The organism is Stenotrophomonas maltophilia complex sp. Om-AH-Sm3 (assembly GCF_059337855.1).
On the sequence record NZ_JBYBLQ010000005.1, the window covers coordinates 227,542 to 277,599 of the forward strand.

Genomic DNA, 50,058 nt, shown 5'->3' on the forward strand with positions numbered 1-50,058 from the left:
AACGCCACAAGATGCGCGCAGATGGAAAGGCCCAGGCCGGTGCCGCGCATCGCATCGGTGCCCGGGTTGGCCTGGAAGAACGGCTCGAACAGGTGTGCCTGGTGCTCGCTGGCAATGCCGATGCCGGTATCGGCGACCTGCCACTGCAGCCAGCAGCGCTGCTCTTGCCAGCGTGCCGAGACGCGCACCACCACGCGTCCGCTGTCGGTGAACTTCAGCGCGTTGCTGATCAGGTTGTTGAGTATCTGGCGGATCCGTGCCGCATCACCGCACACCACGGGCGGCACGTCGGCATCGATGCAGGCGTAGAACTGCAGCCCCTTGCTGGCGGCCGCGGCAGCATACGAGTCGAGCGCATCCTCGGTCAGATGCACTGGATCGAACGGGCTGGGTTCCAGGCTCAGTTGCCCGGCCTCGGCCTTGCTGACATCGAGGATGTCGCTGATCAGTTGCATCAGCGTCGAGGACGAACGCTGGATCGTCCCCAGGTAGTCCCGCTGACGCGCATCCAGTGGCGTGAGCCCGAGCAGTTCGAGGGTACCGAGCACGCCGTATAGCGGCGTGCGGATCTCATGGCTCATGGTGGCCAGGAACTGGCTCTTGGCCCGGTTGGCCTGGTCGGCGGCACGGCGCGCCTGCTGCAGTACCTGCTCGGCTTCGTGCTGGCTGCTGAGATCGATGAACAGGCACAGCACCGCCGGCTCGCCGCGGTAGCGCGCCGGCGTCGCCGTCACCAGCAGGTGGCGGCCTTCGGGCGTGGTGTAGGCCAGCCCATCGCCGAGCGTGGTGCCCCCAGCGGCGAGCACGCTGCGCCGCCAGGGGCCGTGCCAGCCTCCAGTATGATGGTCTTCACCCAGCCAGCGGCGGGCGAGGGTGTTGTCCAGCAGCACATTGCCATCGGTACGGCGCAGCAGGCACAGCCCGATCGGCGCGTTGTCCAGGATCGTGCGGCTGAAGGCTTCGCTTTCCAGCAGCCGCGCGTGGTTGCTGCGCAGCGGCTCGATGACCGAACGCCGATACGCGCGCAGCACCAGCGTGCCACCCAGTGCCAGCAGCAGGGCCACCACCGTCGCACCGAGCAGCGGCCCCTGCGGGTGCTGGAATACCTGCCGCCAGCTGACGTGGTAGACCGCCAGCCAGCCGCGCTCGCTGCGCATGCGGAACTGCAGGCCTCCCAGGCCTGCCTGCCAGGAGGTGCCAGCGTTGCTGGCATCTGCAGCATCGCCCAGCAGGCGCTGGCCATCGGCATCGAACAGCGACAGCCGTTGGAACACCGGAACACCCAGCACCTGCCGGTAGTCATCGACGCGTGCCGGATCGAGCAGGCACGCCAGCGCGGCCTGCGAATCCTTGCCGTCCTCCCCCCACAGGCGCGCATCCTGCGGGGCGTGGGCGATGGCGAGCAGCCAGGTCTGCCGGTCGCGCCACGGCACGCTTACCCAGGCGATGCCGCCGCGCTGCAGCGTGGGCCGCGTACCCAGTGCGCGGTGGATGTCGGTGATCGCCGGGCGCAGGTGATGCGGGCTGTTCTGGCTCGCATCGGTACCGACGATCTGTACCGGTGCCAGCAGCCCGCGTGTGCCCTGGCCATCGACCAGCAGGCATTGCGGTGGTGGGTAGCGCGAAGCGGACCAGAACGTACCGTAGAAGCGCAGGAACCGGTCGCCCAGCTCGGTCGGTGGCGAACGACCGGTCCCCTCGTTCCCGATCACCGCGAAGTTGGTGTACAACGGACCGCGTTGCAGTTCCACGCTGGCATCGGCAACCGGCTGCCCTCGTACGCCGACATCATGCAGCCGCCACTGGCGCAGGAAGCGCTCCTGCTCGCGCAACGTGCCGTCCAGGCGGCGGAAGTGGTACTCGATCTTGCTGCGCTCTTCGTTCAACAGCTGCGAGCCGGCCGACAGCAACAGTCCGGCCTGCAGGGTCGCCAGCACCACCACGCCGATCAACAGGGCATGGACGCGGAGCGAGCGGCGAGCGAGTCGGCGTACAGGAGCGGCCTCGGCCGGCATGGCAGGTCTCAGGGCAGGGGGCGGACATCGGCACCGGTGGCGGCGCAACGTCCGCCGCTACTGCACAGACAGGATCGTCAATGCCGCTTGATGATTTTGTGAAGCCGTCGTGGAGTCCGCGTCAGCGCAGGGCAGCCTGCGGTCTTGCGTCCAGTTGCGGTGCTTCTTCGTCCAGCAAGCGGGTGAACGCGTCGGACGGCAGCGCCTGCGAGATCAGGAACCCCTGCACCTGGCTGCACCCCAGCTGCCGCAGGGCGGCCAGGTCGGCATCACTTTCCACGCCTTCGGCCACGATGGTCAGGCCCAGCTGGTTGGCCAGTGCGATCACCGTCGACAGGGTCAGGTGCAGGGCCGGGTCACGGGCGCAGCCACTGACCAGCGCGCGGTCGATCTTGACCTCGGTGAAGGGGGTATTGACCAGGTTGTGGACCGAGCTCAGGCCCTGCCCGAAATCATCCTGGGCCAAGCCGAAGCCCTTCATGCGCAGCCGGCAGGCACCGGCATAGAAGTCGCTGACGTGCCGCGTGGTGCTGTTCTCCATCAGTTCGAAGCACAACTCGCCGGGCGTCCCGCCGTGGGCCAGGGTCAGCGCCAGCAGCTCATCGGGCAGGTCCGACTGCTCCAGCAGATGAGGCGGCAGGTTGATCGACACCGGTACCCGGAAGCCCTGCTTGCGCCAACGCGCCTGTGCGCTGATGCTGGCCTTGAGCATCATCCGCAGCAGGTCGCCCTCCAGCCCGTAGCGGCAGATCGCCGGCAGGAAGCTGCCGGCAGCCAGCGTGCCCAGCTGCGGGTGGCGCCAGCGCACCAGTGCTTCGGCCGCCACCACCCGTCCGGACTGAAGTGACTTCTTGGGTTGGAACCAGGCCGTCAGGCTGCCATCGGCCATCGCCTGGCGCAGCTGCGACGCATCCGGTTCGGGGACTGCCGCCGACGCGCGAGAAGGAGCCTTGCCGGTGGCCGGGCGCGCCTGCGCCAGCGCCTCGAACAGCGCGTCCACGTCGGCGGCCGCCACCGGCTTGGACAGCAGGCCGATCACATCCAGCCCCAGCGATTCGGCCATCAGCCGTGCCGAGGTCATCATCCGCCGCGGGGCCGCGCTGACCACGGCCAGGCGCGGCGGGCGTGGTTGCGCCGCCAGTGCCTGGATGAACTGGATGCCGTCCTGCCCGGGCATCAGCAGGTCACTGACCACCAGGTCGTAGGGCTGGCAGGCACACAGTGCGATGGCGGCATCCACGTCTTCGCAGGCATCGACCTGGACACCGGCGCGGCTGCCGAACAGATTGGCCAGGAAACCACGCTGGAAGGGCTGGTCTTCCAGGATCAGGACGCGCTGGGTCATGCGGGGTCTCCTTGGCGCAGGGTGGTGAGCGCCTTGCGCAGGCGGGCGATGTCGACGGGTTTGCTGAGGTAGCCCTGCATGCCACTGGCCAGGCAGCGCTCGCGCTCTTCGGCGGTGGCATTGGCGGTGGCGCCGATCACCGGTACCGGGTTGCCGTCATCGCGCAGCTGGCGGGCCAGCGCGTGGCCGTCCATGCGCGGCATGTTGATGTCGGTCACCACCAGATCGAAGCACTGCTCACGGCACCGCTGCAACGCTTCCATGCCATCCTGTGCCAGCTCCACGTCGCAGCCGAGGGTGCGCAGCTGCTCGGCCAGGATCACCCGGTTGATCGGGTTGTCCTCGACGGCCAGCACACGCAGGCCCAGAGGCATCGGTGGTGCCGTACGCGTGGCCACCGGCTGCGCTGCACGCTGCTGCTGCACGCTGGCCAGCGCCTTGCCGATCGCGGTCATGCTGTGCAGGGTCACCACCAGGCTGCCATCACCGGCAGTGATCGGCTGGTCACCGCCCTCGATCGATGCCACCACGCGCGGGCCCGACCAGGCCAGCGGCATCCCGGCTTCGCCATCCATCAGGATCGCACCGTCATGGTCCAGCAACGTCGGGTCGCCAAGCAGGGGCTGCGCGTTGGCGCCCCAGCGACACAGCCAGCCACAGGCACTGTCGACCAGCTCGCGGTCGCGGCCGCGCACCAGGATCGGTGGTTCCGGCAGCAGTGTGGGGCCATCCTCGGCAGCGGCCAGCACCGGCAACGGTAGGCGGACGCTGAAGCTGCTGCCCAGCCCGGGTTCGCTCACCACCTGCAGCTCGCCGCTCATCAGGCGTACCAGGCGGTCGCTGATGGACAGGCCCAGGCCGGTGCCCTGCGCGCTGGCTGCGCCGCGGACCTGGCGGAACGGTTCGAACAACCGCGCCTGTTCCTCCGCAGCGATGCCCACGCCGGTATCGGTCACCTGCCAGGCCAGCACGCTCGATTCACCTTCGCGCTGCACCTGGCGCACGCGCAATACCACCCGGCCATGCTCGGTGAACTTGATCGCGTTGCTGAGCAGGTTGCCCAGCACCTGGCGGATGCGGTCGGCATCACCGAGCACCCGTGTCGGCAGGCGCGGATCGGTACAGACCAGGATCTGCAGGCCCTTGCAGGTGGCCGACGCGGCGAAGCTGCGCAGCACGCTCTCGGTCAGCTCGCGCGGCGAGAACGCCGTCGGCTCCAGGCTGAGCTGTCCTGACTCGATCTTGGAAACATCCAGCACATCGCTGATCAACTGCAGCAGGACCGACGAGGAACTCTCGATGGTGCGCAGGTACTGCGACTGTCGGGCGTCCAGCGAGGTGTGCCCCAGCAGCTCCAGCGTGCCCAGCACGCCATACAGCGGGGTGCGGATCTCATGGCTCATGGTGGCCAGGAACGCGCTCTTGGCCTGGTTGGCCGCATCGGCGGCCTGGCGTGCCGACGACAGTGCGGCCTGTGCCTGGCGGTGCCGGGAAATATCATGGAAGACGCATAGCAGCACGTCATCGCCCTGGTAGCGGCAGGCCGCGTGCAGCACTTGCAGCTGGCGCCCATCGCGGGCGGTGAATTCAAGTCCACGCCCGCGTTCGCCGGCATGTCCGCGCCATGGTGCCTGCCAGTCGCTGTGTTCGCCTTCTTCGCCGAGCCAGTCGCGCAGCAGCTGGTTGGAGAGCAGCAGCGCGCGGTCGCTGCGGCGCAGGACGCAGATGCCGACCGGCGCCATGTCGATCACCGTCGAACTGAAGTCCAGGTTCTCCAGCAGGCGGCGGTGCTGCTGCAGGGCCGGCTGGATCAGCTGGAGGTCAACGCGATGCCGTAGCAGGCGCAGCGCAACACCGGCCAGCAGCAGCAACAGCACGCAGACCAGCAGGGGCACGGCCAGGTCGCCCAGCAGCAGCGGCGGCGGCAGGTGGTAGACCAACCGCCAGCCGTCATTGCCGACACTTTTCACCAGCGCTACGCCGCGCGGCAGGCCGCCGCTCCACAACGTGCCGAAGCTGTCGTCCTGGCGCTCCCGCAGGGTCTTCCAGCCCGCACCATCCAGCCGCGGTGCCTGGCTGGACAATGCAGGCTGCCCCGCACGGTCGAGCAGCGCGTAACCGCCAATGCCCTGGCCATCGATCATGCTCGCCGCCGCCGCGCCATCGAGCAGCAGCACCAGCCACTGCGCCGGTTGGGGGCCCGCCTGTACCGGCTGCGCCAGCGCAACGCCACTGTCACCCGGCCGCAGCCAGTACACCGGGTCTGCACCCTCGAGGCTGCCGCTGCGTGCCTGCAGCGCACGCAGCGATGGCAGGTGCACCAGGTCGACGTCGACCTCGCCGCCGGCCAGCCAGTGCGCGCCGCGTGCATCGATCAGCAGCAGGTGCGTCTGCAGTGCCTGCAGCGTGTGCTCGGCGCGCGCTGACAGCAGCAGCCGCTGGCCCGGCTGGCCACCGGGACCATCCAGCGGCAGCTGGCGCACGCCTTCGCTGTCTGCGGCCGGTGCATCCGGGTTGCCGGCCAGTACCGAATCACCCAGGTAGCGCAGCAGGGCTTCGCGCTGGTCGAAATAGATCTGTGCCTTGTAGGCCGCTGCATTCATCTCGCGGCGATGGGTCGAGATGTCTTCGGTGAATGCCGTGAGCAGGTAGAACCCGGCCGCGGCGGCCAGGCAGATGAAGACGCAGACGGTCAGGCAGCGCAGCAACACCGACGCGGTGGTCGATGGCACGGCCTGCTGCAGCGAAGGGCGGGGAAAGCGGAACATGCAACGATGCTAGGGAGCGGCGCTGATGGCGCGGAATCAGCTGTTTCCTAAAATCCCCCGCTGGCCGGTCAGGCCGGAGCCTGCGCGTGGGTACCGTTCAGGCGGCGGAAAAGAGAACCCCCGCCGAAGCGGGGGTCTCCTGTATCGGCGCTGCCAGGCACTTACAGTGCGCTGCCACCGAACTTGTGGGTGTACTGCAGGTTGATCGTGCGGCCGACGCTGTCGAACCAGGACACGTCGTAGTACGGGTAAGCGGTGTAGGTACGGTCCCTCGGCGGCATCTTGTTGAACACATTGACCACCGACAGCGACAGGCGCGAGTGGTCGTCGAGGCGGTACTGCAGCGAGGCGTTGTAGCGATAGGTCGCCTTCACGTACGGGCTGTCGCCGCTGTCCCAGTCGAACACCTGGTCGTAGCTGTCCGAGGTCGGCAGCTTGCCCAGGCGCGAGCCGTACACCGTTGCCGACCACGCATCCTTCTCCCAGGTCACGCTCAGGCTGGTCTTGGTGCGCGGAATGTCGAAGCCACTGTTGACCGCGAACTGGTCTTCGGTGCGGTCGCCGGGGTAGCGCTGGAAATCATGCTTCTTCACCCAGGTGTGCGTGCCGTTGAAGATGAAATCGCCGATGCCCGTCTGCAGGCGATAGCGCAGGCCGACGTCGATGCCGGAGGTGGATTCGCGGGCGACGTTGATCGGCTCCACGTGCACGCCATACAGGCGTCCGTCGTTGCTGCGGGTGATGCGGGCGAGCGCGTCCACGCAGGTCGGCGAATTGATGTCGGCGCTGCCCAGGCGGCAGTTTGCTTCGTTGGCCAGGAGCGTGCGCACGTCCATGTCCTGCACCTGGCTGCGCATGTCGATGTCGAACCAGTCCACCGACAGGTCCAGGCCGATCGCCGGCGACCAGACGATGCCGGCGCTCCACGAGGTGCTGGTTTCCGGGTCGAGCTGGCGGTTGCCGGTGCGACTGCGGATCAGGTTGCGCTCGTAATCGGAACAGTCGCTGGCTTCCTCGAGGCGGCAGGTGTACAGATCCTCGGCGCTGGTCTCGTCGTTGCCCGGTCCGGCAAACACATAGTGCAGGTCCGGTGCACGGAATGCGGTGCCGTAGGAGCCGCGCACCAGCAGGGTATCGATCGGGCGCCATTCCAGGCCGCCGCTCCAGGTCGCCTTGCCGATGCTGTGTCCGGAATAGCGGTACTGGTCGTAGCGGCCCGCCATGCTCAGGTTGACCGTGTCGTGCAGCGGCATGCGCAGCTCCGCAGCCGTCGCCCAGCGGTTGCGCGAACCCTTGCCGTCCGAATCCTTCCAGCTGTAGTAGTAGTACCCGGTCGCCAGCGGATCGGGGTTCAGCGAATAGGCCTGCTGGCCCACTTCCACGGTCGCGGCAAACCCGGCGTCGCCCCCCGGCAGAGCGAACAGGGCCGAGTTGGTCAGGGTGAAGGCGGCGGTCTCCGTGCGCGACTTCGGAGTGTAGGTGGTACGCGCGGCGATCGAGTCGTACTCGGCGCGGGTCAGTGGACGGTACAGCCGTGACGGATCGGCGTTGTAGACCGGGAAACCGTCGTCATCCACGCCCAGCTGCGGGCCGAGGAACAGGTCGTTGGCCTTGGCGGCAATGATCTGTGCCCAGCTGATGCGCGACTGGTACTGCGAATGGCTCAACGCCGCTTCGTAATCCCAGTTGCCAATCAGGTTGCCCTTGAAGCCGGTGGTCACGCTGAAGGTCTTCTGCGTGCTGCGCACCATGGCGTTGCGCAGGCCGCCCATTTCCTCGGGCGAGAACTGGCGCTGCCAGAACTCGATCTCGCCAGTGGCTTCGTTGTTGAAGTAGCCCGACTCATCACCGTTGGCATCCATGCGGCCCCACTGGGTGACGTCGCGCATCAGCGACATCGTGTGGTAGCCGAGCTGCACGTCGGCGAACCACTGCTGGCCATTGTCGAAGTCGTAGCTCAGCGACGCGTAGCCGTTGGCGCCGCGGCGCTTGCTGAGGATGGTGCCGTAGCCGATCGAGCTGTCGCTGCCGCAGTAGTAGCCGTACTTCGGGCGGTAGGCACGATAGGTGCTGCCCTGGTTCTGGCCGGACAGCGCTTCGCAGGTGGCGGCGCCCGGGTCCAGGTAGTCATCGTTGTAGTCGGTGCGCAGATAGGCACGGCGCGCGATGCGCGAACCCTCGGTGGGGCCATCCCGGGTCGAGTCCTGGATGTCACGGTCATAGGCCCACAGCGGGGTCTGCGACTGCAGCTCGACGCTGTACACGGCGTTGAAGTTGCCACGGCCGAAACCGCTGGCCAGGCTCATGTCGAACGACTCGCCGCCGCCTTCGCTGGTGGTGCCCATGCGCATGTCGATCGTGGTGCCGTCGGCCTTCTTCTTCAGGATGAAGTTGACCACGCCGGCGATCGCGTCCGAGCCGTAGATGGCCGAGGCGCTGCCGGTCAGTACTTCGATGCGCTCGATCATGCCCAGCGGGATGTTGGAGACATCGGTGAAGTTGCTGCGGCCCTTGAACGGCATCGGGAAATCGGCAATACGCCGACCATTGACCAGCACCAGCGTGTGGTTCGGGCCCAGGCCGCGCAGGTCCACCTGCTGGGCGCCCGGCGAGAAGTCGGCGCCACTGGAAGACTGCTGGCTCTGCGTCTCACCGCCGTTCTGGGTCATTGCACGCAGCACGTCCGGCACGCTGGTGAAGCCACTGGAGCGGATCTGCTCGGCATTGATCACCGTGATCGGAGCGGGGCCTTCCACCTGGGCGCGCGGAATGCGCGAGCCGGTGACCTGCACCGCGTCCAGTTGTTGCACCGAAGAGGAAGCCGGTGCCTGGGCCGCCGCGGAAGCAGCCACGCCCATCAACGCCAGCTGGATCGACCACGCCATCGCCTGTCTACGCATGAGGAATTCTCGGAAATGAAGCCGGCCCGCAGAGGAGGGGCCCTGTCCCCCATTCAGACTTCCGGAATGGGCGCGCGCATTTAACGCCTTTTTCATGTCCTTGACTACTGGGCCCCTATCTGGCAAAGAGTGAAAACGCTTGCAAGTCGATTTTGTTCAGGGAGATCAAGATGCGACGCCTCGACCGGACCCTGCCTGGCCCCTTCGCCTGGCTGGCGCTGCTGGTGCTGGCCTGGCCATTGGCCACGCCCGCGCAGGACCTGCAGGGCCCCGGCTTCGCCTATTACGAAATCGGCGATCTGGAATCCCCGCGTCCCGGTCCGCGCGCGCCCGCCATGATGCTGATGGGCGGTGGCGAGTGGGTGCCGGAGGCCTTCCAGTGGTGGCTGAAGCAGGCCGGCAATGGCCGTGTGCTGATTCTGCGCCCCTCCGGTGGCGACGAACTGCAGGACCGCCTGTACCGCGAGATCGGCGGCACTACCGCAGTGCAGACCCTGGTCTTCGACAGCCGCCGCGGTGCCGATGATCCGGCGGTGCTGCGCGTGGTCGCCGCGGCCGATGCCATCTTCATTGCCGGCGGCGACCAGTCCCGCTATATCCGCTTCTGGAAGGGCACCGCACTCAACCGTGCACTCAACGCCCATGTGCGCGCCGGCAAGCCGATTGCCGGTACCAGCGCTGGCCTGGCCATCCTCGGCGGCTATGCCTATGGCGCCATGGATGGCGGCAGCATCACCTCGGCCGGTGCGCTGGCCGACCCGATGGGCAGTGCCGTGACCCTGGACAGCGGCTTCCTGCAGATGCCCTACCTGCAGCGCGTGGTCACCGACACCCATTTCGACAAGCGTGACCGGCTCGGTCGCCTGATCGTGTTCGTGGCACGTGCCGCCCAGGACAGCGGCGACCCTGACATCGTCGGCATCGGCGTCGATGAGGACACCGCCCTGTGCGTTGAGCCCGATGGCCGGGCCCAGGTCTACAGCGCAGATGGCGAAGGCAAGGTCTGGGTGGTCAGCCCCGGCCGCGACGCCGACCGCCTGGTGGAGGGCGAGCCGCTGCGCTTCCATGCGGTGCCGGTGACGGTGGTCGCCAGCGGCAGCCGCATGCGGCTGGATGATTTCCAGGCCGAGGCCGATTACCAGGCCGTGGCCGACGTCAGCGACGGCGAGATTGAGTTCACGCTTCGGTAGTACCGGCCGCTGGCCAGCAACCCACCTTCCTGATGCGACCGGTGCCGGCCAGCGGCCGGCACTACCGGTGCAATCCTTTCACTACACCTGCTGGAGATGTACCCGATGAAACTGCGCCTGGTGCTGTCCGCGCTGCTGTCCCTGCCGTTGCTTGCCCAGGCCGCCCCGGCCGCCTCGCCGTTGCTGGTCATCCACGGCGGCGCCGGTGTCGAGCGCAAGGACCTGTCGCCGGCTGAAGAGAAGGCTGCGCGCGGCGCGTTGCGCGCGGCGCTGCTGAAGGGCCATGCCGAACTGGCGGCCGGTCGCCCGGCGCTTGCAGCCGTCACTGCGGCAATCACCGTGCTGGAGGACGATCCGACCTTCAACGCCGGCAAGGGCGCGGTGTTCACCCATGACGGCCACAACGAACTGGATGCCGCAGTGATGGATGGCGCCACCCTGGCTGCAGGTGCGGTGGCCGGCGTGCAGCGGGTGCGCAACCCGATCCTGCTGGCCCAGGCCGTGATGCAGAAGTCCAGGCACGTGATGATGGTCGGGCAGGGTGCCGAGGCATTCGCGGTGGAGCAGGGCATCGGCCTTGTCGATCCATCCTACTTCCGTACCGACAAGCGCTGGCAGCAACTGCAGCGCGCATTGAAGGAAGAGGCCAGTGGCCAGGCGCACGCCGACCTGGAGACCGCAAGGCACTTCGGCACGGTGGGCGCGGTTGCCCTGGATGCGCAGGGGCAGCTTGCCGCCGGCACCTCCACCGGTGGCATGACCAACAAGCGCTATGGCCGTGTGGGTGATTCGCCGATCATCGGCGCCGGTACCTGGGCCGACGCGGGCTGCGCGGTATCGGGCACCGGCTGGGGCGAGTACTACATCCGGACTGCGGCCGCGCACGAGATCTGTGCGCGCATGCGCTACCAGCGGCAGACGCCGGAGCAGGCCGGCAGGGGCGTGATCAACGAGATGATTCCGAAGATGGGCGGCGACGGCGGCGCGATCGTGCTTGCCGCAGACGGAAAAATGGCCATGCCGTTCAACACCCGGGGCATGTATCGGGGCTGGATCGGCGCCGATGGCGTCCCCCATGTCGCAATTTTCGCCAGCGAGACCCTGCCGGTTCCTGAGCAATAACCTTGCGTATCAATGGGTTTGCGACAACGTGTGAAAAAGATGGAAAAAAGCGTTGACAGCCCCCCGCCTGATCAGCAGAATAAGCGGCTCACCACCACACACCGCAACGCTTCGGCGGCAACGGGTTGGGGTGGTAAGGAGGGATACCCAAGCGGCCAACGGGGGCAGACTGTAAATCTGCTGGCTTACGCCTTCGGTGGTTCGAATCCACCTCCCTCCACCAGTTTCACGTTGTGACATTCCCGGCGCGGGAGTAGTTCAATGGTAGAACCTCAGCCTTCCAAGCTGATGGTGCGGGTTCGATTCCCGTCTCCCGCTCCATTGAATGAACTTTGAATATTATCGAGTTCATGTCATAATGCAAAACTCGGCTCACGTAGCTCAGTCGGTAGAGCACTTCCTTGGTAAGGAAGAGGTCGAAGGTTCGATTCCTTTCGTGAGCACCATCTCAAGCATCACCTCTCAGACGAATTCGAGATAAGCAGCCATGGCCAAGGGTAAGTTCGAGCGCACCAAGCCGCACGTCAACGTCGGCACCATCGGTCACGTCGACCACGGCAAGACCACGCTGACCGCCGCACTGACCAAGATCGGTGCCGAGCGCTTCGGTGGCGAGTTCAAGGACTACTCCTCGATCGACGCCGCGCCGGAAGAAAAGGCGCGTGGCATCACGATCTCGACCGCGCACGTCGAATACGAATCCCCGACCCGTCACTACGCCCACGTTGACTGCCCGGGCCACGCTGACTACGTCAAGAACATGATCACCGGTGCCGCCCAGATGGACGGCGCGATCCTGGTGTGCTCGGCCGCTGACGGCCCGATGCCGCAGACCCGTGAGCACATCCTGCTGTCGCGCCAGGTCGGCGTGCCGTACATCGTTGTGTTCCTGAACAAGGCCGATATGGTGGACGACGCCGAGCTGCTCGAGCTGGTCGAGATGGAAGTGCGCGAGCTGCTGAGCAAGTACGAGTTCCCGGGCGACGACACCCCGATCATCGCCGGTTCGGCCCGTCTGGCGCTGGAAGGCGACCAGAGCGACATCGGCGTGCCGGCCATCCTGAAGCTGGTCGACGCGCTGGACAGCTGGATTCCGGAGCCGGAGCGTGCGATCGACAAGCCGTTCCTGATGCCGGTGGAAGACGTGTTCTCGATCTCGGGCCGCGGCACCGTGGTGACCGGTCGTATCGAGCGCGGCGTGATCAAGGTTGGCGACGAAATCGAAATCGTCGGCATCCGTCCGGTGCAGAAGACCACCGTGACCGGCGTTGAAATGTTCCGCAAGCTGCTGGACCAGGGTCAGGCAGGCGACAACGCTGGCCTGCTGCTGCGCGGCACCAAGCGTGACGACGTCGAGCGTGGCCAGGTGCTGGCCAAGCCGGGCACGATCAAGCCGCACACCAAGTTCGAAGGCGAAGTGTACGTCCTGTCGAAGGACGAGGGCGGTCGCCACACCCCGTTCTTCAACGGCTACCGTCCGCAGTTCTACTTCCGCACCACCGACATCACCGGCGCCGCCAAGCTGCCGGAAGGCGTCGAAATGGTGATGCCGGGTGACAACGTCAAGATGGAAGTCACCCTGATCAACCCGGTGGCCATGGACGAAGGTCTGCGCTTCGCCATCCGCGAAGGCGGTCGTACCGTCGGCGCCGGCGTGGTCTCGAAGATCATCGAGTAAGCCTGCAGTACCGGTGGTTGCATAGCGCCGCCGGTTACGCGAATGGCGGGCCGGGAACCTCGGTCCGCCTTCGCCGTCTAAGGGAAGGCAAGTTTTCAACGTACGCCAGTAGCTCAATTGGCAGAGCAGCGGTCTCCAAAACCGCAGGTTGGGGGTTCGAGTCCCTCCTGGCGTGCCATCTGCCCACCTTATCCAGCGGCCTGGGCCGCTAAAGCAGACACAGCCGGATGAATAGCAAGATCGAACACTCCAAGGACAACTCCGCCAACGGTGGAGATATCGTCAAGTATGTCGCCGCATCGCTGCTGGTGCTGGCCGGTCTGTTCGTCTGGTTCTGGTTCTCCGCGGACTCCGGTCGCGCCGCCCAGCTGGGTGCGTGGGCGGGTCAGTTGCGTGCATTGGCGGTCGTGGTCGGTCTGGTTGGCGGTATCGGCGTGTTCATGCTGACCGGCAAGGGGCGCGACACCCGCGAATTCCTCTCCGAGTCGCGCTTCGAACTGCGCAAGGTGGTCTGGCCGACGCGCCAGGAAGCCGTCCGCATGACCTGGGTCGTGATCGTCGTGGTGCTCATCCTCAGCCTGCTGCTGGGTGGCTTCGACTTCCTGATCCAGAAACTGACTCAGTGGTTCCTGAGCCGCTAAGGAGAATTGCATGAAGCGTTGGTACGTCGTTCACGCCTATTCGGGCTTCGAGAAGTCGGTGGCGCAGGCTCTGCGCGATCGCATCGTCCGTGATGGCATGGAAGAGCGCTTCGGCGACGTCCTGGTCCCGACCGAGGAAGTGGTCGAGATGCGCGCCGGCCAGAAGCGCCGTTCCGAGCGCAAGTTCTTCCCGGGTTACGTGCTGGTCCAGATCGAGACCCACGAGGAAGCCGGCATTCCGCGCATCGACAACGAAAGCTGGCATCTGGTCAAGGAAACCCCGCGGGTCATGGGCTTCATCGGCGGCACCGCCGATCGCCCGCTGCCGATCGCCGATTCCGAGGCCGAGGCCATCCTGAACCGCGTTCAGGAGGGTGTCGAGAAGCCGCGTCCGAAGGTGCTGTTCGAGCCGGGCCAGATGGTCCGCGTCACCGACGGTCCGTTCAACGATTTCAATGGCGTCGTCGAAGAAGTCAACTACGAGAAGAGCCGTCTGCGCGTCTCGGTGCTGATCTTCGGTCGTGCCACTCCGGTCGAGCTCGAGTTCGGCCAGGTCGAAAAGGCCGTCTGACCTGTGCTGTCGAGTCGAGCCATGCTCGGCTCCGGGGTCTGGATGGTGCGGTAGTCGGGCATGGCTCGACTCTCCAAAGGGAACCGGGCCTGGCCCGGTTCCGTTCGTTTACCTGCCGCTTCAGGCATGTGAAGAAAAAACCTGTTATAGTGCGCGGCTCCCCGCTGGGGAAGCCAGCAGGACGAGGCCGCCGCAAGGTGGCCTTCAGCATGATTTCAAAACGCGATGCCGGGACGCGTGATTCCCGGTCCGATGGGGAGCCTGTTGTCGAAAGGCGCTAGCACCCGGAGAGCACTCACATGGCAAAGAAAGTTGTCGGTTACATCAAGCTGCAGGTGAAGGCCGGTCAGGCCAACCCCTCGCCGCCGGTCGGTCCTGCGCTGGGTCAGCGTGGCCTGAACATCATGGAATTCTGCAAGGCGTTCAACGCTGCCACGCAGAAGCTCGAGCCGGGTCTGCCGGTTCCGGTGATCATCACGGCCTACTCGGACCGTACGTTCACCTTCATCACCAAGAGCACCCCGGCTACCACCCTGCTGAAGAAGGCCGCTGGCATCTCGTCGGGCTCCAAGCGCCCGAACACCGAGAAGGTCGGCAAGGTCACCCGTAAGCAGCTGGAAGAGATCGCCAAGGCGAAGGAACCGGATCTGACTGCCGCCGACCTGGACGCCGCCGTGCGTACCATCGCTGGCTCTGCCCGTTCCATGGGCCTCGTGGTGGAGGGTTAATAAGATGGCACAGACCAAGCGTGAGAAGGCCATCAAGGCCGCCGTCGTTCCGGGCAAGGCATACGCCTTCGAGGACGCGATCAACATCCTGAAGACCGCCACCAAGGCCAAGTTCGTCGAGTCGATCGACGTCGCCGTGCGCCTGGGCGTCGATGCGAAGAAGTCCGACCAGCAGGTCCGTGGCTCCACCGTGCTGCCGGCCGGTACCGGCAAGTCGGTCCGCGTCGCCGTGTTCGCTCCGGCCGGTGCCAAGGCTGACGAAGCCCTGGCTGCTGGCGCCGACGCCGTCGGTATGGATGACCTGGCCGAGAAGATGCAGGCCGGCGATCTGAACTACGACGTCGTCATCGCGACCCCGGACGCCATGCGCGTCGTCGGTAAGCTGGGCACCGTGCTGGGCCCGCGCGGCCTGATGCCGAACCCGAAGGTCGGCACCGTTTCCCCGAACCCGGGTGAAGCCGTGAAGAACGCCAAGTCGGGTCAGGTCCGTTACCGCACCGACAAGGCCGGCATCATCCACTGCACCATCGGCAAGGCCGACTTCGCCGAAGACGCGCTGAAGTCGAACCTGACCGCGCTGCTGCTGGACCTGATCAAGGCCAAGCCGGCCACCTCGAAGGGCACCTACCTGCAGAAGGTTTCGGTCAGCTCTACGATGGGCCCGGGCGTCACCGTCGACCAGTCGTCGCTGACCCTGAAGTAATTGTTTCAAGCGGTCACGGTGCCCCGGGTGCCGTGACCGTGACATTTGAAGGCATCGCTGGCAGTGCATCGCCCGCGGTAGCCGTCAAAGACCGCAGGCGCGGTCGTGGCAATACCGGCGACGGGCATGGAGGCTCGATCTGGCAAGGAGTCGCCGCCGGAGCAGTCAGGAGCGCTTAATCGATTCCCCGGAATCACCCTGCGTAGATGGTGCCCTTCTGGAGTTTTTCTGGTTCACGCACGTCTGGGTTTCCCAGGTTGGCCCACTCCAGGTCTAGAACGGCCCACCCCCGGAACATCATCCCGATGTTCCCGGCGTCCAGGATGGATGCCGCACAGGACCGCACACGGCAGGAGCCGTAAGCGGAGTTCAATAGGAGGAGTGCAATGGCTCTCAATCTGTCCCAGAAGCAAGAAGTAGTCGCCGAGCTGGCAGACGTCGCCGCCAAGGCCCACTCCTTGATCGCAGCCGAATACGCTGGCACCACGGTCGCCCAGATGACCGCGATGCGCAAGCAGGCTCGTGAAACCGGTGTTTTCTTGAAGGTTGTCAAGAACACCCTGGCTTCGCGCGCCGTTGAAGGCACCGAGTTCGCAGTCGCCCAGGACCAGATGGTTGGTCCGCTGCTGTACGCGTTCTCGCTCGAGGAGCCCGGCGCTGCCGGTCGCCTGATCAAGGAAGCCGCCAAGGGCAACGACAAGCTGAAGGCTAAGGTCGTCGCCATCGGTGGTGAAGTGTTCCCGGCGAGCCACGTCGACGTGCTGGCATCGCTGCCGACCCGCGACCAGGCCCTGGCCATGCTGGCCCGCGTCCTGACCGAGCCGGTCACGATGTTTGCCCGCGCCATCAAGGCCGTTGGCGAGAAGCAGGGGGGTGGCGATGTCGCCGCTGACGCTGCCGAGCCGGCCGCCGAGACCGCCTGAGTTTCGACTTACCGTGGTTCCTGACGGGACCTCAATCCAGAAAATCATCCAAAGGTATTAATCATGTCCCTTACCAACGAACAGATCGTCGACGCCATCGCCGAGAAGTCCCTGATGGAAGTGATGGAGCTGGTCAAGGCCATCGAAGAGAAGTTCGGCGTCTCCGCCGCTGCTCCGGTTGCCGTGGCTGCTGCCGCTGGCCCGGCTGCTGCTGTTGAAGAGCAGACCGAATTCGTCGTCACCCTGAAGACTGCCGGCGAGAAGAAGGTCGAAGTCATCAAGGCCGTCCGCGCCATCACCGGCCTGGGCCTGAAGGAAGCGAAGGACCTGGCCGAAGCCGGCGGCGTCCTGAAGGACAACGCTTCGAAGGAAGAAGCCGAGAAGATGAAGAAGGACCTGGAAGCTGCTGGCGCGACTGTCGAAGTCAAGTAAGCAGTTACCTTGCATCGTCACCGATTCGCGGCGATGCAGCCAAGGCTGGGGGCGTAAGCCCCCGGCCTTTGGTCGTTGTAGCGGTGGTGTAGGGTCGGCTGTTAGTCGACTGCTGTGAAGGAAGTCGACCAACAGTCGGCTCTACTGTTTCAAAAGCAGGAAAAAGCCCAACACGGGCTGCAGTCAAACCCCGGCAGGCCAGCGCCGAGCGCGGCAGCGGGGGAGTGGTAGCAGACGAGTTGGCAGTTGGAAGTAGCGGGAGAAGGCGTGCTGGTGCCGGCAATACCAGCGACTTCCAACTGACAATTTCAAGTTCCCTTCGGATCGTGGGCGCACGATCCGCACAACAAGGTGGAAGACCTCATGACGTCCTATTCGTTCACCGAAAAAAAGCGTATCCGCAAGGATTTCGGCAAGCAGCGCTCGATTCTCGAAGTGCCGTTCCTGCTCGCCATCCAGGTGGATTCCTATCGTGAATTCCTGCAGGAAAACGTCGATCCGGCCAAGCGCACGGACCACGGCCTGCACGCTGCGCTGAAGTCGGTCTTCCCGATCGCCAGCTACAGCGGCAACGCTGCCCTGGAATACGTCGGCTACAAGCTGGGCGAACCGGTCTTCGACGAGCGTGAGTGCCGCCAGCGCGGCATGAGCTACGGCGCCCCGCTGCGCGTGACCGTGCGCCTGGTGATCTACGACCGTGAGTCGTCGACCAAGGCCATCAAGTACGTGAAGGAGCAGGAGGTCTATCTGGGCGAAATCCCGCTGATGACCGAGAACGGCACCTTCATCGTCAACGGCACCGAGCGCGTCATCGTCTCCCAGCTGCACCGCTCGCCGGGCGTGTTCTTCGACCACGACCGTGGCAAGACCCACAGCTCGGGCAAGCTGCTGTACAGCGCCCGCATCATTCCTTACCGCGGCTCCTGGCTGGACTTCGAGTTCGACCCGAAGGACGCGCTGTTCACCCGTATCGACCGCCGCCGCAAGCTGCCGGTGTCGATCCTGCTGCGCGCGCTCGGCTACAGCAACGAAGAGATGCTGGCCGAGTTCTTCGAGATCAACACCTTCCACATCAACCCGGATGAAGGCGTCCAGCTGGAGCTGGTGCCGGAGCGCCTGCGTGGCGAGACCCTGGGCTTCGACCTCGCCGACGGCGACAAGGTCATCGTGGAAGCCGGCAAGCGCATCACCGCGCGTCACATCAAGCAGCTGGAAGCCTCGGGCATTGCCGCCCTGGCCGTGCCGGACGACTACATCGTCGGCCGCATCCTGTCGCACGACGTGGTCGATGCCTCGACCGGCGAACTGCTGGCCCAGGCCAACGACGAGATCACGGACGAGCAGCTGCAGGCCTTCCGCAAGGCCGGTGTGGATGCCGTGGGCACCCTGTGGGTGAACGACCTTGATCGTGGCCCGTACCTGTCCAACACCCTGCGTATCGACCCGACCAAGACCCAGCTGGAAGCCCTGGTCGAGATCTACCGCATGATGCGTCCGGGCGAGCCGCCGACCAAGGATGCCGCGCAGAACCTGTTCCACAACCTGTTCTTCACCTTCGAGCGCTACGACCTGTCCGCGGTCGGCCGCATGAAGTTCAACCGTCGCGTGGGCCGCAAGGAAACCACCGGCGAAGCCGTGCTGTACGACAGCAAGTACTTCGGCGAGCGCAACGACGAAGAGTCCAAGCGCCTGGTCGCTGCCCACGGCGAAAGCTCCGACATCCTGGACGTGATCAAGGTCCTGACCGAGATCCGCAACGGTCGCGGCGTGGTCGACGACATCGATCACCTGGGCAACCGTCGCGTGCGTTCGGTCGGCGAAATGGCCGAGAACGTGTTCCGCGTCGGCCTGGTCCGCGTCGAGCGTGCGGTCAAGGAGCGCCTGTCGATGGCCGAATCGGAAGGCCTGACCCCGCAGGAACTGATCAACGCCAAGCCGGTCGCCGCTGCCATCAAGGAGTTCTTCGGCTCCTCGCAGCTGTCGCAGTTCATGGACCAGAACAACCCGCTGTCGGAAGTGACGCACAAGCGCCGCGTCTCGGCCCTGGGCCCGGGCGGCCTGACCCGTGAGCGCGCCGGCTTCGAAGTGCGCGACGTGCACCCGACCCATTACGGCCGCGTCTGCACCATCGAAACCCCGGAAGGCCCGAACATCGGCCTGATCAACTCGCTGGCCGTGTACGCCCGCACCAACAAGTACGGTTTCCTCGAGACCCCGTACCGCAAGGTCGTGGACGGCAAGGTCTATGACGAAGTCGAGTTCCTGTCGGCCATTGAAGAGAACGAGTACGTCATTGCGCAGGCCAACGCGCTGACCGACGCCAAGGGCACCCTGACCGAGCAGTTCGTTCCGTGCCGCTTCCAGGGCGAATCGCTGCTGAAGCCGCCGGCGGAAGTCCACTTCATGGACGTTTCGCCGATGCAGACCGTCTCGATCGCGGCCGCGCTGGTTCCGTTCCTGGAGCACGATGACGCGAACCGCGCACTGATGGGCGCCAACATGCAGCGTCAGGCCGTGCCGACCCTGCGTTCGCAGAAGCCGCTGGTCGGTACCGGCATCGAGCGCGCCGTGGCGCGTGACTCGGGTGTGACCGTGAACGCCCGTCGTGGTGGTGAGATCGTGCAGATCGACGCCGCCCGCATCGTGGTCAAGGTCAACGAGGAAGAGATCGTTGGCGCCACCGACGCCGGCGTGGACATCTACAACCTGGTCAAGTACACCCGGTCGAACCAGAACACCTGCATCAACCAGCGTCCGCTGGTCCAGGTGGGTGACGTCATCGCCCGCGGCGACGTGCTGGCCGACGGTCCGTCCACCGACATCGGCGAGCTGGCCCTGGGCCAGAACATGCTGATCGCGTTCATGCCGTGGAACGGCTACAACTTCGAAGACTCCATCCTGCTCTCCGAGCGCGTGGTGGAAGAGGATCGCTACACCACGATCCACATCGAAGAGCTGACCTGCGTCGCGCGTGACACCAAGCTGGGGCCGGAGGAAATCTCCGCCGACATCCCGAACGTCTCCGAGCAGGCGCTGAACCGCCTGGACGAGAGCGGCGTGGTGTACATCGGTGCAGAAGTGCGCGCTGGCGACATCCTGGTCGGCAAGGTCACCCCGAAGGGCGAAAGCCAGCTGACCCCGGAAGAGAAGCTGCTGCGCGCGATCTTCGGCGAGAAGGCTTCGGACGTTAAGGACAGCTCGCTGCGCGTTCCGCCGGGCATGGACGGCACCGTCATCGACGTGCAGGTCTTCACCCGCGACGGCATCGAGAAGGACAAGCGCGCGCGCCAGATCGAAGAGTCCGAAATCAAGCGCGTCAAGAAGGACTTCGATGACCAGTTCCGCATCCTGGAAGCGGCCATCTACATGCGTCTGCGTTCGCAGATCGTGGGCAAGGTGGTCAATGGTGGTGCTGGCCTGAAGAAGGGTGACGTGATCACCGACGCCTTCCTCGACGGCCTGAAGAAGTCTGACTGGTTCGCCCTGCGCATGAAGGACGAGGACGCCTCGGAAGCCATCGAGCGCGCCCAGAAGCAGATCCAGGCGCACGAGAAGGAATTCGAGCGTCGCTTCGCCGACAAGCGCGGCAAGATCACCGCGGGCGACGATCTCGCCCCGGGCGTGCTGAAGATGGTCAAGGTGTTCCTGGCGGTGAAGCGCCGCATCCAGCCGGGCGACAAGATGGCAGGCCGCCACGGCAACAAGGGTGTGGTGTCCAACGTGGTGCCGGTCGAGGACATGCCGTACATGGCCTCGGGCGAGACCGTGGACATCGTGCTGAACCCGCTGGGCGTGCCGTCGCGTATGAACATCGGCCAGATCCTGGAAGTGCACCTGGGCTGGGCCGCCAAGGGTCTGGGTCGCAAGATCCAGGCGATGCTGGAAGCCCAGGCGGCGGTCGCCGACCTGCGCAAGTTCCTGGACGACATCTACAACCACGACGACACCAACGTGGCCAACCGTGTCGACCTGTCGCAGTTCAGCGACGAGGAGCTGCTGCGCCTGGCCCGCAACCTGACCGACGGCGTGCCGATGGCCACCCCGGTGTTCGACGGCGCCACCGAAGCGGAAATCAAGCGCATGCTGGAACTGGCCGACCTGCCGAGCAGTGGCCAGACCCAGCTGTACGACGGCCGCACCGGTGAAGCATTCGACCGCCATACCACCGTCGGTTACATGCACTACCTGAAGCTGAACCACCTGGTCGACGACAAGATGCACGCCCGTTCGACCGGTCCGTACTCGCTCGTCACCCAGCAGCCGCTGGGCGGCAAGGCGCAGTTCGGCGGCCAGCGCTTCGGTGAAATGGAAGTCTGGGCGCTGGAAGCCTACGGCGCGGCCTACACCCTGCAGGAAATGCTGACGGTGAAGTCCGATGACGTGCAGGGCCGCAACCAGATGTACAAGAACATCGTCGACGGCGAGCACGAGATGGTCGCGGGCATGCCGGAATCCTTCAACGTGCTCGTGAAGGAAATCCGCTCGCTGGCCATCAACATGGAACTGGAAGACAACTGATCCATGCCGGCGCGGCGGTCCGCCGCCGCGCCGCTGGCAGTGAACTGAAAGCCCATCGACACAGCATTCCTCCTTCTGGAGAACACCATGAAAGACCTGCTCAACCTCTTCAACCAGCAGCGCCAGACGCTGGACTTCGACGCGATCAAGATCGCGCTGGCCTCGCCGGACCTGATCCGTTCGTGGTCCTTCGGCGAAGTGAAGAAGCCGGAAACCATCAACTACCGTACCTTCAAGCCGGAACGCGACGGCCTGTTCTGCGCCGCCATCTTCGGCCCGGTGAAGGACTACGAGTGCCTGTGCGGCAAGTACAAGCGCATGAAGCACCGCGGCGTGGTCTGCGAAAAGTGCGGCACCGAAGTGACCCTGGCCAAGGTGCGTCGTGAGCGCATGGGCCACATCGACCTGGCTTCGCCGGTCGCGCACATCTGGTTCCTCAAGTCGCTGCCGTCGCGCATTGGCCTGATGCTGGACATGACCCTGCGCGACATCGAGCGCGTGCTGTACTTCGAAGCGTACGTGGTGACCGAGCCGGGCCTGACCGCTCTGGAGCGCCGCCAGCTGCTGACCGAGGAACAGTACCTGCAGGCCCGCCAAGAGCACGGCGACGACTTCGACGCCGCCATGGGCGCCGAGGCCGTCTACGAACTGCTGCGCACGATCGACCTGCAGTCGGAGATGACCCGCCTGCGCGAGGAAATCGCCGCTACCGGTTCGGAAACCAAGCTCAAGCGCCTCACCAAGCGCATCAAGCTGATCGAAGCCTTCCTGGAATCGGGCAACCGTCCGGAATGGATGGTCATGACCGTGCTGCCGGTGCTGCCGCCGGACCTGCGTCCGCTGGTTCCGCTGGATGGCGGCCGCTTCGCGACCTCCGACCTGAACGACCTGTACCGCCGCGTCATCAACCGCAACAACCGCCTGCGCCGCCTGCTCGAACTGAGCGCGCCGGACATCATCGTGCGCAATGAAAAGCGCATGCTGCAGGAATCGGTCGATGCACTGCTGGACAACGGCCGCCGCGGTCGTGCCATCACCGGCACCAACAAGCGCCCGCTGAAGTCGCTGGCCGACATGATCAAGGGCAAGCAGGGCCGCTTCCGCCAGAACCTGCTCGGCAAGCGCGTCGACTACTCGGGCCGTTCGGTCATCGTGGTCGGCCCGTACCTGCGCCTGCACCAGTGCGGCCTGCCGAAGAAGATGGCGCTTGAGCTGTTCAAGCCGTTCGTCTTCGCCAAGCTGCAGCGTCGTGGCCTGGCCACCACCATCAAGGCTGCCAAGAAGCTGGTCGAGCGCGAAGAAGCCGAAGTCTGGGACATCCTGGAAGAGGTTATCCGCGAGCATCCGGTGATGCTGAACCGTGCGCCGACCCTGCACCGTCTGGGCATCCAGGCGTTCGAGCCGGTACTGATCGAGGGCAAGGCCATCCAGCTGCACCCGCTGGTCTGCACCGCGTTCAACGCCGACTTCGACGGTGACCAGATGGCCGTCCACGTGCCGCTCTCGCTGGAAGCCCAGCTGGAAGCGCGTGCGCTGATGATGTCGACCAACAACATCCTGTCGCCGGCCAACGGTGAGCCGATCATCGTGCCGTCGCAGGACGTCGTGCTGGGTCTGTACTACATGACCCGCTCGCTGGAGAACAAGAAGGGCGAGGGCATGGCCTTCGCCAACATCGCCGAAGTCAAGCGCGCCTACGACAACCGCGTGGTGGAACTGCACGCCAAGGTCAAGGTCCGCATCACCGAGGTGGTGACCGACGAAGACGGCAACAAGCAGAACAAGACCTCGATCGTGGACACCACGATCGGTCGCGCCCTGCTGGCTGAAATCCTGCCGGAAGGCCTGCCGTTCGCGCTGGCCAATGTCGAGCTGACCAAGAAGAACATCAGCCGCCTGATCAACTCCAGCTACCGCCAGCTCGGCCTGAAGGACACGGTCGTGTTCGCCGACAAGCTGATGTACACCGGCTTCGCCTATGCGACCCGCGCCGGCGTCTCGATCGGCATCGACGACATGCTGATCCCGGACGAGAAGAAGGGCATCCTCACCGAGGCCGAAGCCGAAGTGCTGGAAATCCAGGAGCAGTACCAGTCGGGCCTGGTCACCGCCGGCGAGCGCTACAACAAGGTGGTCGACATCTGGTCGCGCACCAACGAGCGCATCGCCAAGGCGATGATGGACACCATCGGTACCGAGAAGGTCGTCAATGCCAAGGGCGAGACCATCGACCAGAAGTCGATGAACTCGCTGTACATCATGGCCGACTCCGGTGCGCGTGGTTCGCAGGCGCAGATCCGTCAGCTGGCCGGCATGCGTGGCCTGATGGCCCGCCCGGACGGCTCGATCATCGAGACGCCCATCAAGGCGAACTTCCGCGAAGGCCTGAACGTGCAGGAGTACTTCAACTCCACCCACGGTGCCCGTAAGGGTCTGGCCGATACCGCGCTGAAGACCGCGAACTCGGGTTACCTGACCCGTCGCCTGGTCGACGTGGCGCAGGACGTGGTGATCACCGAAGTGGATTGCGGTACCACCGAAGGCCTGATCATGACCCCGATCGTGGAAGGCGGCGACGTGGTCGAGCCGCTGAAGGATCGCGTGCTGGGCCGCGTGGTTGCCGAGGACGTGTTCCTGCCGGGCAACGACGAAGATCCGATCGTCACCCGCAACACCCTGCTGGACGAAGCCTGGGTTGCCAAGCTGGAAGATGCCGGCGTGCAGACCATCAAGGTCCGCTCGACCATCTCCTGTGAATCGGCCTTCGGTGTCTGCTCGCGCTGCTACGGCCGCGACCTGGCGCGTGGCCACCTGGTCAACATCGGTGAAGCGGTCGGCGTCATCGCCGCCCAGTCCATCGGTGAGCCGGGTACCCAGCTGACCATGCGTACGTTCCACATCGGTGGTGCGGCGTCGCGAGCTGCTGCGGTCGACAACATCACCGTCAAGACCACCGGCTCGGTCAAGTTCAGCAACCTCAAGTCCGTGGAGCACGCCAACGGCTCGCTGGTGGCGGTGTCGCGCTCGGGCGAAATCTCGGTGCTCGATGCGCACGGCCGTGAGCGTGAGCGTTACAAGCTGCCGTACGGTGCGACCATCACGTCCAAGGACGGTGATGCGATCAAGGCTGGCCAGACCGTGGCCAACTGGGATCCGCATAACCACCCGATCGTGTCGGAAGTGGCCGGCTTCATCCGCTTCATCGACTTCGTCGACGGCGTCACCGTCATCGAGAAGACCGACGAGCTGACCGGCCTGGCCTCGCGCGAAATCACCGATCCGAAGCGTCGTGGTACCCAGGCCAAGGACCTGCGCCCGATCGTGCGCATCGTCGACGCCAAGGGCAACGACCTGTCGATCCCGGGCACCGACCTGCCGGCGCAGTACCTGCTGCCGCCGCGTTCGATCGTCAACCTGCAGGACGGCGCCCCGGTGGGCGTGGGCGACGTTGTCGCCAAGATCCCGCAGGAAGCGTCGAAGACCCGCGACATCACCGGTGGTCTGCCGCGCGTGGCCGACCTGTTCGAAGCGCGCAAGCCGAAGGATCCGGCGGTGCTGGCCGAGCGTTCGGGCATCATCAGCTTCGGCAAGGACACCAAGGGCAAGCAGCGCCTGATCATCAAGGACACCGATGGTTCGGAGCACGAAGAGCTGATCCCGAAGTACCGCCAGGTCATCGTGTTCGAAGGCGAGCATGTCACCAAGGGTGAAACCATTGTGGACGGCGAGCCGAGCCCGCAGGACATCCTGCGTCTGCTGGGTGTCGAGCCGCTGGCTGCCTACCTGGTCAAGGAAATCCAGGACGTGTACCGCCTGCAGGGCGTGAAGATCAACGACAAGCACATCGAGGTGATCACCCGCCAGATGCTGCGCAAGGTCGAGATCACCGACCAGGGCAGCAGCAAGTTCCTGAACGGCGAACAGGTGGAGCGCCAGCGCGTTATCGAGGAGAATGCGCGCCTGTCGACCCGCAACGAACTGCCGGCGCGCTTCGATCCGGTCCTGCTGGGTATCACCAAGGCCTCGCTGGCGACCGAATCGTTCATCTCGGCGGCCTCCTTCCAGGAGACCACCCGAGTGCTGACCGAGGCTGCCGTCCGCGGTACCAAGGACAACCTGCGTGGCCTGAAGGAAAACGTCATCGTCGGCCGCCTGATTCCGGCCGGTACCGGCCTGTCCTACCACAGCAGCCGCCGTCGCGGCGCTTCCGGTCTCACCGACTCGGAAATGCAGACCCTGGCCGGCACCCCGGCTGCGGTCGAGTCCCCGGTGGTTGAAGCCGAAGCTGAACAGGCCTCGGGCGAAGAATGAGGTATCCGGTCCGGCCGCAAGGCCGGACCACCCCATCGGTCCATCGATGGGATTGGGAAAGGGCAGGGGAGGTCGTCCGTGATCGACCCAGCCAATCTGAACGGGGTACATGGAGGCCCCCCAGTAACGTCCCGGGATCAGGGACGGGCTTGACAGGAGGCGTTTGACTGCTTTCCTTGCAGGTTGCTACAATCGTCTGTCTCAGCAGGCCAAAATTTCGGCCTGCTTTAACATTTCCGCATCTCTGGCCGGATTTTCCGGCCACCAATCAGAAGAACCTACTGATGGCGACGATCAACCAGCTGGTCCGCAAGCCGCGGCAAGCGACCACCTACAAGAGTGCCTCGCCGGCGCTCGACAAGTGCCCGCAGCGCCGTGGCGTCTGCACCCGTGTCTACACCACCACTCCGAAGAAGCCGAACTCGGCTCTGCGCAAGGTTGCCAAGGTCCGCCTGACCAACCAGGAAGAAGTGATTTCCTACATCGGTGGTGAAGGCCACAATCTGCAGGAGCACTCCGTGGTCCTGATCCGCGGCGGTCGCGTCAAGGACCTGCCGGGTGTGCGTTACCACACCGTTCGTGGCTCGCTCGACGCCGCCGGCGTTGCCAAGCGTCGCCAGGCCCGTTCCAAGTACGGCGCCAAGCGTCCGAAGGCATAAGGAGAGAGCACTATGTCGCGTAAGGGTAATACTCCGCAGCGTTCCGTCCTGCCCGATCCGAAGCACGGAAGCGAAACCATCGCCCGTTTCATCAACATGGTCATGCAGAGCGGCAAGAAGTCCGTCGCCGAAAAGATCGTGTACGGCGCCATGGACGTGATCACCGAGAAGAACAGCAGCGCCAACGCCATTGAACTGGTGCAGAAGGCTCTGGACAACGTCGCTCCGGCGGTCGAAGTCAAGTCGCGCCGCGTCGGTGGTGCCACCTACCAGGTGCCGGTCGAAGTGCGTTCGTCGCGCAAGATGGCCCTGGCCATGCGCTGGCTGATCGACTCCGCGCGCAAGCGTGGTGAGAACACCATGCCGAAGAAGCTGGCTGCTGAACTGATCGACGCCTCGGAAAACCGCGGCGGCGCCATCAAGAAGCGCGAAGAAACCCACCGCATGGCCGAAGCCAACAAGGCATTCGCCCACTACCGCTGGTGAGTTTGACGGCCTTGTAAAACAGGCAGGGCAGCACCACTTCGGTGCGTGCTGCCTCGCGGTCCCAGAAGGACTGCGCCAATCCGAAGGCCGCCGAAAGGCGGCGTTCGGCCATCCGAAATCCAAGAAATCTGAGAGGCTCCCGTGGCCCGTTCCACTCCCATCGAGCGTTACCGTAACTTCGGCATCATGGCTCACATCGATGCCGGCAAGACCACCACGTCCGAGCGCATCCTGTTCTACACCGGCAAGAGCCACAAGATCGGTGAAGTGCACGACGGCGCCGCCACCATGGACTGGATGGAGCAGGAGCAGGAGCGTGGCATCACGATCCAGTCCGCTGCCACCACCGCGTTCTGGAAGGGCATGGACAAGTCCCTGCCGGAGCACCGCTTCAACATCATCGACACCCCCGGGCACGTCGACTTCACCATCGAAGTGGAGCGTTCGCTGCGCGTGCTCGACGGTGCCGTCTTCGTCCTGTGCGCCGTCGGTGGCGTGCAGCCGCAGTCGGAAACCGTGTGGCGCCAGGCCAACAAGTACCACGTGCCGCGCATCGCGTTCGTCAACAAGATGGACCGCACCGGTGCCAACTTCCAGAAGGTCGTCGGCCAGCTGAAGGCCAAGCTGGGTGCGGTTGCCGTGCCGATGCAGCTGCCGATCGGCGCTGAAGACAACTTCAAGGGCGTCGTCGACCTGCTGAAGATGAAGGCCATCCACTGGGATGAAGCTTCGCAGGGCATGAAGTTCGAATACAGCGACATCCCGGCCGAACTGCAGGGCCCGGCTGAAGAGGCTCGCCAGTTCATGGTCGAGACCGCTGCCGAAGCCAGCGAAGAGCTGATGGAAAAGTACCTGGGCGGCGAAGAGCTGGCCGAGGCTGAAATCATCAGCGCCCTGCGTACCCGCACCCTGGCCACCGAGATCGTGCCGATGTACTGCGGCTCGGCCTTCAAGAACAAGGGCGTGCAGGCCATGCTGGACGGCGTGATCCAGCTGCTGCCGTCGCCGGTCGACGTGCCGGACGTGAAGGGCGTGGACGTTGACGACGACACCGTCGAAATGACCCGCAAGTCGGACGACAAGGCTCCGTTCTCGTCGCTGGCCTTCAAGATCATCACCGACCCGTTCGTCGGCGCGCTGACCTTCTTCCGTGTCTACTCGGGCACCCTGAACGGTGGCGACACCGTGCTGAACTCGGTGAAGGGCAAGAAGGAGCGCATCGGCCGCATCCTGCAGATGCACTCGAACAACCGCGAGGAAATCAAGGAAGTTCTGGCCGGTGACATCGCCGCTGCCGTGGGCCTGAAGGACACCACCACCGGTGACACCCTGTGCGCCGTGGACGCCCCGATCATCCTGGAGCGCATGACGTTCCCGGAGCCGGTGATCTCGATGGCCGTCGAGCCGAAGACCAAGTCGGACCAGGAAAAGATGGGCCTGGCCCTGGGCCGTCTGGCACAGGAAGATCCGTCGTTCCGCGTCAAGACCGACGAAGAATCCGGCCAGACCATCATCTCGGGCATGGGCGAGCTGCACCTGGACATCATCGTTGACCGCCTGAAGCGCGAGTTCAACGTTGAAGCCAACGTCGGCGCGCCGCAGGTGGCCTACCGCGAAACCATCACCCTGGCCGACGTCAAGTCGGACTACAAGCACGCCAAGCAGTCCGGTGGTAAGGGTCAGTACGGTCACGTCGTGATCGAACTGTCGCCGATCACTGCTGCCGACCGTGCCGATCCGAAGATCGCTCCGATGATCAAGGACGACTTCCTGTTCATCAACGACATCACCGGCGGCGTGATCCCGAAGGAATTCATCCCGTCGGTCGAGAAGGGCCTGCGCGAAACCATCACCAGCGGCCCGCTGGCTGGCTTCCCGGTCGTGGACGTCAAGGTGAAGCTGGTGTTCGGTTCGTACCACGACGTCGACTCCTCGGAAATGGCGTTCAAGCTGGCTTCGTCGATGGCCTTCAAGCAGGGCTTCGCCAAGGCCAAGCCGGTGCTGCTGGAGCCGATCATGAAGGTCGAGATCGTGACCCCGGAGGATTACCAGGGTGACGTGATGGGCGACGTCAGCCGTCGTCGCGGCGTGCTGCAGGGTTCCGACACCACCGGTGACGGTTCGGCCAGCATCATCAACGCGATGATCCCGCTGGGTGAAATGTTCGGCTACGCCACTGCACTGCGTTCGCAGACCCAGGGCCGCGCCACCTTCACCATGGAATTCGATCACTACGAGCCGGCTCCGACCAACATCGCCGAAGCCGTCATGAAGAAGGGCTGAGCCTCGCTCAGCCTCTCTTGAAACCACTTACGAACAATCAAGGTATAGAACAATGGCAAAGGGTAAGTTCGAACGCACCAAGCCGCACGTCAACGTCGGCACCATCGGTCACGTCGACCACGGCAAGACCACGCTGACCGCCGCACTGACCAAGATCGGTGCCGAGCGCTTCGGTGGCGAGTTCAAGGACTACTCCTCGATCGACGCCGCGCCGGAAGAAAAGGCGCGTGGCATCACGATCTCGACCGCGCACGTCGAATACGAATCCCCGACCCGTCACTACGCCCACGTTGACTGCCCGGGCCACGCTGACTACGTCAAGAACATGATCACCGGTGCCGCCCAGATGGACGGCGCGATCCTGGTGTGCTCGGCCGCTGACGGCCCGATGCCGCAGACCCGTGAGCACATCCTGCTGTCGCGCCAGGTCGGCGTGCCGTACATCGTCGTGTTCCTGAACAAGGCCGACATGGTGGACGACGCCGAGCTGCTCGAGCTGGTCGAGATGGAAGTGCGCGAGCTGCTGAGCAAGTACGAGTTCCCGGGCGACGACACCCCGATCATCGCCGGTTCGGCCCGTCTGGCGCTGGAAGGCGACCAGAGCGACATCGGCGTGCCGGCCATCCTGAAGCTGGTCGACGCGCTGGACAGCTGGATTCCGGAGCCGGAGCGTGCGATCGACAAGCCGTTCCTGATGCCGGTGGAAGACGTGTTCTCGATCTCGGGCCGCGGCACCGTGGTGACCGGTCGTATCGAGCGCGGCGTGATCAAGGTTGGCGACGAAATCGAAATCGTCGGCATCCGTCCGGTGCAGAAGACCACCGTGACCGGCGTTGAAATGTTCCGCAAGCTGCTGGACCAGGGTCAGGCAGGCGACAACGCTGGCCTGCTGCTGCGCGGCACCAAGCGTGACGACGTCGAGCGTGGCCAGGTGCTGGCCAAGCCGGGCACGATCAAGCCGCACACCAAGTTCGAAGGCGAAGTGTACGTCCTGTCGAAGGACGAGGGCGGTCGCCACACCCCGTTCTTCAACGGCTACCGTCCGCAGTTCTACTTCCGCACCACCGACATCACCGGCGCCGCCAAGCTGCCGGAAGGCGTCGAAATGGTGATGCCGGGTGACAACGTCAAGATGGAAGTCACCCTGATCAACCCGGTGGCCATGGACGAAGGTCTGCGCTTCGCCATCCGCGAAGGCGGCCGTACCGTCGGCGCCGGCGTGGTCTCGAAGATCATCGAGTAATCTGGTAGTATCAGCGCCCCGATGTTGCCTGGGTAGGGCATCGGGGCGTATCAAATGGGAAAGCAGGCACAGGATGTGCCTTGTGTTCCCCGGACCAGGAAGGGTCAATGCCATTCAGGCGGCGTCAACAGGCGACTGTTGACAGCTGCCTTGCGTGCCATTATGCTTCTACGTCTGGGCAGGCCGGGTAACTGGTCTGCCTACGTTTTTGAGGTCCATGGATTGACCTTGGCGGCCTGCAGGACTGCGGGCCGTCCGTATTCAGGAATTTCATGGGGCAAAGCAACCCAGAGGCTTTGTCTGTCGCTCTTTTAACGAAGGAACCTACCGCCATGGCGGACCAAAAGATCCGGATCCGGCTGAAAGCGTTCGATCATCGTCTGATCGACCGTTCGGCCAGCGAGATCGTTGAAACGGCAAAGCGGACCGGCGCGCAAGTGCGTGGCCCGATCCCGCTGCCGACCAAGATCGAGCGTTACACCGTTCTCGTTTCCCCGCACGTCGACAAGGACGCGCGTGACCAGTACGAGACCCGCACGCACAAGCGCGTGCTCGATATCGTTGACCCGAATGACAAGACCGTGGACGCGCTGATGAAGCTCGAACTGGCTGCCGGCGTCGACGTTCAGATCAAGCTGACCTGAGGACTACGACCATGACGAAGAAGTATTCGTTGGGCTTCGTGGGCCGCAAGGCCGGCATGAGCCGCGTGTTCACTGAAGATGGCCGCTCCATCCCGGTGACCCTGATCGAAGCAACCCCGAACCGCATCGCGCAGATCAAGACCGTCGAAACCGACGGCTACAGCGCCGTGCAGGTGACCGTCGGCGCGCGTCGCGCTGCCCTGGTCAACAAGCCGGAAGCCGGCCACTTCGCCAAGGCGAAGGTGGAAGCGGGTCGTGGCCTGTGGGAATTCCGCGTTGAAGACGCGCAGCTCGGCGATTTCGCCGTTGGCGGCGAAGTCAAGGCGGACATCTTCGAAGTCGGCCAGATCGTCGACGTCCAGGGTGTCACCAAGGGTAAGGGCTTCCAGGGCACCATCAAGCGCCACAACTTCCGTATGGGCGATGCAACCCACGGTAACTCGCTGTCGCATCGCGCGCCGGGTTCGCTGGGTCAGCGCCAGACCCCGGGTCGCGTTTTCCCGGGCAAGAAGATGTCGGGCCACATGGGCGCGGTGCAGCAGAGCACCCAGAACCTGGAAGTGGTCAAGGTCGACGTCGAGCGCGGTCTGATCGCGGTTCGCGGCGCCGTTCCGGGCGCGGCGGGTGGCGATGTGATCGTCCGTCCGGCGAGCAAGGCATAAGGAGAGATGACGATGGAACTCGTTATCACGGGTAGCAACAACAAGGTCTCGGTCTCCGAAGCCGTGTTCGGTCGCGATTTCAGCGAAGATCTGGTCCACCAGGTCGTCGTTGCTTACCGCAACGCCGGTCGCGCCGGCACCAAGGCACAGAAGACTCGCTCCGAAGTGGCTGGTACCACCAAGAAGTCGAAGAAGCAGAAGGGCGGCGGCGCGCGTCATGGCGCACTGACGGCTCCGATCTTCGTCGGCGGCGGTGTCACCTTCGCGGCCAAGCCGCGCAGCTTCGAGCAGAAGGTCAATCGCAAGCAGTACCGTGCCGCCATGTGCGCGATCCTGTCCGAGCTGAACCGTCAGGGCCGTCTGACCATCGTGGAGGCCTTCGACGTCGAAGCCACCAGCACGAAGGGTCTGATCGCCAAGCTGGCCGGCCTGGAAGTGGGCAAGCGCCCGCTGATCGTCACCGAGGAAGCGTCCGAGCACCTGTACCTGTCCGCCCGCAATCTGCCGTACGTGCAGGTGCGTGACGTGCAGGGTCTGGACCCGGTCTCGCTGGTGGGTGCCGACACGGTCGTCATCACCGCTGACGCGGTCAAGAAGGTCGAGGAGTGGCTGGCATGAACAGCAACGAAAAAATCTTCAGCGTGCTGCGTGCCCCGCGTGTCTCGGAAAAGACCGCGCGCCTGCAGGAACTCTCCAATCAGTATGTCTTCGAAGTTTCGAACGAAGCCACCAAGGCCGATGTAAAGGCCGCGGTTGAGCAGCTGTTCGACGTCAAGGTCGAAGCCGTCAACGTGGTCAACGTCAAGGGCAAGAACAAGTCCTTCCGTAACCGTGCTGGCCGCCGCGGCGATTGGCGCAAGGCGTACGTTCGCCTGGCCGACGGCCAGTCGATCGATGTAACGGCCAAGGCCTGAGGTACATCCCATGCCATTGATGAAATTCAAGCCCACCTCCCCCGGCCGCCGTTCGGCCGTGCGCGTGGTCACCCCCGACCTGCACAAGGGTGCTCCGCACGCCGCGCTGGTCGAGTCGCAGAGCCGCTCGGGTGGTCGTAACCACCACGGTCGCATCACCGTGCGTCACGTCGGTGGTGGTGCCAAGCAGCACTACCGCATCATCGACTTCAAGCGCAACAAGCTGGGCATCCCGGCGCGCGTGGAACGCATCGAGTACGATCCGAACCGCACCGCCCACATCGCTCTGCTGTGCTACGTCGACGGTGAGCGTCGCTACATCATCGCCCCGAAGGGCCTGAAGGCTGGTGATCAGGTGATCGCTGGTTCGGACGCCCCGATCAAGGCCGGCAACACCCTGCCGCTGCGCAACATCCCGGTCGGTACCACCATCCACTGCATCGAACTGAAGCCGGGCAAGGGCGCTCAGATCGCTCGCGCCGCTGGTGCGGCCGTGCAGCTGGTGGCTCGTGAAGGCATCTACGCCACCCTGCGCCTGCGCTCGGGTGAAATGCGCAAGGTTCCGGTCGAGTGCTGCGCCACCATCGGCGAAGTCGGCAACGACGAGCACAGCCTGGAAAAGCTGGGCAAGGCCGGTGCCAAGCGTTGGCGCGGCGTCCGCCCGACCGTTCGTGGTGCTGCCATGAACCCGGTTGACCACCCGCACGGTGGTGGTGAGGCCAAGGCCGGCCAGGGTAACCCGCATCCGGTCACCCCGTGGGGTGTCCCGACCAAGGGTTACAAGACGCGCCATAACAAGCGCACTCAGCAGTTCATCGTCCGCGATCGTAGGGGCTAATCGACCATGGCACGTTCACTCAAGAAGGGCCCGTTCGTCGATCACCACCTCGTCAAGAAGGTGGAGGCCGCTGCGGGCAGCAAGAAGCCGATCAAGACCTGGTCGCGCCGTTCGATGATCCTGCCTGACATGGTAGGCATCACCATTGCCGTGCATAACGGCAAGAACCACATCCCGGTTCTCGTCAACGAGAACATGGTCGGCCACAAGCTCGGCGAATTTGCCATCACCCGGACCTTCAAGGGTCACGGTGGTGACAAGAAGTCGGGCAAGTAAGGAGAGATGACAATGGAAGCGAAAGCCATCCTGCGCACTGCGCGCATCTCCCCGCAGAAGGCTCGTCTGGTCGCTGACCAGGTGCGCGGTCTGCCGGCCGAACGTGCGGTCAACCTGCTGAAGTTCTCGGACAAGAAGGCTGCCCACCTGATCAAGAAGGTGGTGGAGTCGGCAATTGCCAACGCCGAGAACAACCAGGGCGCCGACGTCGACGAGCTGAAGGTTCAGACCATCATGGTTGATGAAGGTCCGACCCTGAAGCGTTTCATGGCGCGGGCGAAAGGCCGCGGTACCCGCATCCTCAAGCGCACCAGCCACATCACTGTGGTTGTGGGCGCCGCCAAGTAAGCGGATAAGGAAAAGACCATGGGTCATAAAGTTCATCCGATTGGTATCCGCCTCGGCATTTCCAAGGACTGGAACTCCAAGTGGTACGCCAACAAGGCCGAGTTCGCCGGTTACCTGGCAGCCGACCTGAAAGTGCGCGACATGCTGCGCAAGAAGCTGGCTCAGGCCGGCATCAGCAAGATCCTGATCGAGCGTCCGGCCAAGACCGCTCGCGTGACGATCCACACCGCCCGTCCGGGCGTGGTGATCGGCAAGCGCGGTGAGGACATCGAGAAGCTGCGCAAGGAAGTGAGCGAGATGATGGGCGTCCCGGCGCACATCAACGTCACCGAAGTGCGCAAGCCGGAACTGGACGCGCAGCTCGTTGCCGAGTCGATCGCCCAGCAGCTGGAGCGTCGCATCATGTTCCGCCGTGCAATGAAGCGCTCGGTCGGCAACGCGATGCGTCTGGGTGCCCTGGGCATCAAGGTCAACGTCGGTGGCCGCCTCAACGGTGCAGAAATCGCCCGTTCGGAGTGGTATCGCGAAGGCCGCGTGCCGCTGCACACCCTGCGTGCCGACATCGACTATGGCTTCGCTGAAGCCAAGACGACCTACGGCATCATCGGCATCAAGGTCTGGATCTACAAGGGCGAGGTCTTCGATTTCTCCCAGGTTGGCCAGGAAAAGCAGGACGACACCCCGTCGCGCAACGATCGTCACGATCGCGGCGACCGCGGTGACCGTCAGCGCCCGGCCCGTGAAGCGAGGTAACGACAATGTTGCAACCCAAGCGAACCAAGTACCGCAAGGTACACAAGGGCCGTAACGATGGCCTGAGCTGGAGCGCCAACGCTGTCAGCTTCGGCGAATACGGCCTGAAGGCAACCGCACACGGTCAGCTGACCGCGCGCCAGATCGAAGCGGCCCGCCGCTCGATCAGCCGCTACGTCAAGCGCGGCGGCAAGATGTGGATCCGCGTGTTCCCCGACAAGCCCATCACCAAGAAGCCCATCGAAGTCCGAATGGGTTCGGGTAAGGGTAACGTGGAATACTGGGTGGCCCAGATCCAGCCCGGCCGCATGATCTATGAAATCGAGGGTGTTTCCGAGGAAGTGGCTCGCGAGGCGTTCCGCCTGGCCGCCGCCAAGCTCTCGGTCACCACCACTTTCGTGACCCGTACGGTGCGCTGATGGATATCAAAACTCTCCGTGAAAAGTCGGCTGACGAACTCAAGGCCCACCTGATCGACCTGCGTAAGGAACAGTTCTCTGTCCGTATGCAGCAGGTCACCGGCCAGCTGCCGAAGACCCACGACATTCGCCGGGTCCGTCGCGAGATTGCTCGCGTCAAGACCCTGCTCGGCAGCACGAAGTAAGGATGGCCGCTATGAGCGACAATACTGAAAAGAAGACGCTGCGCACGGTCGAAGGCCGTGTCGTCAGCAACAAGATGGACAAGACGGTTACCGTCCTGGTTGAGCGTCAGGTCAAGCACGCGCTGTACGGCAAGTACATCAAGCGCTCGACCAAGCTGCACGCCCACGATGCCGACAACGCCTGCAAGGAAGGCGACGTCGTCCGCGTGACCGAGATTGCTCCGATGTCCAAGACCAAGAACTGGCGCGTGGTGGAAGTCATCACGCGTGCGGCTGAATAAGGAGTCTGAATCATGATCCAGATGCAGAGCTACCTTGACGTCGCGGACAATTCGGGTGCCAAGCAGGTGATGTGCTTCAAGGTGCTGGGTGGTTCCAAGCGCCGTTACGCCGGTATCGGCGACATCATCAAGGTCACCGTGAAGGATGCAATTCCGCGCGGCAAGGTCAAGAAGGGTGAAGTGTATGACGCCGTCGTGGTGCGTACCCGCAAGGGTGTGCGTCGCGCCGACGGTTCGCTGATCCGCTTCGACGGCAACGCTGCCGTCCTGCTGAACAACAAGCAGGAGCCGATCGGTACCCGTATCTTCGGGCCGGTGACCCGTGAACTTCGTTCGGAGAAGTTCATGAAGATCGTCTCGCTCGCTCCCGAAGTGCTGTGAGCGACAGGAGATAATCATGGCTAACCGTATCAAGAAGGGCGACCAGGTTGTCGTCAACGCTGGCAAGGACAAGGGCAAGCAGGGCGAAGTCGTCCGCGTCGACGGCGACCGCGTGGTCGTCGCCAACGTGAACATCGTCAAGCGCCACACCAAGCCGAACCCGCAGGCAGGTGTTGCCGGCGGCGTGGTCGAGCGCGAAGCTTCGATCCATATCTCCAACGTGAACGTGCTGAACCCGGCTTCGGGCAAGGGCGAACGCGTTGGCTTCAAGGTGCTGGAGGATGGACGCAAACTGCGTGTGTTCCGCTCCAGCGGTGAGGCGCTCGACGCCTGAGGAATGTGAAGATGACTTCCCGTCTCGAAAAGATCTACAAGGAAGAAGTGGTGCCGGCGCTGATGAAGCAGTTCGGCTACACCAATCCGATGGAAGTACCGAAGCTCGTCAAGGTCACCCTGAACATGGGTGTGGGCGAGGCTGCCACCAACAAGAAGATCCTGGAAAACGCCGTCGCGGACATGACCAAGATTTCCGGCCAGAAGCCGGTTGTCACCAAGTCGCGTATCTCGGTTGCGTCGTTCAAGATCCGTGATGGTTGGCCGATCGGCTGCAAGACCACGCTGCGTCGCCACAAGATGTACGAGTTCCTGGACCGCCTGATCAACATCTCGCTGCCGCGCGTGCGCGACTTCCGTGGTGTTTCCGGTCGTTCCTTCGACGGCCGCGGCAACTTCAACATGGGTGTGAAGGAACAGATCATCTTCCCGGAAATCGACTTCGACGCCGTCGACGCGATCCGCGGTATGGATATCGCCATCACCACCACTGCGAAGACCGACGCGGAAGCGAAGGCGCTGCTGGCAGCGTTCAAGTTCCCGTTCCGTAACTGATCTGTCGAGGAAACCGAAATGGCAAAGACCTCCATGGTCAACCGCGACATCAAGCGGGAAAAGCTGGCCAAGAAGTACGCTGAGAAGCGTGCGGCTCTGAAGAAGATCGTGTCCTCCGTGGACGCGACCTACGAAGAGAAGATCGACGCCGCAACCAAGCTGGCCAAGCTGCCGCGCGATTCGTCGCCGAGCCGCCAGCGCAACCGTTGCGAGCTGTCGGGTCGTCCGCGTGGCGTGTACAGCAAGTTCGGCCTCGGCCGCAACAAGCTGCGCGAAGCCACCATGCGTGGCGACGTCCCGGGCCTGCGCAAGGCCAGCTGGTAATCCCAGCCGGCCCTGCGATCAGGAGCCCCCTCGGGGGCTTCTGAACCGGGGGAGGGAGGCGTTCAGCTTCCTTTCTGCGAAAAAACCCGAAGAGCCCGGCGCAAGTCGGGCTCTTTTGGCGTATACTCCCGCGTCTTGCCCTGCGCAAACGGGGTTGTAGGAGTGGGCCCCGGCCCGCTGCATCAAGGGACCTGGCCCGTTTCCAGGAGACAACAGATTTTCGCGAAAGCGGATATCGGTGCACTCAAAGGTACTCATATGAGCATGACTGATCCCATCGCCGACCTGCTGGTCCGCATCAAGAATGCGGCTGCGGTTGGCAAGCAGACGGTGAAAGCCCCGTCGTCCAAGATCAAGGTTGCGATCGCCCAGGTCCTGAAGGACGAGGGTTACATCACCGACCTGCGCGTGACCCAGCTGGAAAACAACAAGTCCGAGCTGGAAATCGTGCTGAAGTATTTCGAAGGCAAGCCGGTCATCGCGACCCTGAAGCGCTTCTCGCGTTCGGGCCTGCGCCAGTACCGCGGCAAGAGCGAGCTGCCGAAGGTCATGAATGGCCTGGGCATCTCCATCATTTCCACCTCCAAGGGCATCATGACTGATGCGCAGGCGCGCCAGCTGGGCGTCGGCGGCGAAGTCCTGTGCTTCGTGGCCTAAGGCGAAAGGAGTAGAACTATGTCCCGCGTAGCCAAGAAGCCCGTCACCCTGGGTAAGGTCGAACTGAACGTCCAGTCGGAAAGCATCACCGTCAAGGGCCCGAAGGGCACCCTGTCGCTGGTCAAGCCGGCCGGTATTGCCATCAACGTCGACAGCGGCGTTGCCACCCTGAGCACCGAGAGCGCCGACCTGGTCGCGCTGACCGGTACCGTGCGCGCGATCCTGGCCAACATGGTCAAGGGCGTGTCCGAAGGCTTCGAGCGCAAGCTGGAGCTGGTCGGCGTGGGTTACCGTGCTGCCATGCAGGGCAAGGATCTGAGCCTGTCGCTCGGTTTCTCGCATCCGGTCGTGTTCGTGGCGCCGGAAGGCATCACCATTTCCACCCCGACCCAGACCGAGATCCTGGTCCAGGGCGCTGACAAGCAGGTCGTCGGTGAAGTCGCCGCCAAGATCCGTGCGTTCCGCAAGCCGGAGCCGTACAAGGGCAAGGGCGTGAAGTACTCCGACGAAGTCATCATCCGTAAGGAAGCCAAGAAGGCCTAATTAGGCGCTTCCGCTTTCAAGGAAAACACATCATGAACAAGAACATCGCCCGCCTGCGTCGCGCCAAGTCGACCCGCGCCCACATCCGTGAGCTCGGCGTCGCCCGCCTGTCGGTGCTGCGCACCGGCCAGCACCTGTACGCCCAGGTCTTCACCGCTGACGGTTCGAAGGTGCTGGCTGCCGCCAACACCACCCAGACCGACGTCAAGGAAGGCCTGAAGAACGGCAAGAACGCCGATGCCGCTGCCAAGGTCGGCCGCATCGTTGCCGAGCGCGCCAAGGCCGCCGGCATCGAGAAGGTTGCCTTCGATCGTTCGGGCTACCGCTACCACGGCCGCATCAAGGCCCTGGCAGAAGCCGCCCGCGAAGCCGGCCTGCAGTTCTAAGGGACAAGGGCAGGGGGCCGGTGGCCTCCTGCCTGCCTGCTCGCCAGCCTGAGTGAGGCTGGACGGCGCCGCTCTTCTGCAGCGGTCCACCGGAACAACGCGTCACTCCACAACCATAAGCGGCCTCGAGCCGTACATACCCAAACAACCAAGGAATCAACATGGCAGAAGAGCGTCAGCAGCGGGGTCGCGATCGCGACCGTAACCGCGAAGAGAAGATCGACGACGGCATGATCGAAAAGCTGGTCGCGGTCAACCGCGTCAGCAAGACCGTCAAGGGTGGCCGCCAGTTCACCTTCACCGCCCTGACCGTGGTCGGCGACGGCGAAGGCAAGGTCGGTTTCGGTTATGGCAAGGCCCGCGAAGTGCCGGTCGCCATCCAGAAGTCGATGGAACAGGCCCGCAAGAACCTGGTCAGCGTTGACCTGAACAACGGCACCCTGTGGCACACCATCAAGGATGGTCACGGCGCAGCCCGCGTGTTCATGCAGCCGGCTTCGGAAGGTACTGGCGTCATCGCCGGCGGTGCGATGCGCGCCGTGCTGGAAGCCGTTGGCGTGAAGAACGTGCTGGCCAAGGCCACCGGTTCGCGCAACCCGATCAATCTGGTGCGCGCCACCGTGAAGGGCCTGACTGCTGCGCAGTCGCCGGCCCGCATCGCGGCCAAGCGCGGCAAGAAGGTGGAGGAACTCAACCATGGCTAATGAGTCCAACAAGACTGTGAAGGTCCGCCTGGTGCGTGGCCTGCGTGGCACCCAGTCGCGTCACCGCCTGTCGGTGCGTGCCCTGGGCCTGAACAAGCTCAACGATGTGCGTGAACTGAAGGACAGCCCGCAGGTGCGCGGCCTGATCAACAAGGTTCAGTACCTCGTCCAGGTTGAGGAGTAATCGACCATGACTCTGCGTCTCAATGAACTGAGCCCGGCACCGGGCGCCCGCACCGAGCGCACCCGCGTCGGCCGCGGTATCGGCTCGGGCCTGGGCAAGACTGCCGGCCGCGGCCACAAGGGTTCGTTCGCCCGCAAGGGTGGCGGCAAGATCAAGGCTGGCTTCGAAGGCGGCCAGACCCCCATGCAGCGTCGTCTGCCGAAGATCGGCTTCCGTTCGCCGATCGCCAAGGACACCGCTGAAGTGCTGCTGTACGCGCTGGACAAGCTGCCGGCCGGTGAGATCGACTTCGCCGCCCTGCGTGCTGCCAAGCTGGTCCCGAGCACTGCCAAGAAGGCCAAGGTCGTCGTCAAGGGCGAAGTGACCAAGGCGTTCACCCTGAAGGGTATTGCTGCCACGGCTGGTGCCAAGGCTGCGATCGAAGCTGCCGGCGGCAGCGTAACGGAGTAAGAAAATCATGGCGCAAGCTGGCATCGGTAACCTCGCGGGCGGAATGGGCAAGTTCACTGAACTTCGCCAACGTTTGCTGTTCGTCGTCGGGGCTTTGATCGTCTATCGCATCGGCTGCTACGTGCCGGTGCCGGGCGTCAATCCCGATGCCATGCTTGCCATGATGCAACAGCAGGGCGGCGGCATCGTGGACATGTTCAACATGTTCTCGGGCGGCGCCCTGCACCGTTTCAGCATCTTTGCGCTGAACGTGATGCCGTACATCTCGGCATCGATCGTGATGCAGCTGGCCGTGCACATCTTCCCCGCCCTGAAGGCGATGCAGAAGGAAGGTGAGTCCGGCCGCCGCAAGATCACCCAGTATTCGCGCATCGGCGCCGTGCTGCTGGCAGTGGTGCAGGGCGGTTCGATCGCGCTGGCCCTGCAGGGCCAGGTTTCGCCGTCGGGCGCTCCGGTCGTGTACGCCCCCGGCATGGGCTTCGTGCTCACCGCGGTGGTCGCACTGACTGCCGGCACCATGTTCCTGATGTGGGTCGGTGAGCAGGTCACCGAACGCGGTATCGGCAACGGCGTGTCGCTGATCATCTTCGCCGGTATCGTCGCCGGTCTGCCGGGTGCGGTCATCCACACCTTCGACGCCTACCGCGACGGCAACATCCAGTTCATCCAGCTCCTGCTGATCGCCATCGTCGTACTCGCCTTCACCTTCTTCGTGGTGTTCGTGGAGCGTGGCCAGCGCCGGATCACGGTCAATTACGCGCGCCGCCAGGGCGGTCGCAACGCGTACATGAACCAGACCTCGTTCCTGCCGCTGAAGCTCAACATGGCTGGCGTCATCCCGGCGATCTTCGCCTCGAGCCTGCTGGCCTTCCCGGCCACCCTGGCCATGTGGTCCGGCCAGGCTGCCAACCAGAGCAGCTTCGGCCAGGTCCTGCAGAAGGTCGCCAATGCCCTGGGCCCGGGCGAGCCGCTGCACATGATCGTGTTCGCTGCGCTGATCACCGGTTTCGCGTTCTTCTATACCGCGCTGGTGTTCAATTCGCAGGAAACCGCCGACAACCTGAAGAAGTCGGGCGCTTTGATTCCGGGCATCCGTCCGGGCAAGGCCACCGCCGACTACATCGACGGCGTGCTGACCCGCCTGACCGCGGCCGGCTCGGCCTACCTGGTGATCGTCTGCCTGCTGCCGGAACTGATGCGCACGCAGCTGAATGCCTCGTTCTACTTCGGTGGCACGTCGCTGCTGATCGTGGTGGTGGTGGTGATGGACTTCATCGCCCAGGTGCAGGCACACCTGATGTCCCACCAGTACGAGAGCCTGCTGAAGAAGGCCAACCTGAAGGGCGGCAACCGCGGCGGTTTTGCCCGCGGCTGATAGGCCTGTTATACTTTCGTCTTCCTGACGTGATGGTCACTCCGCTTCGCGGACTCCGGCCACACAAACGAAGGGCGGCCCCCGCAGCGGTTCCGGGTGGGGGTGTGATGAGGTGGTCCCGCGCTGGAGTAGCGCGGGCGGCCCCGGGGGAAACCCCAGGTCCAACCCCATCCGGCGCCGGAGCCTGGGCACACTCCCCAGGCCGGGTTCATGAAACCAATGGTTTCACGGGCTTCCATGTAAACCGGAACCTTGTTAGTATCGCTAGTTCACTTTTTTGATCCATCCTGCCGGATTGGCGTGCTCGAGGCGCGCTGTCGGCCATCACTCAGCTGGAGAACCGCGTCATGGCGCGTATTGCAGGCGTCAACCTGCCAGCCCAGAAGCACGTCTGGGTCGGGTTGCAAAGCATTTACGGCATCGGCCGTACCCGTTCGAAGAAGGTCTGCGAAGTCGCAGGCGTTGCTTCGACCACCAAGATCCGCGATCTGTCGGAGCCGGAAATCGAGCGCCTGCGCGCCGAAGTCGGCAAGTACATCGTGGAAGGCGATCTGCGCCGTGAGATCGGCATCGCGATCAAGCGCCTGATGGACCTGGGCTGCTACCGCGGCCTGCGTCACCGTCGTGGCCTCCCGCTGCGTGGCCAGCGCACCCGTACCAACGCCCGCACCCGCAAGGGTCCGCGCAAGGCGATCAAGAAGTAAGGGACTGAGAAATGGCTAAGCCCGCTGCTAAGACCAAGAAGAAGATCAAGCGCGTCGTCACCGACGGCGTTGCCCACGTCCACGCTTCGTTCAACAACACCATCGTCACCATCACCGACCGCCAGGGCAACGCTCTGTCGTGGGCGACCTCCGGTGGCGCTGGCTTCCGCGGTTCGCGCAAGTCGACCCCGTTCGCTGCCCAGGTGGCTGCTGAAAAGGCCGGTCGTGCTGCGCTGGACTACGGCGTGAAGTCGCTGGAAGTCCGCATCAAGGGCCCGGGTCCGGGCCGTGAGTCGGCCGTGCGTTCGCTGAACAACGTCGGCTACAAGATCACCAACATCATCGACGTGACGCCCATCCCGCACAACGGGTGCCGTCCGCCGAAGAAGCGTCGCGTCTAAAGGGAGCGATAAGAAATGGCTCGTTATATCGGTCCTACCTGTAAGCTCGCCCGCCGCGAAGGCGCCGACCTGTCCCTGAAGAGCCCGGCGCGTGCGCTGGACTCCAAGTGCAAGCTGGAGCAGAAGCCCGGCCAGCACGGCGCCACTGCCCGCAAGGGCAAGCTGTCCGACTACGCCACCCAGCTGCGTGAAAAGCAGAAGGTCAAGCGTATCTACGGCCTGCTGGAGCGTCAGTTCCGCAACTACTACAAGAAGGCCTCGACCAAGAAGGGCAACACCGGCGAGAACCTGCTGCAGCTGCTGGAAACCCGCCTGGACAACGTCGTCTACCGCATGGGCTTCGCCGTGACCCGTCCGGCTGCCCGTCAGCTGGTGTCGCACCGCGGCGTCACCGTGAATGGCAAGTCGGTCAACCTGGCTTCGTACCAGGTCAAGGCTGGCGACGCCATCGCTCTGTCCGAAAAGGCTGCCAAGCAGCTGCGCGTCCAGGAAGCCCTGACCGTCGCCGCCCAGCATGACTTGAGCCCGTCGTGGGTTGAAGTGGATTCCGGCAAGTTCACCGGCATCTTCAAGGCTGTTCCGGATCGTTCGGATCTGCCTGCGGACATCAACGAAGCGCTGATCGTCGAGCTGTATTCGAAGTAATTCACATTGGAGAGCCCCCGGCGACGGCCGGGGGTTCACTAGGAGAACCCGCAACATGACGGTTACCGCCAACCAGGTTCTGCGTCCTCGCGGTCCGCAGATCGAACGCCTTACCGACACCCGTGCAAAGGTCGTTATCGAACCTTTGGAGCGGGGTTACGGGCATACGCTGGGCAACGCCCTGCGTCGCGTGCTGCTGTCGTCCATCCCGGGCTTCGCCATCACGGAAGTCGAAATCGACGGCGTGTTGCATGAGTACACCACGGTCGAAGGTCTGCAGGAGGACGTGCTCGAAGTCCTGCTCAACCTGAAGGACGTGGCCATCCGTATGCACTCCGGCGACAGCGCCACCCTGTCCCTGTCCAAGCAGGGCCCGGGCGTTGTCACCGCTGCCGACATCAAGGTCGACCACAATGTGGAGATCCTGAACGGCGACCATGTGATCTGCCACCTGACCAAGGACACGGCAATCAACATGCGTCTGAAGATCGAACGTGGTTTCGGCTACCAGCCGGCTGCCGCGCGTCGTCGTCCGGACGAAGAAACCCGTGCCATCGGCCGCCTGGTCCTGGATGCCTCGTTCTCGCCGGTCCGCCGTGTCGCCTATGCCGTGGAAGCGGCGCGTGTCGAACAGCGCACCGACCTGGACAAGCTGGTCATCGATATCGAGACCAACGGCACCATCGATGCCGAGGAAGCCGTGCGCACCGCCGCCGACATCCTCAGCGACCAGCTGTCGGTGTTCGGTGACTTCACCCACCGCGACCGCGGTGCGGCCAAGCCGGCCAACAACGGCGTGGATCCGGTGCTGCTGCGCCCGATCGACGATCTGGAGCTGACCGTGCGTTCGGCCAACTGCCTGAAGGCTGAAAGCATCTACTACATCGGCGATCTGATCCAGAAGACCGAAGTGGAGCTGCTGAAGACCCCGAACCTGGGCAAGAAGTCGCTCACCGAGATCAAGGAAGTGCTGGCTCAGCGCGGCCTGTCGCTCGGCATGAAGCTGGAGAACTGGCCGCCGGCCGGCGTCGCCAGCCACGGCATGCTGGGCTGATATCGGTAATACCTGAAGGCTCCACCGTTCGCGGTGGGGCCTTCAACGCACCACACCATGCCACGACGAACCGCAGGTTCGCGGGCAGGTCGTCCAGGACGGGCGGCCAGGACCATCCGCAGTCCGCGCAGCAACGCCAGGATGGCGACAACGATCCGCACAGCCTCATCATTAACCAAGGAATATCACCATGCGTCACCAGAAGTCTGGCCGTAAGTTCAGCCGTACCAGCGCCCACCGCGAAGCGATGTTCAAGAACATGGCCGCCTCGCTGTTCAAGCACGAGCTGATCAAGACCACCCTGCCGAAGGCCAAGGAACTGCGCCGCGTTGCCGAGCCGCTGATCACCCTGGCCAAGGTCGACTCCGTCGCCAACCGCCGTCTGGCTTTCGCCCGCCTGCGCGACAATGAAGCCGTGGGCAACCTGTTCACCATCCTGGGCCCGCGCTACGCGAACCGTCCGGGCGGCTACCTGCGCCTGCTGAAGTGCGGCTTCCGCGCTGGCGACAACGCGCCGATGGCCTACGTCGAGCTGGTTGACCGTCCGGTCGTGGCCGAGGAAGTGGCCGAGTAATCGGACCGCTCCAATGCGACACAGCGAAAGCCCGGCCTCTGCCGGGCTTTTGCGTTTCTGCGGGATCTGACCCGCACCGTTCCGACAGGCGTCACCTGTGGCGGTTCGAATGGCATGCACTCTCGGTTACGCTTGGCGCCTGATCCATTCGAGCGTTGACGATGAATCCACTGCGCTGGCCCTTCCGCGCCCAGTTCTTCCTGGGCTTCCTGATCTGCGCCGGCCTGCTGGGCTACGCGATCTTCCTGCAGCTGAAGATGGGCCTGGAGCCGTGCCCGCTGTGCATCTTCCAGCGGCTGGCGTTCGCCGCGCTGGGCCTGCTGTTCCTGATCGGTGCACTGCACGGGCCCTCCAACCGTCCTGGCCGGGCAACCTACGGCGTGCTCGCCTTCATTGCCGCCGCGGTCGGCGTAGGCATCGCTGCGCGCCACGTCTACGTGCAGATGCTGCCACCGGAGATGGGGGCGACCTGCGGCCCGCCGCTGAGCTTCCTGCGCGAGACCATGGGGCCGCTGGAAGTGTTCCGCACGGTGCTGACCGGTACCGGCAACTGCGGCAATATCGACTGGACGTTCCTGGGCCTGACCATGCCGATGTGGTCGGGCGTGTGGTTCGTGCTGCTGGCGCTGTGGTCGCTGGTGGTGTCGCTGCGCAAGGTCAAGCGCTGAACGCAGGGTAGTGCCGGCCGCTGGCCGGCAACCCCATGAACGATGGCAGCGTTCCCGTAGATGCCGGCCAGCGGCCGGCACTACCACGGTCCGTTCTCAGAAATCCTGCTGCAGGCTCAGGTAGGCGCCACGGCGCGGCCCCCACTGCGGCGCGAACACGCCAACACCGCCGCCATCGCGCAGCTGGTAGCTGCGATCCAATGCGTTGATCACGGCCAGTTGCACGTGCAGCGGATGCCCGCTGTCGGCATTGAAATCGTGCCCGGCGCTGAGGTTCACCTGCAGGTAGGATGGCAGCTCGCCGCCGTTGGGCACGCCCTCGATGTCCGAACGCAGGCCGCTACCGAACACGTAGTTGGCGCCGACCCGGTTGTGGCCGGCGAAGGCGTAGCTGAAGCCGCCCGATGAGGTCAGCTTCTGGTCGTGGTCGAGGTGGATCCAGTGGTTGGCCACATAGGCCAGCGCCTCTGGATCGAGGTTGTACTGGCTGGTGATGACCTGGGTGCCGATCGCCTTGTTGTACGCCGCGTTGACGTAAGCGCTGAACGGACCGTTGCTGTAGTCGGCACTGAACTCCAGGCCACGGATATGGCCGCGGCGGTAGTTGAACGTCGAATAGATGTAGGCGGCACCAAACTGGCCTTCGTCCTGCAGGCGCGCAACACGGCGGTCGTACGCGTCCAAGCCCAGGGTCAGGTGTTCGCCCAGCTGATGCGATACGCCGATGTCGTAGTAGTCACTGCGCTCGGCCAGTGGCGTGTTGTTGCCGCCGCTCGGCTGCTGGTTGGTGGTGCCGTCGTACAGCGCGATATCGCTGCTGGCGATCAGCTCACTGGCCGGCGGCGTGAAGTAACGCGAATAGCCGGCATGCACGGTGGTGCTGTCGCTGGCATTCCAGGCCACGCCCACGCGGGGGCTGAGCTGGCCCTCGGTGTGGCCAAAGGCCTTGTAGCGATCGCCGCGCAGGCCGTAGTTGACGGTCCAGTCGTCGCCGATCTTCCATTCATCCTGCACGTACAACGCCAGCGTGCTGGCATGGAAGGCACTGCGGTCAGGTATCAGCAGCGGCGTGGTGCTGGACTGCTGGCCGGCGTCATCGACCGGGAACACCCAGCTGCTGTTGCTGGCCCGCGCGTTCTCGTAGTTGCCGTACAGACCGTAGCGCAGCGTGTGGTCGTTGCCCAGCGGGGTGGAGAAATCGGCCTGCAGCGTGTTGGCGCGGTTGCTGCGCTGCACCTGCGAGGCGACGCCACTGAATACCAGGTCGCCGATGACATCCGGGTTGAACGCCACATCGCTGTAGCGCTGCCCGGCGGACAGCTGGTAGGCGGTGCTGCCCAGCGCGCCCTGCAGCACCAGCATGCCGAAGCGGGTGGTTTCGCGCTGGGTTTCATCCAGCTCGCTGGAGTCGAAGGTGGTGGTGTCCAGGTAACCGAACTGCGGGGTCTGCCCGGGGTTGACCGGGATCTGGAAGCGGTTGTTGGCGAAGCCGGCGAACACGCTCAGGCGGGTGTTCTCGTTGACCAGGTAGGTGAGGTCAGCGAACGCTTTGCCCTGGTGGGTGTCGTCGTGCAGCGGCGTGCGCGAGCGGGTCGGGTTTTCCAGGCCAACCTCGTTCTGGTCGTAGTTGCCAGTCAGGAACCAGCTCCATCGCCCCTGGTTGCCCCACCACGAGGCATTCGGATTGGTCTTGCCGAACGAGCCTGCGGTCAGACCGGCGCTGCCGCCATTGCCGAGCTCGGCACCATTGCGGGTGGTGATGTCGACCACTGCAGCGGTGCGCTCGCCGAACTGCGCCGGCAGCGCGCCATCCATCAGGCGGATGCTCTTGATGGTGCGTGCATCCAGTGTCTGGCCGAAGCCGGAGATCGATTCGGGCAGCAGCACGCCATTGATGCGGTACTGCAGGTTGGCGTGGTCGCCGCGCACGTGCACGCCGCCATAGGAATCCTGGACCACGCCCGGGGCCTGCAGCAGTACCTGGCTGAGCGGCGCGGAGGCACCCAGCGGCTGCTTCTGGATGTCCTCGGCGGTGATCTGGTACTGGCTGCTGCCGATGTCCGGCGACAGCGCGTTGCGGGCCTGGTCGAGCTGGGCGTGGACGGTGACCGCGTCCAGATCCTTGACGGAGGAAGAGGTGTCGTCGGCCGTTGCGGCGAAGGCGGGCAGGCTGGCCAAGGCCAGGGCGAAGGTAATACCGGTAGCGAGGGGCGAGGGCTTCATGGTGAGAGAGGGGGGCGGCTGGGCGTGGAAGGGGCCGGTCCATGACGTGCAAGTGTTACTCCGTAACAAATCATGCGCCTGTCCCGTGCGGCTGACCATGCTGGATCTGGCTGCTGGCGCTGGCCTTTCCCTGCCGTTCAGGTGGCCGGGGCGGTGGGGATGGGCCTTTGCGTCAGCGGCTGGCTCTGCGACCATGACCGCCCCCCACCCCGGAAGTCTGCAATGAGCCTGTCCGCCGTTCCACCCGCCTCCGATCCCGCCGCGACCACCGCTGGCGCTGCCTGGTCGCCGGAGAGCTGGCGTGGCAAGACCGCGCTGCAGATGCCGACCTACCCGGACCCGGTGGCATTGGACGCCGCTCTGCACGAGCTGAAGCGGCTGCCGCCGCTGGTCACCTCGTGGGAGATCCTGGCGTTGAAGCAGCAGCTGGCCGAGGCCCAGGAAGGCAAGCGCTTCCTGCTGCAGGGCGGCGACTGCGCCGAGAACTTCAGCGACTGCGAATCGGGCACCATCTCCAACCGCCTGAAGGTACTGCTGCAGATGAGCCTGGTGCTGGTGCACGGCCTGCGCCAGCCGGTGATCCGCGTGGGCCGCTTCGCCGGCCAGTACGCCAAGCCGCGCTCGGCCGACACCGAGACCCGCGACGGCGTGACCCTGCCCAGCTACCGCGGTGATGTGATCAACGCACCGGCGTTCACCGAAGCGGCGCGCCTGCCGGACCCGAAGCGGATGCTGCAGGCCCACGCGCATTCGGCGATGACGATGAACTTCGTGCGTGCGCTGATCGACGGCGGTTTCGCCGACCTGCACCACCCCGAATACTGGAATCTGGAGTGGGTAAGCCACTCGCCGCTGGCGGCCGAGTACCAGAAGATGGTGGCCTCGATCGGCGATGCGGTGCACTTCATGGAGACCCTGGCCGGGGCCCGCGTGCACAACCTCAACCGCATCGACTTCTACACGTCGCACGAAGCGCTGCTGCTGCCCTACGAGCAGGCGTTGACCCGCCAGGTGCCGCGCCAGCAGGGCTGGTTGAACCTGAGCACTCATTACCCGTGGATCGGCATGCGCACGGCCGCGCTCGATGGCGCGCACGTGGAGTACCTGCGTGGCGTGCGCAATCCGATTGCGATCAAGGTGGGCCCGTCGGTGACGCCGGACCAGCTGCTGCGCCTGATCGATGTGCTCAACCCCCATGACGAGCCGGGCCGCCTGAGCTTCATCCACCGGATGGGCGCAACGCAGATCGCAGAGAAACTGCCGCCGCTGCTGGACGCGGTCAAGCGTGATGGTCGCCGCGTGCTGTGGGTGTGCGATGCGATGCATGGCAATACCGAAAGCACCGCCAACGGTTTCAAGACACGCCGCTTCGACAACGTGCGTGGCGAGGTGGAGATGTCGTTCGATCTGCATGCCGCCGCCGGTACGCGCCTGGGCGGTGTGCACCTGGAACTGACCGGCGAGGACGTGACCGAGTGCATCGGCGGCGCGCGCGAACTGACCGAGCGTGACCTGGAGCGTGCGTATCGTTCGACGGTGGACCCGCGGTTGAACTACGAGCAGTCGCTGGAGATCGCGATGGCGATCGTGCGCAAGCAGGAGCTGGTGCGGTAAGGATTTTTCGGCAGGGCTTGCAGCCCTGCACCTGCTACGAGCCAGAGCAACGTCAACGTCAACGTCAAAAGCGGGCTATCCGTGGGTTGGCGGGACGGTGTCGGAGTGCGGGGACGCCGCAAGTACGTCCTTGTAGGCTTGGCAGCCGCATCCATGCGGCTGACACCCCGCACTCCGACACCGCCCCGCCTCTGACGAATTCCGGCGGCTGCGGGTAAGTGTCGACCTTGGTCGACACGGTAGATCCACGCCATGCGTGGATGCTTTTGGAATCCAATTCGAAATATTCGATTCCGATGGAGATTCATCCACGCATGGCGTGGATCTACTGCAGATCGCGGAGATCTGTCGTAGGCGGGGTGGGTCCGGTTGCGGGGGCGTGAGCCGCATGGATGCGGCGACCGAGCTTACATGGACGTACTTGCAGCGCCCCCCGCAACCGGACCC

Annotated in this window: 49 protein-coding genes and 4 tRNA genes (1 of these 53 only partly in view); 48 read left to right on the forward strand and 5 right to left on the reverse strand. The window is 64.4% G+C overall.

The window, feature by feature from the left end:
* From AC10QF_RS08695 to AC10QF_RS08710, 4 genes are all read right to left on the reverse strand, one after another.
* Positions 1 to 2,015, reverse strand: partial view of a hybrid sensor histidine kinase/response regulator gene (locus AC10QF_RS08695; protein WP_447900676.1) — the 5' portion only. 1,213 nt of this gene lie to the left of the window's left edge; 2,015 of the gene's 3,228 nt are visible here — the first part of the coding sequence; the start codon lies at positions 2,013 to 2,015; its stop codon lies off the left edge, out of view.
* 121 nt (positions 2,016 to 2,136) lie between these two features.
* Complete coding sequence (locus tag AC10QF_RS08700) at positions 2,137 to 3,360, reverse strand: EAL domain-containing response regulator (RefSeq protein WP_494542056.1); 1,224 nt, start codon at positions 3,358 to 3,360, stop codon at positions 2,137 to 2,139.
* Positions 3,357 to 6,128, reverse strand: coding sequence for a response regulator (locus AC10QF_RS08705; RefSeq protein ID WP_111177263.1), 2,772 nt, complete (start codon positions 6,126 to 6,128; stop codon positions 3,357 to 3,359). The genes AC10QF_RS08700 and AC10QF_RS08705 overlap by 4 nt, the downstream gene beginning before the upstream one ends.
* Positions 6,129 to 6,289: 161 nt before the next feature.
* The gene (locus AC10QF_RS08710; protein WP_494542057.1) at positions 6,290 to 9,028 is read right to left on the reverse strand and encodes a TonB-dependent receptor plug domain-containing protein; all 2,739 of its coding nucleotides are present in this window, start codon (positions 9,026 to 9,028) and stop codon (positions 6,290 to 6,292) included.
* A gap of 170 nt (positions 9,029 to 9,198) precedes the next feature.
* Between AC10QF_RS08710 and AC10QF_RS08715 the strand changes: the two genes are divergently transcribed.
* The 47 genes from AC10QF_RS08715 to AC10QF_RS08945 all read left to right on the forward strand — a co-directional run bounded on the left by AC10QF_RS08715 (position 9,199) and on the right by AC10QF_RS08945 (position 45,774).
* Positions 9,199 to 10,218 carry a cyanophycinase gene (locus AC10QF_RS08715; protein WP_494542058.1) on the forward strand — a complete coding sequence of 340 codons (1,020 nt, stop codon included), beginning with the start codon at positions 9,199 to 9,201 and terminating at the stop codon, positions 10,216 to 10,218.
* Positions 10,219 to 10,323: 105 nt separating this feature from the next.
* Positions 10,324 to 11,340, forward strand: a complete 1,017-nt coding sequence (locus AC10QF_RS08720; protein ID WP_069139559.1) for an isoaspartyl peptidase/L-asparaginase family protein — start codon at positions 10,324 to 10,326, stop codon at positions 11,338 to 11,340.
* 137 nt (positions 11,341 to 11,477) lie between these two features.
* Positions 11,478 to 11,563: transfer RNA gene (locus AC10QF_RS08725), tRNA-Tyr, on the forward strand.
* 24 nt (positions 11,564 to 11,587) lie between these two features.
* Positions 11,588 to 11,661 (forward strand) — tRNA-Gly (locus tag AC10QF_RS08730).
* Positions 11,662 to 11,710: 49 nt separating this feature from the next.
* Positions 11,711 to 11,786: transfer RNA gene (locus tag AC10QF_RS08735), tRNA-Thr, on the forward strand.
* A gap of 41 nt (positions 11,787 to 11,827) precedes the next feature.
* Positions 11,828 to 13,018 (forward strand): elongation factor Tu, encoded by a 1,191-nt coding sequence (gene tuf / locus AC10QF_RS08740; protein WP_065178958.1) that lies wholly within the window; start codon positions 11,828 to 11,830, stop codon positions 13,016 to 13,018.
* A 102-nt stretch (positions 13,019 to 13,120) separates the two neighbouring features.
* Positions 13,121 to 13,196 (forward strand) — tRNA-Trp (locus tag AC10QF_RS08745).
* Between the two features lie 49 nt (positions 13,197 to 13,245).
* Positions 13,246 to 13,659: a preprotein translocase subunit SecE gene (gene secE / locus AC10QF_RS08750; protein ID WP_004145202.1), complete on the forward strand. Its 414-nt coding sequence runs from the start codon at positions 13,246 to 13,248 to the stop codon at positions 13,657 to 13,659.
* A gap of 10 nt (positions 13,660 to 13,669) precedes the next feature.
* Entirely contained in the window at positions 13,670 to 14,230 is a 561-nt protein-coding gene (gene nusG / locus AC10QF_RS08755) for a transcription termination/antitermination protein NusG (RefSeq protein ID WP_004154362.1), read from the forward strand.
* 299 nt (positions 14,231 to 14,529) lie between these two features.
* The gene (gene rplK / locus AC10QF_RS08760; protein ID WP_004145248.1) at positions 14,530 to 14,958 is read left to right on the forward strand and encodes a 50S ribosomal protein L11; all 429 of its coding nucleotides are present in this window, start codon (positions 14,530 to 14,532) and stop codon (positions 14,956 to 14,958) included.
* 4 nt (positions 14,959 to 14,962) lie between these two features.
* Positions 14,963 to 15,661, forward strand: coding sequence for a 50S ribosomal protein L1 (rplA, locus tag AC10QF_RS08765; RefSeq protein ID WP_005415407.1), 699 nt, complete (start codon positions 14,963 to 14,965; stop codon positions 15,659 to 15,661).
* A 386-nt stretch (positions 15,662 to 16,047) separates the two neighbouring features.
* Positions 16,048 to 16,584, forward strand: a complete 537-nt coding sequence (rplJ, locus tag AC10QF_RS08770; RefSeq protein ID WP_005408203.1) for a 50S ribosomal protein L10 — start codon at positions 16,048 to 16,050, stop codon at positions 16,582 to 16,584.
* A gap of 63 nt (positions 16,585 to 16,647) precedes the next feature.
* A complete protein-coding gene (gene rplL / locus AC10QF_RS08775; RefSeq protein WP_005415408.1) occupies positions 16,648 to 17,016 on the forward strand; it encodes a 50S ribosomal protein L7/L12 in 369 nt (122 codons plus the stop codon).
* A 363-nt stretch (positions 17,017 to 17,379) separates the two neighbouring features.
* Positions 17,380 to 21,534: a DNA-directed RNA polymerase subunit beta gene (gene rpoB, locus AC10QF_RS08780; protein WP_005415409.1), complete on the forward strand. Its 4,155-nt coding sequence runs from the start codon at positions 17,380 to 17,382 to the stop codon at positions 21,532 to 21,534.
* A gap of 87 nt (positions 21,535 to 21,621) precedes the next feature.
* Entirely contained in the window at positions 21,622 to 25,845 is a 4,224-nt protein-coding gene (rpoC, locus tag AC10QF_RS08785) for a DNA-directed RNA polymerase subunit beta' (RefSeq protein ID WP_061480645.1), read from the forward strand.
* Positions 25,846 to 26,129: 284 nt separating this feature from the next.
* Positions 26,130 to 26,504 (forward strand): 30S ribosomal protein S12, encoded by a 375-nt coding sequence (rpsL, locus tag AC10QF_RS08790; protein WP_004145320.1) that lies wholly within the window; start codon positions 26,130 to 26,132, stop codon positions 26,502 to 26,504.
* 12 nt (positions 26,505 to 26,516) lie between these two features.
* The gene (gene rpsG, locus AC10QF_RS08795) at positions 26,517 to 26,990 is read left to right on the forward strand and encodes a 30S ribosomal protein S7 (RefSeq protein ID WP_004145321.1); all 474 of its coding nucleotides are present in this window, start codon (positions 26,517 to 26,519) and stop codon (positions 26,988 to 26,990) included.
* Between the two features lie 141 nt (positions 26,991 to 27,131).
* A complete protein-coding gene (fusA, locus tag AC10QF_RS08800) occupies positions 27,132 to 29,273 on the forward strand; it encodes an elongation factor G (protein ID WP_005415411.1) in 2,142 nt (713 codons plus the stop codon).
* A gap of 52 nt (positions 29,274 to 29,325) precedes the next feature.
* On the forward strand, positions 29,326 to 30,516 hold the full coding sequence (gene tuf / locus AC10QF_RS08805; protein ID WP_065178958.1) for an elongation factor Tu: 1,191 nt from the start codon (positions 29,326 to 29,328) through the stop codon (positions 30,514 to 30,516).
* 332 nt (positions 30,517 to 30,848) lie between these two features.
* Positions 30,849 to 31,160 carry a 30S ribosomal protein S10 gene (gene rpsJ, locus AC10QF_RS08810; protein ID WP_005408208.1) on the forward strand — a complete coding sequence of 104 codons (312 nt, stop codon included), beginning with the start codon at positions 30,849 to 30,851 and terminating at the stop codon, positions 31,158 to 31,160.
* An 11-nt stretch (positions 31,161 to 31,171) separates the two neighbouring features.
* Positions 31,172 to 31,822: a 50S ribosomal protein L3 gene (rplC, locus tag AC10QF_RS08815; protein ID WP_004145336.1), complete on the forward strand. Its 651-nt coding sequence runs from the start codon at positions 31,172 to 31,174 to the stop codon at positions 31,820 to 31,822.
* A gap of 12 nt (positions 31,823 to 31,834) precedes the next feature.
* Positions 31,835 to 32,440, forward strand: a complete 606-nt coding sequence (gene rplD, locus AC10QF_RS08820) for a 50S ribosomal protein L4 (protein ID WP_005415412.1) — start codon at positions 31,835 to 31,837, stop codon at positions 32,438 to 32,440.
* Positions 32,437 to 32,736, forward strand: coding sequence for a 50S ribosomal protein L23 (gene rplW, locus AC10QF_RS08825; RefSeq protein ID WP_004145338.1), 300 nt, complete (start codon positions 32,437 to 32,439; stop codon positions 32,734 to 32,736). Before rplD ends, rplW begins: the two co-directional genes overlap by 4 nt.
* Positions 32,737 to 32,746: 10 nt before the next feature.
* On the forward strand, positions 32,747 to 33,574 hold the full coding sequence (rplB, locus tag AC10QF_RS08830) for a 50S ribosomal protein L2 (protein WP_004145339.1): 828 nt from the start codon (positions 32,747 to 32,749) through the stop codon (positions 33,572 to 33,574).
* 6 nt (positions 33,575 to 33,580) lie between these two features.
* Positions 33,581 to 33,850 (forward strand): 30S ribosomal protein S19, encoded by a 270-nt coding sequence (rpsS, locus tag AC10QF_RS08835; RefSeq protein ID WP_005415413.1) that lies wholly within the window; start codon positions 33,581 to 33,583, stop codon positions 33,848 to 33,850.
* A gap of 12 nt (positions 33,851 to 33,862) precedes the next feature.
* Entirely contained in the window at positions 33,863 to 34,198 is a 336-nt protein-coding gene (gene rplV, locus AC10QF_RS08840; protein ID WP_004145348.1) for a 50S ribosomal protein L22, read from the forward strand.
* An 18-nt stretch (positions 34,199 to 34,216) separates the two neighbouring features.
* On the forward strand, positions 34,217 to 34,951 hold the full coding sequence (gene rpsC / locus AC10QF_RS08845) for a 30S ribosomal protein S3 (protein WP_005415414.1): 735 nt from the start codon (positions 34,217 to 34,219) through the stop codon (positions 34,949 to 34,951).
* A gap of 5 nt (positions 34,952 to 34,956) precedes the next feature.
* A complete protein-coding gene (rplP, locus tag AC10QF_RS08850) occupies positions 34,957 to 35,370 on the forward strand; it encodes a 50S ribosomal protein L16 (RefSeq protein ID WP_004154486.1) in 414 nt (137 codons plus the stop codon).
* A complete protein-coding gene (rpmC, locus tag AC10QF_RS08855) occupies positions 35,370 to 35,555 on the forward strand; it encodes a 50S ribosomal protein L29 (protein ID WP_004154487.1) in 186 nt (61 codons plus the stop codon). Before rplP ends, rpmC begins: the two co-directional genes overlap by 1 nt.
* A gap of 11 nt (positions 35,556 to 35,566) precedes the next feature.
* The gene (gene rpsQ / locus AC10QF_RS08860) at positions 35,567 to 35,836 is read left to right on the forward strand and encodes a 30S ribosomal protein S17 (RefSeq protein ID WP_004154489.1); all 270 of its coding nucleotides are present in this window, start codon (positions 35,567 to 35,569) and stop codon (positions 35,834 to 35,836) included.
* 12 nt (positions 35,837 to 35,848) lie between these two features.
* A complete protein-coding gene (rplN, locus tag AC10QF_RS08865) occupies positions 35,849 to 36,217 on the forward strand; it encodes a 50S ribosomal protein L14 (protein ID WP_010483978.1) in 369 nt (122 codons plus the stop codon).
* 16 nt (positions 36,218 to 36,233) lie between these two features.
* Positions 36,234 to 36,551, forward strand: a complete 318-nt coding sequence (gene rplX, locus AC10QF_RS08870; RefSeq protein ID WP_004154490.1) for a 50S ribosomal protein L24 — start codon at positions 36,234 to 36,236, stop codon at positions 36,549 to 36,551.
* Between the two features lie 11 nt (positions 36,552 to 36,562).
* A complete protein-coding gene (gene rplE / locus AC10QF_RS08875) occupies positions 36,563 to 37,105 on the forward strand; it encodes a 50S ribosomal protein L5 (protein WP_005415416.1) in 543 nt (180 codons plus the stop codon).
* An 18-nt stretch (positions 37,106 to 37,123) separates the two neighbouring features.
* Positions 37,124 to 37,429, forward strand: coding sequence for a 30S ribosomal protein S14 (gene rpsN / locus AC10QF_RS08880; RefSeq protein WP_005408209.1), 306 nt, complete (start codon positions 37,124 to 37,126; stop codon positions 37,427 to 37,429).
* Between the two features lie 258 nt (positions 37,430 to 37,687).
* Complete coding sequence (rpsH, locus tag AC10QF_RS08885; RefSeq protein ID WP_005408210.1) at positions 37,688 to 38,086, forward strand: 30S ribosomal protein S8; 399 nt, start codon at positions 37,688 to 37,690, stop codon at positions 38,084 to 38,086.
* A gap of 18 nt (positions 38,087 to 38,104) precedes the next feature.
* On the forward strand, positions 38,105 to 38,629 hold the full coding sequence (rplF, locus tag AC10QF_RS08890) for a 50S ribosomal protein L6 (protein ID WP_049416175.1): 525 nt from the start codon (positions 38,105 to 38,107) through the stop codon (positions 38,627 to 38,629).
* A 32-nt stretch (positions 38,630 to 38,661) separates the two neighbouring features.
* On the forward strand, positions 38,662 to 39,015 hold the full coding sequence (gene rplR / locus AC10QF_RS08895) for a 50S ribosomal protein L18 (RefSeq protein ID WP_004154495.1): 354 nt from the start codon (positions 38,662 to 38,664) through the stop codon (positions 39,013 to 39,015).
* A 161-nt stretch (positions 39,016 to 39,176) separates the two neighbouring features.
* Positions 39,177 to 39,719 (forward strand): 30S ribosomal protein S5, encoded by a 543-nt coding sequence (gene rpsE, locus AC10QF_RS08900; RefSeq protein WP_005415419.1) that lies wholly within the window; start codon positions 39,177 to 39,179, stop codon positions 39,717 to 39,719.
* Positions 39,712 to 39,903 carry a 50S ribosomal protein L30 gene (rpmD, locus tag AC10QF_RS08905; RefSeq protein ID WP_005408214.1) on the forward strand — a complete coding sequence of 64 codons (192 nt, stop codon included), beginning with the start codon at positions 39,712 to 39,714 and terminating at the stop codon, positions 39,901 to 39,903. Before rpsE ends, rpmD begins: the two co-directional genes overlap by 8 nt.
* 6 nt (positions 39,904 to 39,909) lie before the next feature.
* Positions 39,910 to 40,353 carry a 50S ribosomal protein L15 gene (gene rplO, locus AC10QF_RS08910; protein WP_004154498.1) on the forward strand — a complete coding sequence of 148 codons (444 nt, stop codon included), beginning with the start codon at positions 39,910 to 39,912 and terminating at the stop codon, positions 40,351 to 40,353.
* A gap of 7 nt (positions 40,354 to 40,360) precedes the next feature.
* On the forward strand, positions 40,361 to 41,728 hold the full coding sequence (secY, locus tag AC10QF_RS08915) for a preprotein translocase subunit SecY (protein WP_005415420.1): 1,368 nt from the start codon (positions 40,361 to 40,363) through the stop codon (positions 41,726 to 41,728).
* 347 nt (positions 41,729 to 42,075) lie between these two features.
* Complete coding sequence (rpsM, locus tag AC10QF_RS08920; protein ID WP_004154500.1) at positions 42,076 to 42,432, forward strand: 30S ribosomal protein S13; 357 nt, start codon at positions 42,076 to 42,078, stop codon at positions 42,430 to 42,432.
* A gap of 11 nt (positions 42,433 to 42,443) precedes the next feature.
* Complete coding sequence (gene rpsK / locus AC10QF_RS08925; protein ID WP_004145443.1) at positions 42,444 to 42,833, forward strand: 30S ribosomal protein S11; 390 nt, start codon at positions 42,444 to 42,446, stop codon at positions 42,831 to 42,833.
* Between the two features lie 15 nt (positions 42,834 to 42,848).
* Positions 42,849 to 43,478 (forward strand): 30S ribosomal protein S4, encoded by a 630-nt coding sequence (gene rpsD / locus AC10QF_RS08930; protein ID WP_004145446.1) that lies wholly within the window; start codon positions 42,849 to 42,851, stop codon positions 43,476 to 43,478.
* A gap of 55 nt (positions 43,479 to 43,533) precedes the next feature.
* Positions 43,534 to 44,532: a DNA-directed RNA polymerase subunit alpha gene (locus tag AC10QF_RS08935; RefSeq protein ID WP_005408216.1), complete on the forward strand. Its 999-nt coding sequence runs from the start codon at positions 43,534 to 43,536 to the stop codon at positions 44,530 to 44,532.
* Positions 44,533 to 44,722: 190 nt separating this feature from the next.
* Positions 44,723 to 45,106, forward strand: coding sequence for a 50S ribosomal protein L17 (rplQ, locus tag AC10QF_RS08940; RefSeq protein WP_005408217.1), 384 nt, complete (start codon positions 44,723 to 44,725; stop codon positions 45,104 to 45,106).
* Between the two features lie 161 nt (positions 45,107 to 45,267).
* Complete coding sequence (locus tag AC10QF_RS08945; protein WP_053500146.1) at positions 45,268 to 45,774, forward strand: disulfide bond formation protein B; 507 nt, start codon at positions 45,268 to 45,270, stop codon at positions 45,772 to 45,774.
* A 96-nt stretch (positions 45,775 to 45,870) separates the two neighbouring features.
* Here AC10QF_RS08945 and AC10QF_RS08950 read toward each other — a convergent pair whose 3' ends face one another.
* Positions 45,871 to 47,997 (reverse strand): TonB-dependent receptor, encoded by a 2,127-nt coding sequence (locus tag AC10QF_RS08950; protein WP_111178701.1) that lies wholly within the window; start codon positions 47,995 to 47,997, stop codon positions 45,871 to 45,873.
* A 222-nt stretch (positions 47,998 to 48,219) separates the two neighbouring features.
* On the opposite strand from AC10QF_RS08950, the gene AC10QF_RS08955 reads away from it, so the two are divergent.
* Positions 48,220 to 49,611, forward strand: coding sequence for a class II 3-deoxy-7-phosphoheptulonate synthase (locus tag AC10QF_RS08955; RefSeq protein ID WP_494542059.1), 1,392 nt, complete (start codon positions 48,220 to 48,222; stop codon positions 49,609 to 49,611).
* Positions 49,612 to 50,058: the final 447 nt, after the last annotated feature.

Coding starts and splice junctions, on each gene's coding strand:
- AC10QF_RS08700 (WP_494542056.1), bottom strand. CDS start 3,360: ATGACCCAGCGCGTCCTGATCCTGGAAGACCAGCCCTTCCAGCGTGGT.
- AC10QF_RS08705 (WP_111177263.1), bottom strand. CDS start 6,128: ATGTTCCGCTTTCCCCGCCCTTCGCTGCAGCAGGCCGTGCCATCGACC.
- AC10QF_RS08710 (WP_494542057.1), bottom strand. CDS start 9,028: ATGCGTAGACAGGCGATGGCGTGGTCGATCCAGCTGGCGTTGATGGGC.
- AC10QF_RS08715 (WP_494542058.1), top strand. CDS start 9,199: ATGCGACGCCTCGACCGGACCCTGCCTGGCCCCTTCGCCTGGCTGGCG.
- AC10QF_RS08720 (WP_069139559.1), top strand. CDS start 10,324: ATGAAACTGCGCCTGGTGCTGTCCGCGCTGCTGTCCCTGCCGTTGCTT.
- tuf (WP_065178958.1), top strand. CDS start 11,828: ATGGCCAAGGGTAAGTTCGAGCGCACCAAGCCGCACGTCAACGTCGGC.
- secE (WP_004145202.1), top strand. CDS start 13,246: ATGAATAGCAAGATCGAACACTCCAAGGACAACTCCGCCAACGGTGGA.
- nusG (WP_004154362.1), top strand. CDS start 13,670: ATGAAGCGTTGGTACGTCGTTCACGCCTATTCGGGCTTCGAGAAGTCG.
- rplK (WP_004145248.1), top strand. CDS start 14,530: ATGGCAAAGAAAGTTGTCGGTTACATCAAGCTGCAGGTGAAGGCCGGT.
- rplA (WP_005415407.1), top strand. CDS start 14,963: ATGGCACAGACCAAGCGTGAGAAGGCCATCAAGGCCGCCGTCGTTCCG.
- rplJ (WP_005408203.1), top strand. CDS start 16,048: ATGGCTCTCAATCTGTCCCAGAAGCAAGAAGTAGTCGCCGAGCTGGCA.
- rplL (WP_005415408.1), top strand. CDS start 16,648: ATGTCCCTTACCAACGAACAGATCGTCGACGCCATCGCCGAGAAGTCC.
- rpoB (WP_005415409.1), top strand. CDS start 17,380: ATGACGTCCTATTCGTTCACCGAAAAAAAGCGTATCCGCAAGGATTTC.
- rpoC (WP_061480645.1), top strand. CDS start 21,622: ATGAAAGACCTGCTCAACCTCTTCAACCAGCAGCGCCAGACGCTGGAC.
- rpsL (WP_004145320.1), top strand. CDS start 26,130: ATGGCGACGATCAACCAGCTGGTCCGCAAGCCGCGGCAAGCGACCACC.
- rpsG (WP_004145321.1), top strand. CDS start 26,517: ATGTCGCGTAAGGGTAATACTCCGCAGCGTTCCGTCCTGCCCGATCCG.
- tuf (WP_065178958.1), top strand. CDS start 29,326: ATGGCAAAGGGTAAGTTCGAACGCACCAAGCCGCACGTCAACGTCGGC.
- rpsJ (WP_005408208.1), top strand. CDS start 30,849: ATGGCGGACCAAAAGATCCGGATCCGGCTGAAAGCGTTCGATCATCGT.
- rplC (WP_004145336.1), top strand. CDS start 31,172: ATGACGAAGAAGTATTCGTTGGGCTTCGTGGGCCGCAAGGCCGGCATG.
- rplD (WP_005415412.1), top strand. CDS start 31,835: ATGGAACTCGTTATCACGGGTAGCAACAACAAGGTCTCGGTCTCCGAA.
- rplW (WP_004145338.1), top strand. CDS start 32,437: ATGAACAGCAACGAAAAAATCTTCAGCGTGCTGCGTGCCCCGCGTGTC.
- rplB (WP_004145339.1), top strand. CDS start 32,747: ATGCCATTGATGAAATTCAAGCCCACCTCCCCCGGCCGCCGTTCGGCC.
- rpsS (WP_005415413.1), top strand. CDS start 33,581: ATGGCACGTTCACTCAAGAAGGGCCCGTTCGTCGATCACCACCTCGTC.
- rplV (WP_004145348.1), top strand. CDS start 33,863: ATGGAAGCGAAAGCCATCCTGCGCACTGCGCGCATCTCCCCGCAGAAG.
- rpsC (WP_005415414.1), top strand. CDS start 34,217: ATGGGTCATAAAGTTCATCCGATTGGTATCCGCCTCGGCATTTCCAAG.
- rplP (WP_004154486.1), top strand. CDS start 34,957: ATGTTGCAACCCAAGCGAACCAAGTACCGCAAGGTACACAAGGGCCGT.
- rpmC (WP_004154487.1), top strand. CDS start 35,370: ATGGATATCAAAACTCTCCGTGAAAAGTCGGCTGACGAACTCAAGGCC.
- rpsQ (WP_004154489.1), top strand. CDS start 35,567: ATGAGCGACAATACTGAAAAGAAGACGCTGCGCACGGTCGAAGGCCGT.
- rplN (WP_010483978.1), top strand. CDS start 35,849: ATGATCCAGATGCAGAGCTACCTTGACGTCGCGGACAATTCGGGTGCC.
- rplX (WP_004154490.1), top strand. CDS start 36,234: ATGGCTAACCGTATCAAGAAGGGCGACCAGGTTGTCGTCAACGCTGGC.
- rplE (WP_005415416.1), top strand. CDS start 36,563: ATGACTTCCCGTCTCGAAAAGATCTACAAGGAAGAAGTGGTGCCGGCG.
- rpsN (WP_005408209.1), top strand. CDS start 37,124: ATGGCAAAGACCTCCATGGTCAACCGCGACATCAAGCGGGAAAAGCTG.
- rpsH (WP_005408210.1), top strand. CDS start 37,688: ATGAGCATGACTGATCCCATCGCCGACCTGCTGGTCCGCATCAAGAAT.
- rplF (WP_049416175.1), top strand. CDS start 38,105: ATGTCCCGCGTAGCCAAGAAGCCCGTCACCCTGGGTAAGGTCGAACTG.
- rplR (WP_004154495.1), top strand. CDS start 38,662: ATGAACAAGAACATCGCCCGCCTGCGTCGCGCCAAGTCGACCCGCGCC.
- rpsE (WP_005415419.1), top strand. CDS start 39,177: ATGGCAGAAGAGCGTCAGCAGCGGGGTCGCGATCGCGACCGTAACCGC.
- rpmD (WP_005408214.1), top strand. CDS start 39,712: ATGGCTAATGAGTCCAACAAGACTGTGAAGGTCCGCCTGGTGCGTGGC.
- rplO (WP_004154498.1), top strand. CDS start 39,910: ATGACTCTGCGTCTCAATGAACTGAGCCCGGCACCGGGCGCCCGCACC.
- secY (WP_005415420.1), top strand. CDS start 40,361: ATGGCGCAAGCTGGCATCGGTAACCTCGCGGGCGGAATGGGCAAGTTC.
- rpsM (WP_004154500.1), top strand. CDS start 42,076: ATGGCGCGTATTGCAGGCGTCAACCTGCCAGCCCAGAAGCACGTCTGG.
- rpsK (WP_004145443.1), top strand. CDS start 42,444: ATGGCTAAGCCCGCTGCTAAGACCAAGAAGAAGATCAAGCGCGTCGTC.
- rpsD (WP_004145446.1), top strand. CDS start 42,849: ATGGCTCGTTATATCGGTCCTACCTGTAAGCTCGCCCGCCGCGAAGGC.
- AC10QF_RS08935 (WP_005408216.1), top strand. CDS start 43,534: ATGACGGTTACCGCCAACCAGGTTCTGCGTCCTCGCGGTCCGCAGATC.
- rplQ (WP_005408217.1), top strand. CDS start 44,723: ATGCGTCACCAGAAGTCTGGCCGTAAGTTCAGCCGTACCAGCGCCCAC.
- AC10QF_RS08945 (WP_053500146.1), top strand. CDS start 45,268: ATGAATCCACTGCGCTGGCCCTTCCGCGCCCAGTTCTTCCTGGGCTTC.
- AC10QF_RS08950 (WP_111178701.1), bottom strand. CDS start 47,997: ATGAAGCCCTCGCCCCTCGCTACCGGTATTACCTTCGCCCTGGCCTTG.
- AC10QF_RS08955 (WP_494542059.1), top strand. CDS start 48,220: ATGAGCCTGTCCGCCGTTCCACCCGCCTCCGATCCCGCCGCGACCACC.